49 protein-coding genes, 1 tRNA gene and 2 riboswitches (1 of these 52 running past the window's edge) are annotated in these 57518 nt (G+C 67.4%); of the genes, 18 read left to right on the forward strand and 32 right to left on the reverse strand.

What is annotated here, in order from left to right:
* Positions 1 to 99 precede the first annotated feature (99 nt).
* The 5 genes from B5X90_RS18135 to B5X90_RS18155 form a co-directional block, all read right to left on the reverse strand.
* A complete protein-coding gene (locus B5X90_RS18135; protein WP_079555332.1) occupies positions 100 to 1608 on the reverse strand; it encodes a CoA-acylating methylmalonate-semialdehyde dehydrogenase in 1509 nt (502 codons plus the stop codon).
* A gap of 47 nt (positions 1609 to 1655) precedes the next feature.
* On the reverse strand, positions 1656 to 3584 hold the full coding sequence (gene iolD, locus B5X90_RS18140) for a 3D-(3,5/4)-trihydroxycyclohexane-1,2-dione acylhydrolase (decyclizing) (protein ID WP_079555333.1): 1929 nt from the start codon (positions 3582 to 3584) through the stop codon (positions 1656 to 1658).
* A gap of 39 nt (positions 3585 to 3623) precedes the next feature.
* Complete coding sequence (locus B5X90_RS18145; RefSeq protein WP_079555334.1) at positions 3624 to 4574, reverse strand: Cgl0159 family (beta/alpha)8-fold protein; 951 nt, start codon at positions 4572 to 4574, stop codon at positions 3624 to 3626.
* Positions 4571 to 5572, reverse strand: coding sequence for a 5-dehydro-2-deoxygluconokinase (gene iolC / locus B5X90_RS18150; RefSeq protein WP_079555335.1), 1002 nt, complete (start codon positions 5570 to 5572; stop codon positions 4571 to 4573). The genes B5X90_RS18145 and iolC overlap by 4 nt, the downstream gene beginning before the upstream one ends.
* 243 nt (positions 5573 to 5815) lie before the next feature.
* Positions 5816 to 6220 (reverse strand): tautomerase family protein, encoded by a 405-nt coding sequence (locus tag B5X90_RS18155; protein WP_079555336.1) that lies wholly within the window; start codon positions 6218 to 6220, stop codon positions 5816 to 5818.
* Positions 6221 to 6457: 237 nt separating this feature from the next.
* Here B5X90_RS18155 and B5X90_RS18160 point away from each other — a divergent pair, with 237 nt between their 5' ends.
* Together B5X90_RS18160 and B5X90_RS18165 are read left to right on the forward strand one after the other, a co-directional pair.
* Positions 6458 to 6820: an ArsR/SmtB family transcription factor gene (locus B5X90_RS18160; RefSeq protein ID WP_079555376.1), complete on the forward strand. Its 363-nt coding sequence runs from the start codon at positions 6458 to 6460 to the stop codon at positions 6818 to 6820.
* On the forward strand, positions 6817 to 7299 hold the full coding sequence (locus B5X90_RS18165; RefSeq protein WP_079555337.1) for an SRPBCC family protein: 483 nt from the start codon (positions 6817 to 6819) through the stop codon (positions 7297 to 7299). The genes B5X90_RS18160 and B5X90_RS18165 overlap by 4 nt, the downstream gene beginning before the upstream one ends.
* A gap of 185 nt (positions 7300 to 7484) precedes the next feature.
* Here B5X90_RS18165 and sucD read toward each other — a convergent pair whose 3' ends face one another.
* From sucD to B5X90_RS18185, 4 genes are all read right to left on the reverse strand, one after another.
* Positions 7485 to 8387 (reverse strand): succinate--CoA ligase subunit alpha, encoded by a 903-nt coding sequence (gene sucD, locus B5X90_RS18170; RefSeq protein WP_028275595.1) that lies wholly within the window; start codon positions 8385 to 8387, stop codon positions 7485 to 7487.
* A gap of 12 nt (positions 8388 to 8399) precedes the next feature.
* Positions 8400 to 9569 carry an ADP-forming succinate--CoA ligase subunit beta gene (sucC, locus tag B5X90_RS18175; RefSeq protein WP_018776032.1) on the reverse strand — a complete coding sequence of 390 codons (1170 nt, stop codon included), beginning with the start codon at positions 9567 to 9569 and terminating at the stop codon, positions 8400 to 8402.
* Positions 9570 to 9963: 394 nt separating this feature from the next.
* Positions 9964 to 12501, reverse strand: a complete 2538-nt coding sequence (gene pcrA, locus B5X90_RS18180) for a DNA helicase PcrA (RefSeq protein WP_079555338.1) — start codon at positions 12499 to 12501, stop codon at positions 9964 to 9966.
* 347 nt (positions 12502 to 12848) lie between these two features.
* On the reverse strand, positions 12849 to 13706 hold the full coding sequence (locus B5X90_RS18185; RefSeq protein WP_079555339.1) for an inositol monophosphatase family protein: 858 nt from the start codon (positions 13704 to 13706) through the stop codon (positions 12849 to 12851).
* A 101-nt stretch (positions 13707 to 13807) separates the two neighbouring features.
* Here B5X90_RS18185 and B5X90_RS18190 point away from each other — a divergent pair, with 101 nt between their 5' ends.
* A complete protein-coding gene (locus B5X90_RS18190; protein ID WP_079555340.1) occupies positions 13808 to 14458 on the forward strand; it encodes a hypothetical protein in 651 nt (216 codons plus the stop codon).
* 258 nt (positions 14459 to 14716) lie between these two features.
* On the opposite strand, the gene B5X90_RS18195 is transcribed toward B5X90_RS18190, so the two are convergent.
* Complete coding sequence (locus B5X90_RS18195; RefSeq protein ID WP_079555341.1) at positions 14717 to 15739, reverse strand: hypothetical protein; 1023 nt, start codon at positions 15737 to 15739, stop codon at positions 14717 to 14719.
* A 217-nt stretch (positions 15740 to 15956) separates the two neighbouring features.
* Here B5X90_RS18195 and B5X90_RS21315 point away from each other — a divergent pair, with 217 nt between their 5' ends.
* Entirely contained in the window at positions 15957 to 16106 is a 150-nt protein-coding gene (locus tag B5X90_RS21315; RefSeq protein WP_179129200.1) for a hypothetical protein, read from the forward strand.
* A gap of 108 nt (positions 16107 to 16214) precedes the next feature.
* On the opposite strand, the gene B5X90_RS18200 is transcribed toward B5X90_RS21315, so the two are convergent.
* The 3 genes from B5X90_RS18200 to B5X90_RS18205 are packed head-to-tail and all read right to left on the reverse strand — an operon-like array spanning position 16215 to position 20276.
* Complete coding sequence (locus B5X90_RS18200; RefSeq protein WP_079555342.1) at positions 16215 to 17747, reverse strand: putative bifunctional diguanylate cyclase/phosphodiesterase; 1533 nt, start codon at positions 17745 to 17747, stop codon at positions 16215 to 16217.
* Positions 17737 to 18246, reverse strand: coding sequence for a DUF7793 family protein (locus B5X90_RS21060; RefSeq protein WP_143264808.1), 510 nt, complete (start codon positions 18244 to 18246; stop codon positions 17737 to 17739). The genes B5X90_RS18200 and B5X90_RS21060 overlap by 11 nt, the downstream gene beginning before the upstream one ends.
* The gene (locus tag B5X90_RS18205) at positions 18243 to 20276 is read right to left on the reverse strand and encodes a glycosyltransferase family 2 protein (protein WP_143264809.1); all 2034 of its coding nucleotides are present in this window, start codon (positions 20274 to 20276) and stop codon (positions 18243 to 18245) included. The genes B5X90_RS21060 and B5X90_RS18205 overlap by 4 nt, the downstream gene beginning before the upstream one ends.
* A gap of 519 nt (positions 20277 to 20795) precedes the next feature.
* Between B5X90_RS18205 and B5X90_RS18210 the strand changes: the two genes are divergently transcribed.
* Positions 20796 to 22397: a chitinase gene (locus B5X90_RS18210; RefSeq protein ID WP_256860319.1), complete on the forward strand. Its 1602-nt coding sequence runs from the start codon at positions 20796 to 20798 to the stop codon at positions 22395 to 22397.
* A gap of 110 nt (positions 22398 to 22507) precedes the next feature.
* Here B5X90_RS18210 and B5X90_RS18215 read toward each other — a convergent pair whose 3' ends face one another.
* On the reverse strand, positions 22508 to 23299 hold the full coding sequence (locus tag B5X90_RS18215) for a hypothetical protein (RefSeq protein ID WP_079555344.1): 792 nt from the start codon (positions 23297 to 23299) through the stop codon (positions 22508 to 22510).
* Between the two features lie 82 nt (positions 23300 to 23381).
* Here B5X90_RS18215 and B5X90_RS18220 point away from each other — a divergent pair.
* From B5X90_RS18220 to B5X90_RS18230, 3 genes are all read left to right on the forward strand, one after another.
* Positions 23382 to 23454 (forward strand) — tRNA-Arg (locus tag B5X90_RS18220).
* A 1-nt stretch (position 23455) separates the two neighbouring features.
* Entirely contained in the window at positions 23456 to 24025 is a 570-nt protein-coding gene (locus tag B5X90_RS18225; protein ID WP_079555345.1) for a DUF6314 family protein, read from the forward strand.
* Positions 24022 to 24429, forward strand: coding sequence for an NUDIX hydrolase (locus B5X90_RS18230; protein ID WP_028276934.1), 408 nt, complete (start codon positions 24022 to 24024; stop codon positions 24427 to 24429). The genes B5X90_RS18225 and B5X90_RS18230 overlap by 4 nt, the downstream gene beginning before the upstream one ends.
* Before the next feature lie 26 nt (positions 24430 to 24455).
* Here the strand turns inward: B5X90_RS18230 and B5X90_RS18235 are convergent, their stop codons facing one another.
* Entirely contained in the window at positions 24456 to 26369 is a 1914-nt protein-coding gene (locus B5X90_RS18235) for an ABC transporter ATP-binding protein (RefSeq protein WP_079555346.1), read from the reverse strand.
* Entirely contained in the window at positions 26366 to 28033 is a 1668-nt protein-coding gene (locus B5X90_RS18240) for an ABC-F family ATP-binding cassette domain-containing protein (protein ID WP_079555347.1), read from the reverse strand. Before B5X90_RS18240 ends, B5X90_RS18235 begins: the two co-directional genes overlap by 4 nt.
* 278 nt (positions 28034 to 28311) lie before the next feature.
* On the opposite strand from B5X90_RS18240, the gene B5X90_RS18245 reads away from it, so the two are divergent.
* The 3 genes from B5X90_RS18245 to B5X90_RS18255 are packed head-to-tail and all read left to right on the forward strand — an operon-like array spanning position 28312 to position 30573.
* Positions 28312 to 29058, forward strand: a complete 747-nt coding sequence (locus B5X90_RS18245; protein WP_079555348.1) for a hypothetical protein — start codon at positions 28312 to 28314, stop codon at positions 29056 to 29058.
* Positions 29055 to 29786, forward strand: coding sequence for a hypothetical protein (locus tag B5X90_RS18250; protein ID WP_079555349.1), 732 nt, complete (start codon positions 29055 to 29057; stop codon positions 29784 to 29786). The genes B5X90_RS18245 and B5X90_RS18250 overlap by 4 nt, the downstream gene beginning before the upstream one ends.
* Positions 29787 to 29829: 43 nt before the next feature.
* The gene (locus B5X90_RS18255) at positions 29830 to 30573 is read left to right on the forward strand and encodes a hypothetical protein (RefSeq protein WP_143264810.1); all 744 of its coding nucleotides are present in this window, start codon (positions 29830 to 29832) and stop codon (positions 30571 to 30573) included.
* Positions 30574 to 30849: 276 nt separating this feature from the next.
* Here the strand turns inward: B5X90_RS18255 and B5X90_RS18260 are convergent, their stop codons facing one another.
* From B5X90_RS18260 to B5X90_RS18300, 9 genes are all read right to left on the reverse strand, one after another.
* A complete protein-coding gene (locus tag B5X90_RS18260) occupies positions 30850 to 33885 on the reverse strand; it encodes an alpha-mannosidase (RefSeq protein ID WP_079555351.1) in 3036 nt (1011 codons plus the stop codon).
* Positions 33886 to 33939: 54 nt separating this feature from the next.
* Positions 33940 to 34848 carry a formate dehydrogenase accessory sulfurtransferase FdhD gene (gene fdhD, locus B5X90_RS18265; RefSeq protein WP_079555352.1) on the reverse strand — a complete coding sequence of 303 codons (909 nt, stop codon included), beginning with the start codon at positions 34846 to 34848 and terminating at the stop codon, positions 33940 to 33942.
* A 133-nt stretch (positions 34849 to 34981) separates the two neighbouring features.
* Positions 34982 to 36565, reverse strand: a complete 1584-nt coding sequence (locus tag B5X90_RS18270; RefSeq protein ID WP_079555353.1) for a molybdopterin molybdotransferase MoeA — start codon at positions 36563 to 36565, stop codon at positions 34982 to 34984.
* On the reverse strand, positions 36562 to 36849 hold the full coding sequence (locus tag B5X90_RS18275) for a DUF6457 domain-containing protein (protein WP_079555354.1): 288 nt from the start codon (positions 36847 to 36849) through the stop codon (positions 36562 to 36564). The genes B5X90_RS18270 and B5X90_RS18275 overlap by 4 nt, the downstream gene beginning before the upstream one ends.
* A 21-nt stretch (positions 36850 to 36870) precedes the next feature.
* Complete coding sequence (locus tag B5X90_RS18280; protein ID WP_079555355.1) at positions 36871 to 37542, reverse strand: molybdenum cofactor guanylyltransferase; 672 nt, start codon at positions 37540 to 37542, stop codon at positions 36871 to 36873.
* Between the two features lie 141 nt (positions 37543 to 37683).
* Entirely contained in the window at positions 37684 to 38184 is a 501-nt protein-coding gene (locus B5X90_RS18285; RefSeq protein WP_079555377.1) for an HNH endonuclease, read from the reverse strand.
* Between the two features lie 220 nt (positions 38185 to 38404).
* Complete coding sequence (locus tag B5X90_RS18290) at positions 38405 to 39169, reverse strand: NlpC/P60 family protein (RefSeq protein WP_079555356.1); 765 nt, start codon at positions 39167 to 39169, stop codon at positions 38405 to 38407.
* 295 nt (positions 39170 to 39464) lie between these two features.
* Positions 39465 to 39648: riboswitch (cyclic di-AMP (ydaO/yuaA leader) on the reverse strand.
* Between the two features lie 122 nt (positions 39649 to 39770).
* The gene (locus B5X90_RS18295) at positions 39771 to 40592 is read right to left on the reverse strand and encodes a M23 family metallopeptidase (RefSeq protein ID WP_079555357.1); all 822 of its coding nucleotides are present in this window, start codon (positions 40590 to 40592) and stop codon (positions 39771 to 39773) included.
* Between the two features lie 4 nt (positions 40593 to 40596).
* A riboswitch (cyclic di-AMP (ydaO/yuaA leader) is annotated at positions 40597 to 40812 on the reverse strand.
* 149 nt (positions 40813 to 40961) lie between these two features.
* A complete protein-coding gene (locus tag B5X90_RS18300; RefSeq protein WP_079555358.1) occupies positions 40962 to 41657 on the reverse strand; it encodes a metal-dependent transcriptional regulator in 696 nt (231 codons plus the stop codon).
* Between the two features lie 345 nt (positions 41658 to 42002).
* Between B5X90_RS18300 and serC the strand changes: the two genes are divergently transcribed.
* Positions 42003 to 43133, forward strand: a complete 1131-nt coding sequence (gene serC, locus B5X90_RS18305) for a phosphoserine transaminase (RefSeq protein WP_079555359.1) — start codon at positions 42003 to 42005, stop codon at positions 43131 to 43133.
* A gap of 61 nt (positions 43134 to 43194) precedes the next feature.
* Here serC and B5X90_RS18310 read toward each other — a convergent pair whose 3' ends face one another.
* From B5X90_RS18310 to B5X90_RS18320, 3 genes are read right to left on the reverse strand one after another with little or no spacing between them, the layout of a single operon-like run.
* On the reverse strand, positions 43195 to 44514 hold the full coding sequence (locus B5X90_RS18310) for an MFS transporter (protein WP_079555360.1): 1320 nt from the start codon (positions 44512 to 44514) through the stop codon (positions 43195 to 43197).
* Between the two features lie 44 nt (positions 44515 to 44558).
* Positions 44559 to 45143 (reverse strand): DUF3027 domain-containing protein, encoded by a 585-nt coding sequence (locus B5X90_RS18315; RefSeq protein ID WP_079555361.1) that lies wholly within the window; start codon positions 45141 to 45143, stop codon positions 44559 to 44561.
* Positions 45144 to 45151: 8 nt separating this feature from the next.
* Entirely contained in the window at positions 45152 to 45535 is a 384-nt protein-coding gene (locus B5X90_RS18320) for a cold-shock protein (RefSeq protein WP_018776003.1), read from the reverse strand.
* Between the two features lie 177 nt (positions 45536 to 45712).
* On the opposite strand from B5X90_RS18320, the gene B5X90_RS18325 reads away from it, so the two are divergent.
* The 6 genes from B5X90_RS18325 to B5X90_RS18350 all read left to right on the forward strand — a co-directional run bounded on the left by B5X90_RS18325 (position 45713) and on the right by B5X90_RS18350 (position 52842).
* On the forward strand, positions 45713 to 45946 hold the full coding sequence (locus tag B5X90_RS18325) for a hypothetical protein (RefSeq protein ID WP_079555362.1): 234 nt from the start codon (positions 45713 to 45715) through the stop codon (positions 45944 to 45946).
* 10 nt (positions 45947 to 45956) lie between these two features.
* On the forward strand, positions 45957 to 48449 hold the full coding sequence (locus B5X90_RS18330) for a helicase-associated domain-containing protein (protein ID WP_079555363.1): 2493 nt from the start codon (positions 45957 to 45959) through the stop codon (positions 48447 to 48449).
* Positions 48446 to 50092, forward strand: coding sequence for a DNA repair helicase XPB (locus B5X90_RS18335; RefSeq protein WP_079555364.1), 1647 nt, complete (start codon positions 48446 to 48448; stop codon positions 50090 to 50092). The genes B5X90_RS18330 and B5X90_RS18335 overlap by 4 nt, the downstream gene beginning before the upstream one ends.
* Positions 50093 to 50170: 78 nt before the next feature.
* The gene (locus B5X90_RS18340) at positions 50171 to 50881 is read left to right on the forward strand and encodes a response regulator transcription factor (protein ID WP_018775770.1); all 711 of its coding nucleotides are present in this window, start codon (positions 50171 to 50173) and stop codon (positions 50879 to 50881) included.
* Between the two features lie 2 nt (positions 50882 to 50883).
* Positions 50884 to 52350: a sensor histidine kinase gene (locus tag B5X90_RS18345; RefSeq protein WP_079555365.1), complete on the forward strand. Its 1467-nt coding sequence runs from the start codon at positions 50884 to 50886 to the stop codon at positions 52348 to 52350.
* A gap of 204 nt (positions 52351 to 52554) precedes the next feature.
* A complete protein-coding gene (locus B5X90_RS18350; protein WP_079555366.1) occupies positions 52555 to 52842 on the forward strand; it encodes a WXG100 family type VII secretion target in 288 nt (95 codons plus the stop codon).
* Positions 52843 to 52855: 13 nt separating this feature from the next.
* On the opposite strand, the gene B5X90_RS18355 is transcribed toward B5X90_RS18350, so the two are convergent.
* The 4 genes from B5X90_RS18355 to B5X90_RS18370 all read right to left on the reverse strand — a co-directional run.
* Positions 52856 to 53914 (reverse strand): ribonuclease HI family protein, encoded by a 1059-nt coding sequence (locus B5X90_RS18355; RefSeq protein WP_079555367.1) that lies wholly within the window; start codon positions 53912 to 53914, stop codon positions 52856 to 52858.
* A 144-nt stretch (positions 53915 to 54058) separates the two neighbouring features.
* Positions 54059 to 55696 carry a chaperonin GroEL gene (gene groL, locus B5X90_RS18360; RefSeq protein WP_079555368.1) on the reverse strand — a complete coding sequence of 546 codons (1638 nt, stop codon included), beginning with the start codon at positions 55694 to 55696 and terminating at the stop codon, positions 54059 to 54061.
* 295 nt (positions 55697 to 55991) lie between these two features.
* Positions 55992 to 57260, reverse strand: a complete 1269-nt coding sequence (locus B5X90_RS18365) for an ABC transporter substrate-binding protein (protein ID WP_079555378.1) — start codon at positions 57258 to 57260, stop codon at positions 55992 to 55994.
* A gap of 59 nt (positions 57261 to 57319) precedes the next feature.
* A protein-coding gene (locus B5X90_RS18370; protein ID WP_026266832.1) for a cold-shock protein crosses the window boundary here: on the reverse strand, positions 57320 to 57518 show its 3' portion. The gene runs 5 nt beyond the window's last position; the window shows 199 of its 204 coding nt (coding positions 6-204); the start codon falls outside the window, past its right edge; the stop codon is at positions 57320 to 57322.

A 57518-nucleotide genomic window follows, 5' to 3' on the forward strand; every position in this document is an offset into this window, starting at 1 on the left:
GGTTCCCTGGCCGAGCTTGCGAGGCGAGGGTGGCGGTGAGTGGGCCCACGCCGCCAGGGTTCCCTGGCCGAGCTTGCGAGGCGAGGGTGGCGGTGGGGACTAGTTGGACGGGAAGTTGTAGGAGGCTCCGGAGGCGTGCGTCGGTTCGGGCCAGCGGGAGGTGACCACCTTGCCGCGGGTGTAGAAGGAGACGCCTTCGGGGCCGTAGATGTGCTTGTCGCCGAACAGCGAGGCCTTCCAGCCGCCGAAGGAGTGGTACGCGACCGGGACGGGCAGGGGCACGTTGATGCCGATCATGCCCACCGTGACGCTGCGCTGGAACTTCCGGGCCGCGGCGCCGGAGGAGGTGAAGATGGCGGTGCCGTTGCCGTAGGGGTTGGAGTTGATCAGGGCGATGCCGGCGTCGAGGTCCTCGACCCGGACCACCACCAGCACGGGGCCGAAGATTTCCTCGGTGTAGGCGGTCATTTCGGTCTTGACGTGGTCCAGGACGGTGGGGCCGACCCAGAACCCGTCCTCGTGGCCGGGGACCACGAGGTCGCGGCCGTCCACCACCATCGCGGCGCCGGCGGTTTCGGCTTCGGTGACGATCTTCACGATGCGTTCCTTGGACGCCGGCGTGATGACCGGGCCCATTTCGGCGTCGGGCACGGTGCCGTTGTTGACCTTGACGGCCAGGGCGCGCTCCTCGACCTTCTTGACCAGCAGGTCGGCGGCGTCGCCGACGCCGACGGCGACGGAGATGGCCATGCAGCGTTCCCCGGCGGAGCCGAACGCGGCGGCAGCGAGGTGGTCGGCGGCGTTGTCGAGATCGGCGTCGGGCAGGATGATCGCGTGGTTCTTCGCCCCGCCCAGGGCCTGCACGCGCTTGCCGTGGGCTGTGGCGGTCTCGTGGACGTACCGGGCGATCGGGGTGGAACCGACGAAGGAGATGCCGTCCACGTCCGGGTGGGTCAGGAGGCCGTCGACCGTTTCCTTGTCGCCGTGCAGGACCTGGAAGACGCCGTCGGGCAGCCCGGCCTGCTTCCACAGCTTGGCGAGCAGCATCGAGGCGGAGGGGTCGCGCTCGGAGGGCTTGAGGATGAAGGCGTTGCCGGTAGCGATCGCCATCGGGGCCATCCACAGCGGGACCATGACGGGGAAGTTGAACGGGGTGATGCCGGCGACGACGCCGAGCGGTTCGCGGAAGGAGAAGACGTCGATGCCGGTGGAGACCTGGTCCGAGTAGTCGCCCTTGAGCAGCTGCGGGATGCCGCAGGCGAACTCGATGACCTCCAGGCCGCGGCCGATCTCGCCTTTCGCGTCGGAGAGGACCTTGCCGTGTTCGGCGGTGATCAGTTCGGCGAGCTCGTCCACGTGGGAGGCGACGAGTTCGCGGAACTTGAACAGCACGGCGGTGCGCTTGGCCAGGGAGATGTCGCCCCAGGAATCGGCGGCCGCGCGGGCGGCGGCGACGGTGGCGTCCAGGTCGGCCCGGTTGGCCAGCCGCAGCTCCGCGGAGACGGCGCCGGTGGCCGGGTTGTAGACGGGCTGGGTGCGGGTGCCCTCGCCGGCGGTTTCGGCGCCGTTGATGAAGTGGCTGATGGTGGTGACGGTCGTCGTTGACATAGTGCTGGACTTCCTTGGTCTGTGGCTGTTCGTGGTGATGAAGGGGGTCAGCCGAGCAGCTTGCGCTGGCGGGCCTTGTGGTCGGTGTAGGTCTGGAAGGCTTGTTTCGTGGAGTCGAGCCCGGAGACCTGGGAGACCGGAACGTCCCACCACGATTCGGAGCTGGGGGCATCCAGCAGCGGGTCGGATTCAACGTGGATGACGATCGGGCCGCCGCGTTCGGGGGCAGCCTTGGCGTCCCGGATGGCCTGCTCGAGCTCGGCGATGACCTTCTCCCCCGGTTCGATCCGTATGACCTTCACGCCGAGGCTTTCGGCGTTCAGGGCGAGGTCGACCGGGAGCCGGTCGCCGTCGTCGAAGCTGTGGTGTTCCTCATCCAGCGCCCGGTACTGGGTGCCGAAGCGCTGGGAGCCGAGGGACTCGGAAAGCGAACCGATCGAGGCGTAGCCGTGGTTCTGGATCAGGACCACGATCAGCTTGATCCGCTCGGCGACGGCGGTGACGAGTTCGGTGTGCATCATCAGGTAGGAGCCGTCCCCCACCATGACGACGACGTCGCGCTGCGTGCCGCCTTTGGCGGCTTCGGCGAGGGCGGCGCGCTTGACCCCGAGGCCGCCCGGGATCTCGTAGCCCATGCAGGAGTAGGCGTATTCGACGTGGTAGCCGAACGGGTCCCGGACGCGCCACATCTTGTGGAGGTCACCGGGGAGTGAGCCGGCGGCGCAGATGACGACGTCCTGGGCGTCCATGGCGCGGTTCGTGGCGCCGATGATCTCGTTCTGCGCCGGGAGCGGCGTGAACCGCGTGTCGAATGCCTCGTCCACGGTGGCGTCCCAGCGTTTCTTCTCGGCCGCGATCCGCTGCTCGAGGTCCGCGCCGGTGCGGTAGCCGCCGAGGGCCTGGTTCAGCTTGACCAGGGCCTTGCGGGCATCGGCCACGATCGGCAGTGAGGTGCCGTGCTTGTAGGCGTCGAGGGCGGCGACGTTGATGTTGATGAATTTCACGTCCGGGTTCTGGAACGCGGTCCGGGAGGCGGTGGTGAAGTCCTCGTAGCGGGTCCCGATCCCGATGATGAGGTCGGCCTCGGCGGCGATGGCGTTGGCCGCCGTCGTGCCGGTGGAACCGATGGCCCCGAGGGAGAACTTGTGGTCCCAGGGCAGGACGCCGACGCCGGCCTGGGTGTTGCCGACCGGGATGCCGGTCAGCTCGGCGAACTTCGCGAGTTCTTCGTTGGCGTAGGCGTAGAGCACGCCGCCGCCGGCGATGATCAGCGGGCGCTTGGCGGCGCGGATCGCCTCGGCGGCGCGGCGGATGTCCTCGTCGTCGGCGTCCGGGCGGCGGATCCGCCATTCGCGTTCGGCCAGGAATTCCTCGGGCACGTCGAAGGCCTCGGCCTGGACGTCCTGGGGCAGCGAGATGGTGACGGCGCCGGTCTCGGCCGGGTCGGTGAGGACCCGGAGTCCGTGGTGGAACGCGGAAAACAGCTGCTCGGGCCGGGAGACGCGGTCAAAGAACTTCGACAGCGGCCGGAACGCGTCATTGACGGTGATGTCGTAGGCGTAGGGCTGTTCGAGCTGCTGCAGCACGGGGTCGGCGGCGCGGGTCGCGAACGTGTCACTCGGAAGCAGCAGGACCGGCAGCCGGTTGGTGGTGGCCAGCGCCGCGCCGGTGAGCAGGTTCGAGGAGCCCGGCCCGATCGAGGTGCTGATCGCGAAGGTCTGGCGGCGGCGGGTGTGGCGGGCGAAGCCGACCGCCTGGTGGGACTGGGCCTGTTCGTTGCGGCCCTGGTAGTACGGCATGATCGTCGGATCGAGCTGCTGGTACTGCTTGAGGGCCTGGCCGACGCCGGCGACGTTGCCGTGGCCGAAGATGCCGAACGTGCCCGGAATCAGGCGTTCCCGGAAGTCCCGGCCGCCGACCGAATCGACGGTGTACTGCTTGGAGAGGTATTCAACGACGGCCTGGGCGACCGTCATTCTGCGTGTTCCTGATGCCGTGCTCATTCCCATGGGAAGCTACTCCGATACTTCTTTGGTGCGGGTGGATTCGGTGTGGTGCAGCAGCGAGGCCGCGGTTGCCACGGCGCCGGCGACGTCGCCGTCCTGCGGGTAGAGCAGGGTCCGGCCGACGGTGAGGCCCTGGACGCCGGGCAGGGCGAGGGCAGCCTGCCAGCTGGCGAACACCTCGTCCTGGCCGGCGTCCGGGTCTCCGCCGAGAAGCACGGTGGGCATCGTGGTGGACGCCATGACGCGTTCCATCTCCGCCACCACGGGGAGCTTCATCCAGGTGTAGGCGCTGCTCGCGCCGAGGCCTTCGGCGATGGCGACTGACTTGATGACGGCATTGGTGGAGAGGTCGTTGCGGACCTTCCCGTTTTCGCGGACGGAGATGAACGGTTCCACCATGGCGATCAGCCTGCGTTCGGCGAGGGAGTCGATGGCCCTCGCAGTCGCTTCGAGGGTGACGACGGTGTCCGGGTCACCGAGGCAGATGCGGGTCAGCATCTTGCCGCCGTCGGCGCCCAGGGCCTCGAGCGCGGCCGCGGTGTGGCCGGTAAAGCGGTCATCGAATTCGTTCACCAGACCGGAGAGTCCGCCACGGTTCATCGAGCCGAAAAGCAGCTTGCCCTCGAGGGCGCCGAGCAGGAGCAGGTCGTCCATGATGTCCGGCGAGGCGAGGACACCATCCACGTCCGGGTTGGCCAGGGCAATCTGCAGGCGGTCCAGGAGCTGGCGGCGGTCGGCCATGGCCACCGGATCATTCCCGACGGCGAGCGCGCCGCGGGCCGGGTGGTCGGCGGCGACAATGAAGTTCTGCCGGTGGGCCCTGACACCGGGGTGCCGGCGCCGTGCCTTGGCGGCGCGGGCAATCGCTTCCGGGTCTTCGAGCCGGACAATGCTCAGGTGCTCGTAGCGGCGGGGATCATCGTTCACCGCACGGGTGGCGACGGCTGGGTTTGCACTCACAGTGCTGCTCCTTCGGTGGCGTAGGTACCCGGCAGGAGGCGGCCGCGTTCGGCGAGCAGGCCGGTGACTTCGTCCGGCGTCGGCATCGCGTCGGCGCAGGACAGGCGGGACGCGACGAGGGCGCCGGCGGCGTTGGCGAAGTCGAGAACCTGGGCCAGGGGCCAGCCGGAGAGAAGTCCGTGGCAGAAGGCCCCGCCGAAGGAGTCGCCGGCGCCGAGGCCGTTGACGGTTTCCACGGGCACCGGGGCGGACACCACACGCTCGGTGCGGGTCTTGGCCATGACCCCTTCAGGGCCCAGCTTCACGACGGCGATTTCGACGCCGGCCGCGAGCAGCCGGTTTGCCTGTTCGTCCGGGGTGCCCTCTCCGACGGCGACGGCGCATTCCTTGTCGTTGCCGATCGCGACGGTGACGTGCGGCAGGATCCTGGCGACCTGTTCCCGGGCTTCCTGCTCGGAGGCCCAGAACATCGGCCGGTAGTCGAGGTCCAGGATGGTGAACTGGCCTTCCTTGAGCCCGGTGCGGGGCCGTGCCTCGTGGGCAGTGAGCTGGGCGGTGCGGCTGGGCTCCTGGCAGAGTCCGGTGACGGTGGACCAGAAGATCCCGGCGTCCCTGATGGCGTCCAGGTCCAGTTCCTCGGCCTTGATCTGCAGGTCCGGGGCCGTGGGGAAGCGTCCATAGAAGTAGAGGGGGAAGTCCTCCGGCGGCTTGATGGCGCAGAACGTGACCGCGGTGGGCCATTCCTTGACCGCCGTGACGAAGGAGTCGTCCACGTTGAATTTGCGCAGTTCGCGGTGCAGGTACTTGCCAAAGGCGTCGTCGCCGGTGCGGGTGATCACGGCGGCGCGGCGGCCGTGGCGGGCAGCGGCGACCGCTACGTTGGACGGGGATCCGCCAAGGTACTTTCCGAAGGACGTGACGTCCTCCAGATCCACCCCGATGTCGTTCGGGTAGATATCAACACTGATGCGCCCGATCGTGAGCAGTTCGTGGGTCACGGTGATCGTGGACCTTTCTGGTGTGGACTCGATACCTTTGCGCAGCCTGAGCTTCGGCGTTTCTGTGGTGCTTATTGGTGCTGTGGGGCCTGGCGTGAGCCGGGCCACAACCACTACTTTGCCTTAGAATCCATGTACTGTCAAAGGTTTGTACTGACATATTTACAAAATGACACGGGGGCTGGAAACTGACGCGCACTACGGCGCCGCGGCGGCGGAGCAGGCGCCGGAATTGCCCGGTGATTACCTGGCGGGAACGCCGAGTTCGCCGGTGACGTACTGGGCCCGCCCGAAACCGAACGACCAGTCCCCCGCAGTATTTTCGACATATCCGATGAAAACGTCCTCGCCGGCGACGCCCGCGGCGGCCAGCCTGTCCGCAATGGCGGCAAACAGGGACTGCTTGGCGGGCTGGCTGCGCCCGGCCTGGGTGAAGATCTGGATCATCACCACGTCCCGCGTCCGCTCGAAGCCGAGCCCGGCATCCTGGGCGACAATTTGCCCCTCGGGATGCTCGGTCAGCACGTGGAAGTAGTCCCGCTCCGGGATGCCAAATTCGGCCACGATCGCGTCGTGGATGCCCCGACTGAGTCCGTGGAGCTGCTCCGCGCTGCGGCCCTGGTTGACGTCAATTCGTACGAGAGGCACTCGCATCCCCTTCGGTAGTTTGTCCTAACATACTAACAAAGGTATTCGAGTCGAGGCAAGGAATTTCCGCTGTGGCCAACGTTGGGGTATTGCGCGGGACTGCGAGCCCGGCGTAGCGTTATCAATGTAGAGGTTGATCAATGAATTAGTTGATCACCATGCAGATTGGGTAGAGATCCTGAGGTCGCGGAGATTTTCGGGATGTGGGGATGTTGTCACGGGGAGGTGGGATACGGCATGGAAGCACGCGATGACAGCGAGCTCGACGCGGCCTTCCTGGCCCTCGCCGATCCGGTCCGCCGCCGCATCATTGCCCGGCTCAGCCGGGGCCCGGCCACCGTCAATGAACTGGCGGAGCCCTTCGCGATCACCAAGCAGGCGGTCTCGAAACACATCCAGGTCCTCGAGCAGGCGCAACTTGTCACGCGCACCCGTGACGCCCAGCGCCGGCCCGTGCACCTGAACCCTGCACGGCTGGAAGCGCTCACCGCCTGGATTGACCAGTACCGGCTGGCCCGCGAGGGGCAGTTCCGCAGTCTTGACGCCGTGCTTGAAATCCGCGCCGCCGAGGGCGGCACACAGGCAAAGGATGCATCATGAGCAACGCACTGAAATTGACCGTCCCCGAGGGTCTGCCGTTCATCGATTTCGAGCGTGAATTCGATTTTCCGGTGTCCGAGGTGTTCCGGGCGCACAAGGATCCCGAGCTCGTCGCCCAGTGGCTTGGCCCGCGGCGGCTGACTATGACTGTTGACCACTACGACTTCAGGACCGGCGGCAGCTACCGCTACACCCACACCGCACCGGACGGCAGCGCCTATGGTTTCACCGGAGTCTTCCACACCGTCCGCGAGAATGATTTCGCCATCCAGACCTTCGAATTCGACGGCTACCCTGACGTGGTGAGCATCGAGTTCCTGACCTTCGAGGACCTTGGCGGCGGCCGTTCGCGGCTCAGCGGCCACGCGGTCTACCCCAGCATGGAGGCCCGCGACGGCATGGCGCAGTCCGGAATGGAGGCCGGCATGACCGAAGCCTACGAACGGCTCGAGGAAGTCCTCAGCGGGGCCAAGGTCTAGGACCAGGGGTCTTAAAGAGTACGACGGCGGCAGGCCACCTCCCAAGGAAGGTGACCTGCCGCCGTCGTGCTTAAGAAACAACCTTAAAGAGACAACGCGGGGTCACTCCGCGCCCATCCCACCGAGTGGGATGGGCCGCAAGTGACCCCGCGTTGCCGTAGTGCTGGTGCTTCGGCGCTTCGGACCTAGAGGGTCGCGAAGACCTCGCGCAGGAGCTTGGCGGTCTCGGACGGCGTCTTGCCGACCTTGACGCCGGCAGCCTCGAGGGCTTCCTTCTTGGCCTGGGCTGTGCCCGCGGAACCCGAGACGATGGCGCCTGCGTGGCCCATGGTCTTGCCTTCCGGAGCGGTGAAGCCGGCCACGTAGCCAACAACCGGCTTCGTGACGTGGGCCTTGATGTAGTCGGCGGCACGCTCTTCGGCGTCGCCACCGATTTCGCCGATCATGACGATCGCCTTGGTCTCCGGGTCAGCCTCGAAGGCTTCGAGGGCATCGATGTGGGTGGTGCCGATGACCGGGTCGCCGCCGATGCCGATGGCGGTGGAGAAGCCGAGGTCGCGCAGTTCGTACATCATCTGGTAAGTCAGGGTGCCCGACTTGGAGACAAGGCCGATGGGGCCCTTGCCCGTGATGTTGGCCGGGGTGATGCCGACGAGGGCCTCACCCGGGGTGATGATGCCGGGGCAGTTCGGTCCGATGATGCGGGTGACCTGCTTGCCGTTGGCGTCGACCTTGGACTGGGCCAGTGCCCAGAACTCGGCGGAGTCCTGGACCGGCACGCCTTCGGTGATGACGACGACGAGGCCGATGCCGGCCTCGATGGCTTCAACGACGGCGTCCTTGGTGAATGCCGGCGGCACGAAGACGATGGAAACGTCAGCGCCGGTCTCGGCCATGGCTTCCTTGACGGTGCCGAAAACGGTGATCTCGGCGTCGCCGTGCAGGACCGTGGTGCCGGCCTTGCGGGCGTTGACGCCGCCCACAACGTTGGTGCCGGCCTTGAGCATCAGGGCGGTGTGCTTGGTGCCTTCGCCGCCGGTGATGCCCTGGACGATGACCTTGGAGTCCTTGTTCAGATAAATAGACATAGTCGAGTCCCTCTACTTCGCTGCGTTGGCGAGCTCGGCAGCCTTGTCGGCGCCCTCGTCCATGGTGGCGGCCAGGGTAACCAGCGGGTGGTTGGCCTCGGCCAGGATGCGGCGGCCTTCCTCAACGTTGTTGCCGTCGAGGCGGACTACCAGCGGCTTGTTCGCGGAGTGACCCAGCTCGGCCAGTGCACCGACGATGCCCTTGGCGACGGCGTCACAGGCGGTGATGCCGCCGAAGACGTTGACGAAGACGGACTTGACCTGCGGGTCGCCCAGGATGACGTCGAGGCCTGCAGCCATGACCTCGGCGGAAGCTCCACCGCCGATGTCCAGGAAGTTCGCGGGCTTGACGTTGCCGTGGTTCTCGCCGGCGTAGGCAACGACGTCGAGGGTGGACATGACCAGGCCGGCACCGTTACCGATGATGCCGACTTCGCCGTCCAGCTTGACGTAGTTGAGGTCCTGCGCCTTGGCCTTGGCCTCGAGCGGGTCAGCAGCGTCCTTGTCTTCAAGGTGAGCGTGCTTGGGGTGGCGGAAGTCGGCGTTCTCGTCGAGGGAGACCTTGCCGTCGAGGGCAACGATGTCGCCGGCGCCGGTCAGGACCAGCGGGTTGACCTCCACAAGAGTGGCGTCTTCCTTCTTGAAAACGTCCCAGAGCTTCAGGATTACGCTGGCGACCTTGCCACGCAGTTCCTCGGCGAAGCCTGCCGCGGCGACGATTTCGTCGGCCTTGGCCTGGTCGATGCCCACGGCCGGGTCGATCGAGATCTTGGCCAGGGCTTCGGGGCGCTCAACGGCGAGCTGCTCGATTTCCATGCCGCCTTCAACCGAGCACATGGCCAGGTAGTTGCGGTTGGCCCGGTCCAGAAGGACGGAGAAGTAGTATTCCTCGGCGATGTCTGCGCCCTGGGCGATCATCACCCGGTGCACGGTGTGGCCCTTGATGTCCATCCCGAGGATGTTGGTGGAGTGTTCAAACGCTTCGTCAGCGGTCTTCGCGACCTTGACGCCGCCGGCCTTGCCGCGGCCTCCGGCCTTGACCTGCGCCTTTACGACAGTTACGCCGCCGATTTTCTCGGCAGCTGCCTTTGCTTCTTCAGGGGTGTGCGCCACGATGCCAGCAAGCACGGGTACACCGTGCGCCTCGAACATATCGCGCGCCTGATATTCAAACAGGTCCACGGTTTAGTGTCCTTCTACGTCGAAGTAGTTTCTGTACAGCCGGACCCCACGTACTCGCGGTTACCGGGCTGCGGAATAAACGCACCCTGCGACAAGCTTGGAAACGAGCCACACGGCGCAATGCTCCTTTGGGAACTCTAGTCCTTCGATCGGACCAGCCCGTTCCAGAGTACCGGTTATGTGAGTAAGGACACTATTCTATGGAGCGTAGAAAAACCGCTAGATTACGGGGTTTTTGGGGCGTTCGACGGCGCTCCGAAGGCCGGCGCGGCCGTGCCAGACCGGCGTTCGTAACGTACGGCGAAAACCCGTTCATCCGGCAGCGTGGAGTGCCGGCGGACCGGTCTCCGGGCTCCCATCGGGTCTTCGGCCAAACGTCCAGCTGCGCAGTCAGCTAGGCATCCAGCTTGGTCAGCGGCGCGTAGCGCAGCAGCAGCCGCTTCTCGCCGACGTCGAACTTGACCTTGGCGACCGTCTTGTCCCCGGCGCCCTCCACCGCCAGGACGGTGCCGTTGCCGAAGCTGGTGTGGTTGACCTTGTCCCCCACGCTGACGGCGACGACTTCCTTCTGCGGCTGGACCCTGTTCTTGGCCACGGCGGCGGGAACATCGGCGTTGAAGCCGGCGGACGGGCTGGCAGCGGCGCCGCGGGCGGTCCCGGCGCCCCAGAACGATCCGCCGTAGCGGCTGGACCCGATCCCGGCACCGCTCCCCCAGCCTCCGCTCTGGCGGCTGGCGCCTTCGCGCTTCCACTCGACGAGCTCGGCCGGGATCTCCTCGATGAACTGGCTCGCGGGGTTGTACTGGCTCTGGCCCCACATGCTGCGGACCTCGGACCTGGTCAGGTAGAGACGCTTGCGGGCACGGGTCAGCCCCACGTAGGCCAGCCGGCGTTCCTCGGCCAGTTCCTTGGGATCGGTGGCGGAGCGCTGGTGCGGAAACAGCCCGTGCTCCATGCCGGTAAGGAACACCACCGGGAATTCCAGGCCCTTCGCGGTGTGCAACGTCATCAGCGTCACGACGCCGAGCCGCTTGGCTTCGGCGACGGCGGCGTCGATATCGGCGCCCGGGGCGTCCGGGATCTGGTCGGCGTCAGCCACGAGGGAGACCTGCTCCAGGAAGGCGCCGAGCGAGCCTTCGGGGTTGTCCCGTTCGTATTCCCGGACGACGGCGACCAGTTCGGCGAGGTTCTCCACCCTAGACTCGTCCTGCGGGTCGGTGCTGGAACGCAGCCCGGCAAGGTAGCCGGTTTGTTCGAGCACGGCTTCGAGGGCCGCGGCGGCGCCGGAGCCGGAAGCGACCTCGGCGAGGTCATCGAGGAGTTTCACGAAGCCCAGCACGGCGTTCACCGAACGCGTCGCCATGCCCGGGGCCTCGTCGGCGCGCCTCGCGGCGGTCATGAAGGAGGTGCGCTCACGCTCTGCCAGGGCGGCGACGGCCCCCTCGGCCCGGTCACCGATCCCGCGCTTGGGTTCGTTGAGGATGCGGCGGAGGTTGACGTCGTCGTCCGGGTTGACCAGGACGCGCAGGTAGGCGAGGGCGTCCTTGATCTCCTTGCGCTCGTAGAAGCGGGTGCCGCCGACCACCTTGTAGGGCAGTCCCACGCGGACCAGGACGTCCTCGATCGAGCGGGACTGGGCGTTGGTGCGGTAGAAAATGGCGACGTCGCCGGGGCGCAGGTTGCCCTCGTCCTGGAGCCGGTCGATTTCCTTGGCGATGAACTGGGCCTCGTCGTGTTCGTTCTCGCCGACGTAGCCGACGATCTTCTCGCCGTCGCCCTCGGCCGTCCAGAGCCGTTTCTCCGGCCGGTTCGGGTTGCGGGAAATCACCGAGTTGGCGGCGCTGAGGATGGTCTGGGTGGAACGGTAGTTCTGCTCGAGCTTGATGGTGCGGGCGTCCGGGTAGTCCTTCTCGAACTCCACGATGTTGCGGATGTCCGCGCCGCGGAAGGCGTAGATGGACTGGTCCGAATCGCCGACGACGGTGAGCTCGGCGGCGTCGGGACCCTCGCCGACGATCTCGCGCACCAGGGCGTACTGGGCGTGGTTGGTGTCCTGGTACTCATCCACGAGGACGTGCCGGAAGCGGCGCCGGTAGGAGTCGGCGAGCGCCGGGAACGCCCGGAACATGTAGACGGTCTCGGCGATCAGGTCATCGAAGTCCATGGCGTTGGCCTGGCGCAGGCGCTGGGTGTAGCCCTTGAAGACCTCGGCGACGGCCTGCTCGAAAGGATCGTTGTAATTGGCGCTCGAGGAATAGCTGTCCGCGTCGATCAACTCATTCTTGAGCGCGGAAATCTTATGCTGGATGGCCTTGGGCGCGAAGCGCTTGGGGTCAAGGTCCAGGTTCTTGGCGACCAGGGTGATCAGGCGCAGCGAGTCGGCGGAGTCGTAGATCGAGAAGTTGGAGTTGAGCCCGACGTTCTTGGCCTCGCGGCGCAGGATCCGGACGCAGGAGGAGTGGAAGGTGGAGATCCACATGGTCTTGGCCCGGCCGCCGACCAGCGCCTCGATCCGTTCCCGCATTTCGGCCGCGGCCTTGTTGGTGAAGGTGATGGCCAGGATCTCGCCGTGGTGCGCCCGCCTCGTGGCGATCAGATAGGCGATCCGGTTGCTGAGCACCCGGGTCTTGCCCGACCCGGCGCCGGCGACAATCAGCAGGGCGCTGCCGGCGTGCTTGACCGCTTCTTCCTGCTGGGGGTTCAGCCCCTCGAGGAGTTCGCCGGCGTTCGGAAGCTGCGGGCGGTCCCAGCCGCCGCTGTCAGGGCCGTCGCCGTGCGGAGCGCCGCCGTGCGGGCTGGTGCCGTGCGGGGCGGAATCCGGTCCGGAATCCAGGCCCGCCAGGCCGGACCCGGAGCGCGATTTAGTGCCTGCCGCCGCCTTGGAGGCAGCTTGGAAGGGTCCGTCGGCGTAAGGGTCAAACAACATATCCATGGTGTATCTAAGTCTAGGCGGTGGCGCTGACAGCCGTGTCCGCCCGTCGGGACATGCCCTCCCCTGCCCGCGCCCAGTGGACATAATCCCCTTCTGCCCAGCCCTGACCGCGAACAATGAGCATGTCCCGCGCAGGTTGTCCGGAAGAATGAGCATGTCCCACCGGGGTGTCTCGAAATGCCATGCCCCACGGACCCGGCACAGTGGAACGAGCATGTCCCCCGCCACGCGTGATCAATGGACACACTCCCCATGTGCCCACTCCTGACAGCGAAAAATGAGCATTTCCCAATGACCACGCCGCGAACAATGAGCATGTCCCGCGGGGAGGGGCGGCAGGCGGGAAGCTAGCCGACGCCCCCGGAGCTGAGGGCGGCGCGCAGCTGCTGCACCGCCGTCGTGCCTCCCGCGATGAACCAGTCGAGTCCGTTGACGCGCACGACGTCGGTCGCGCCGCCGGCCGCCTCCACGATCGCCTTGCCGGGCAGCCAGTCCCACTCGGGGCAGCTGTGCTGGAACCAGCAGCCGAGCTCACCGTCCGCCACCCGGCCGAGGTCGCAGGAGCCGGAGCCGAACATGCGAAGCGCGGCCGCCGACGTCGCTGCCGCGTGCCAGGGCATGGCACACATCGGATCGGCCAGCCACGTCGGGTGAATGTAGGTTGCCGCGCCGAGATCAGCCAGCGGCTTGTCGGAGCGTCCGGTGCCGCCGGACGCGGCGGGCAGGAAGGTCACCAGTTTTTCGCCGTTGAGCGTCGCCGCCCGGGACGTCCCGCCCAGCCAGAGTTTGTCCTCCTCCGGCTGGAAGATGGCGCCGAGCCCTGCACCGGAGGAATCCTTCAGGGCAATGGCCGAGCACCAGTAGGTGGATCCATGCAGGAAGTTGAAGGTCCCGTCGACGGGGTCAATGACCCAGGTCCGGCCGCTGCTGCCCGCCACGGAGGCGCCCTCCTCGCCCAGGACGGCGTCATCGGGCCGGCAGCGCCGAAGCTGTTCCAGGACGTAGGATTCGGCGGCGTGGTCGGCGGCCGTGACCACGTCCGAGACCGACGTCTTCTGCCTGCCTTCAAGGCCGGCCTGCCGCATCAACAGCGCCAGGGTGCCGGCCTCGCGGACCAGTGCCTCGGCCAGTTGGTAGTCATCCAGTGAGGGGTCGAGATCTGCGGTGCTGTGCCGGCCGAGCCGGTGTTTTCCTAGTTCGGTCACGCGTCCCAGACTATCGGGGCCCGTTGGCAGTGAACAGCCGGTGCGGACACCCGGTCAAACGGCGGCGCGGAGGCGTGTGCAGGACGGGCGATAATGGAGCCATGGCCAAGACACCCGCGCAGCGGATCAAAAAGCACGGCGCCAACGCGGCGGTCCCCCAGCACCAGCTCCCTCCGGTGATCAATCCGACCACCAGCCGGACACCGCAGAAGGCACAGAGCAACAGCAATCTGATTGTCATCGCCGGGGTCGTGGCCAGCCTGTTCCTGTTCTGGTACCTGCACCTGCTCACCCTCAACCAGCTCACCCAGTTGTCGGGAGGCCAGGCAATGCCCGACTCGTTGGTGGGCGGCTTTGACCTGGGGTTCGTGGAGCACTTGCGCACGGCCATGGACGCCGATGCCCGGGGCCAGCTGAACTATGTCCACAAGACGGCCGGGATGCTCTTCCCGCTGATCTTTGGCTTCACCTGGCTGCTGCTGATCGGAACCAAGGTGGCACGGAATTCCCTGCGCTGGGCGCTGTGGTCGCTGCCGCTGCTCTTCGCCGCGGTCCGGCTGTGGGGCAACACGGTGATCGATGAAATGATGTCCGCCGACACTCTCGACGGCGGACAGGTCGCCTTGGCCTCCGGGCTCACCGTGGCAGGCTGGGTCCTTCTGGCGCTGAGCGTCGTGGCTGGCGTCGCCGCCGTGTTGCTCGGACGCAAGGCTGCCGCGGCTTCGCCCACCCCGGGACATGTCCAGTCCTGATTCGCGCGGCAGGGCTGGTTCTCTATTCCCGGCTTAGGACACCGGACATGCCCATTCTTGGTCGCGGCGGCAGGGCTACTTCTCTATTTCCGGCTTAGGACACCGGACATGTCCATTCTTGGTCGCGGTGGCTGGAGTCGTCCCTCGCACCCGACCTCGATCACGGGACATGTCCAGCGTTCGGCCCGGCCGGGGAACATCTTGCCATTATGTCCATCCCTTAAGTCCAGCGGAGGGCAGGTCCATGCCAATGCGAAGTCAGGGCACTTCGGTCAGGAATTCAAGGGCCTGTTCCGCACGTTGGGAGGCTCCTGCTTTCTCAAAGCAGTCGGCGGCGTCCATCAGGTACTTCCGGGCTTCGGCCCCGTTTCCCAAAGCGGCGTGCGACCGGCCCAGAAGAAGAAACGCCTCGCCCAATATTTGCGGCGATGTCTTTTCGGGGACCGGGAAGATGTCATCGAGAGTATCGACCGCCGATTTCTGATCCCCCGCCAGGAAATTCCAGTGGCCGCGGTTCAGCTTGAGCAATATGTGATCTTCCTCGGTGCCGCCAATGACATCTGTGGCTAATTCTGCGCGTTCAATGCAACGCAGGGTGTCCGCGTCCGCAACATCGGCGGCGAGCCTCATGGCAGCCGAAGCCTTATTGAACTTTGCCCAGACAGTGAGGTTCCGGGCGGGTGAAAAGGTGCCAGCGGCGAGTTCGTGATAATGCAGCCCCTCGGCGACCTTGCTGCAAAGAAACGCGACGTTCCCAATGACCCAGTACGCCTTGCCCACCAACTGGTCATCGACTTCGCCGGAAATGATGTCGGCCATTATGAGGCATTCCGCCCACGCTTCGTCAAGCCTTCCACTATCGGCGAGCGCCGCAATGAGGGCCTGCCTGGCCTTGACGGCAATTTCGACGTCGTCCTCGTCAACCATGAGGTCCGCTGCGATTCTGGCCTCGTCGACGGCCTCTTCGAGTAGCCCCATGCCCCGGCGAGTCAGGGCCAGGAGGATGTGTACCTGCGCCTGAAGCTGCCGGTTCCCATCTAGGGGTTCAGCAATCAGTGTGGCGGCAAGTTCCGCGCAAGCTTCAATTTCTCCGGCGGCAATGAGGCTCTCGGCCCGGAACAGCGTCATGTGCCACCATGACGACGAATCACCTTCAGCATTGGCAATATCCGCGGCCATCTGCGCGGCGTTCGCAGCCTCGCGGAAGTCGTGGCTGGACCGGAACTCGCGCGCCTGCAGCTCTGCAGCGGCGTACGAGGGTGAAACGGAACTTTGTTGCATGTCTCAATTATCCGTTGCCGCGGGAGCGGAAACGAACAAACCGCGCAAGCAAGACCTGCGCAATATTCACTCAGGTCTTCCGAAGCTTCGCGCGAATATCACGACTTCGCACATCGCGGAGCGAATCGTTATACAGCGGCGTGTCGTTTGCCCCTATACTAAATCTGCACCACAAGTCACATGAGTCACATCAGCCTCTTACGTATCAGGAGTCCTAATGAAGAAGACCCTTGCAACACTCCTCGTCGCCGGTGCGCTGGCAACCGCAGGCATGTCCGCCTCCGCAGCGATTTCTGCTGCAGCAGACACCTCCGGACACAGCTCAGTGGCCGCTATTGGTTGGTGGCCGGACTCCACAAAGAAGTAACGGAGACTGCATTGACGGGCGGCGGGTGTCGGAAGCGATTCCGGGACCCGCCGTCGCTGTTTAACGCATCCTTTAACCCGCCCCGCCCAACATCCACCGGGCCCGGAGCTACAAGAGCTTTCCACCCCCCGCAAACAACGCCACAATCTCGCCCGCCGGCGCAGGCCGGCCAAAGTAGTAGCCCTGCCCGCTGCCGCAGCCCATCTCGCGCAGGACTTCCGCCTGTTCGGCCGTCTCGATCCCCTCGGCCAGCGCCTTCAGGCCGCAGGCGTGGATGAGGTGCAGCACCGCGGCTACGAAGTCCCGCTGTTGCTCGTCGTCGCCGAGGCCGCTGATCAGGCTCCGGTCGATCTTGACCACGTTCACCGGCAGCTTGCGCAGGTAGCTGATGGAGGAATAGCCGGTCCCGAAGTCATCGATCTCGAGCTGCACGCCGAGCCGGCGAAGGCCGTTGAGCGAATACTGGTCGACGTCGCCGCCGTTGACCGCCATGGACTCCGTCAGCTCCACGATCAGGTTTGATGCATCCACGCCGGTCTCCCTGAGGATGTCCCGCACGTGTTCGATCAGCTCGAGGTTTTGCAGTTCGGTGGTGGAAATGTTGACCCGGACGTTAAAGGTGCTGTCCACCTGCAGGTCCTGCTGCCATTTCCGCAATTGGCGCACGGCATTGCGCAGCACCCAGTGGCCCAGGTCCACGATCATGCCGGTTTCCTCGGCCAGGGGAATGAACTGGTCCGGCATGAGCAGACCGCGCTCCGGGTGGTTCCACCGGACCAGCGCCTCCACGCCCTCGATCCTGCCGGTCGCGAGGTCCACCACCGGCTGGTAGTGCAGGGTCAGCTGGTCCTGCCGGATGGCTTCGCGCATTTCCGTAATCATGACGCTCTGCAGTCGGCGTGCGTACAGCAGGGCAGGCTCGAAGACTTTGATGCTGCTGTGCTGCTGCGCCTTGGCCGCGTACATGGCCGTGTCGGCCTCCATGACCAGGTCATCGACGGACTGGCCGGGTTCCGCGATCCGCAGGCCGATGCTCGTTCCGCAGGTGACTTTCAGGTCCCCGACGTCGAGGCTCTCACTGAGTGCCTTGAGGATCCTGTTCGCCACCCTGCGTGCCCGGACCAGATTGGACTTCGGCAGCATGACGGCGAATTCGTCGCCGCCAAGGCGCGCCACGGTATCCGTCTCGCGGACGGCGTCCTGGAGCCGGCGTGCGATGGCCCGCAGGACGTCGTCGCCCGCGCTGTGCCCCAGGGTGTCGTTAATGCCCTTGAAGGAATCGAGGTCCAGAATCAGGAGGGCCGGCGGCATTTCGCCGCGCGAGGACTCCGCCAGTGCGTGGCTCAGGACCGAGTTCAGTGCCGTCCGGTTGGCGAGTTGGGTCAGGGGGTCGGTCAGCGCCATGCGTTCGAGTTCCACCTGCGCCTCGCGCAGCATGGCCGTGCGGCTTTCGACCCGCTCTTCCAGCTCCTGGTAGATGGTCTGCAGGTCATCGGCCATCAGGTTGATGCCGGCGATGACGGCGGCGACGTCGTCGCGGGCTCCCGAATGCGGGATCCGGGTGCTCAGATCGCCTCCGGCGATCCGCACGATGCCCTCCACGAGGGCGTGCAGCCTGGGGTCCGGTGCTTCATTCTTCACGGGTGTACTGCCTTAGCCACTCAACGGCCGCGGATTCGGAGGTGAAGAACTGGGCCGGGATCGTCTCGCTTCGGGACCGCAGGAGGTAGTGGGCAATGACCCGGTCAACCGGGCTCTCACCCACCAGGGCGAACGCTGTCGCCGCGATGGAACCGCTGTAGACCTGGCGGGCTTCCATGCTGACGCCGACGACGCCGGTGATCACCAGGAGCACCGGCATCCGTCGTCCCGCGGCGAGCGTGCGGACGATGTCGCCGGCGATGCGCGCCTCCGGACCCTCGATCTCCTGGTTGGCGGGCAGCAGGACCTCGATGATTCCGCCGTCGATCATCCGCACCCCGATGCTACCGGCGGCACCGCCGTCGGCGGGCGCACCGTCGGTCGGCCGGGCCGCGGCCACCGCCGCCGCCCCCAGAACGACGCCGGCCGCGGCCGCTGCCGTGTCCGGCAGCCCCTCCGGCAGCCGCCCCTCGGGCCCGGCCAGGGCCTCGAGCGTCATCGGACCGCAATTCGACGGCGGCGGTCCGCGGAGCCCCGGAGGTCACGGTTCAGCCGTCGGTCGCCGTGATAGAGAATCGTTTCCCAGTCGACTTCCTCGGCTGTCTTGGCAATCACGGGACTCTCCTTCTCTTTCTTGGGCCGGGGACTGACATACAGCCAGTTAACCACCCCGAGGAAGACATCCACCGCGGAGTTGAAGACTCCGATGTAGGCGCGGATCGCGCCCGCTGCGAGGATGGCGTTGACGGAGGCGAAGGCCACGTTCCCCCAGTTGCCCACTTGTGCGTCCCGCCATACGGTCAGCAGCGAGAAGGCGACGATCGCGTACGGGGTCAGGACGTAGATGGCCGGGGCTGCGGTGCGGTCCTTGACCTTGGGCGTGCGGGCGAACGGAATCTTGTCGCCCGTGACGGCCTGCTGCAGCGATTTCAGCACGCCCGCCAGGTTGACCGGCAGCAGCACGAGGTTGAAGCCGTAGATCCGGAGGATGTCACTGAAGCGGTGGCCGCAGTCGCGCAGGTCGCTGCCCATGGCCAGGAAGTATGGCAGGGCGGCGATGAAAACGATCGGGCTCAGCAGCCGGCTGTCATAGGGGTACGCCAGGAGGAAGACGAGGCCAAAGCTGGCCCACGCGATGGACGCCATGTAGTTCACCCGCAGCAGCACTTCCCGGAACAGGATCGCGCGGCGCTCGGACCGGTGTTGGCGGAGCTGGACCCACAGCTTGGGCAGGATCAGCAGGCCGCCGTTCGCCCAGCGCCGGCGCTGGACCACGAGGGAGCCGAAGTCCGGGGGTGTGGCGCTGTAGCTGAGCCGTTCCGGATAGTTCACCAGGGTCCAGCCGTGCTGGCCGAGATCGATGCTGGATTCGGTGTCTTCGATGACGGTTCGGTCCTGGATGTAGGTCCGGACCTCGAAGCCGCCCGTGGTCTCCACCTCGACGATGTCCTCCAGGGCGCGTTTGCGGATGACGGCGTTGGCGCCCACCCAGAACGTCGCACCGTAGTAGGTCATGCCCTGGTGGAGGATGTGCTGGAGGTCGGTGGTGGCTCCGGCGACCCGCTCGATGCGCGTGGGGGCACCTCGGAAGGAGGAATACGGCGTCTGGGTGACCGCGACGCGCTCGTTGCCGGCCGACTCCAGGAAGTAAACCAGCCGGAGGCAGTAGTCGCGCAGAAGCAGCGAGTCGGCGTCGAGTGTCAACAGATAGGTCGTGTCCCGGACGTCCATGACCTCGCCGCCAGGCTCGGGGGCGACGCCGGCGCCCACCTTGCGCAGGACCACGCCGTCTGCGGTGGTTTCCTTCTGCCAGGTGTGGCCCATCAGCGAAATGTAGGCGTTGAGGTTCATGGCCTTATTTGCCTCGTGGGAAAGGCTCGCGTACTTCTTGCGTTCGAACGTTTCGGTGGAGACGTTGAAGATCCAGGTCAGCCGGAGGTACAGCTCCTCGATCCGCGTGCGCGGCGGCGAGGTCTGCTGGGCCAGAGCAGCGTTCAGTCCCAGGAGCACGAGCCTCAGCTCGCGGGCCAGGCCCATCAGGACGAGGTCGACGAAGAACTCGTCGACGTGGTCCTCCACCGTTTCGGCAGCAGCCATGGATTCCAGCCATTCGGCGGCTGCCTCATATTCGGCGATCAGCAGGGCCACCTCGGCGGCGGTGCCGCGCCCGTGCGCCTTTTCCCGGCTGCGGAATTCGGCCAGGGCAGCGTTGAAGCGCGACGCCGGCACGCTGAGCTCCGCGGCGATCTCCGCGGTCAGGGCGCGGGTCTTGTCCAGCCGGACCCGGTCACCCAGATCCGAGGGATGCGGCGGGTCATCGAGCAGCAGCACCACTTTGAGGTCCGGGAACTCCTGCAGGGCCGCGGACCACAGCGTGGCCCGCACCACCTGGGGTTCTTCGGCGTAGGAGGGCACCAGCACGGTGATGCCCTCGGCGTACTCGGCGAAGTGCCGGTCCAGCTCGCCGCGCGGCACCCTGGCATGGTCGCGGAACCGGTACAGGGCACCCTGCCGGGCCATCAGGTACATGAGCGCGGAAAACGTCAGGAATGTTACGACGATAAGGTAGGAAACCGTCTCAAACTGAAACCTAAAACCCGCATTGGGGTTGTCGGCGAGCTCTTTCAGAATGGTGGAGATGACGTATGTTACCCAGGCCGCCAGCGTCGTGAGAATTCCCAGGCGGCCAAGGATTATTTTGCGCCGGGACGGTCTCGGATGAACAATTGACAGCGGCTCGGAACGCCGCTCTGCCCCCCATTGACGGCGCCGGACCGCACCTTTTTGTTCGGTGGTCGCGCTTTCCGAATCCAAGCGCGGCAAGACAAGCTGATCTGGCATTAGTCCCCATAAGACTGCAAAGTCGGCATATTGGCGCGCGCCTACGGCAAAACCCGCACGCCGCACCGGAATGTTCCGGTGAGTGCCCTTATGATAATGCAAGGTCAGAGGCTTGCCGGACATCAGACACCCCGGAAATTTCACGAGCTGATGCCGGCTGCCGGCGCGTGCCCGGCTGCCCAACGAAAGACGCACAAGGGGGACCCCGTGTCCGAACGATTCCCAGGCCGCAAACTATCTGTGGTCCGGCTGGGTGTACTCATCGGTGCCGTGGTGGCAGCCGCCGCCGGCGGCGTTGTCGCATGGGGCAACTTCCAGGACGTCAGGGCGGCCGAGGCCATCCCGTCCGTTTTCTCGGGATATGTCGATGTCACCGCGACGCCCCGGTACGCATTCGAGGATCCGGCGTCCAAGGAAGCCGAAAAGGTCGTGCTGTCCTTCGTGGTGGCTGATCCCAAGGAGCCGTGCTCGCCTTCCTGGGGCGCCGCCTACTCCCTCTCCGACGCCGCGGCCTCGCTGGACCTGGACCGGCGGGTGGCCCGGCTTCAGCAGCTCGGCGGCACCGTGGCGGTGTCCTTCGGCGGGCTGGCCAACCAGGAGCTGGCCGTCACGTGCACCGATCCTGCCCAGCTCAAGTCGGCCTACCGGGCCGTCGTCGACCGCTACCAGGTCAGCAGCATCGATCTGGACGTGGAAGGCGAGGCCCTTTCCGACCCCGCGGCCCTTCAGCGGCGTTCAGTGGCCATCGCCGCGCTCCAGCAGGAGCGCCAGCGCGAGGGCAAGTCCCTGAGCGTCTGGCTGACGCTGCCGGCGGATCCCAACGGCCTCACGGCGACGGGCAGCGACGCCGTCCAGAAGATGATCGCTGCGGGGGTCGACCTCACCGGCGTGAACGCCATGACCATGGACTACGGCGGGAGCATGCTGCCGGGCCGGTCGATGTACGAGAACGCGGTCTCCGCCGCGGAAGCCACCCATCAGCAACTGACCGGCCTGTACCGGGCCGCCGGCACCGAACTCGGCAGCGGCACCGTGTGGCGCAAAGTCGGGTTGACGCCGATGATCGGCCAGAACGACGTCGCCGGCGAAATTTTCACCCTCAAGGACGCGCAGGAACTCAGCGCCTACGCCAGTGCCCGCGGCATCGGCCGGCTTTCCATGTGGTCCCTGAACCGTGACCGCACCTGCAGCCAGAATTTCCCGGACGTCACGAAGGTTTCCGATGGCTGCAGCGGCGTGGACCAGGGAAGCTCGTCCTTCGCCACGATCCTCGGCGCCGGTGTCATGGCCAGCCCGTCCTCTGCGCCGGCCGCCGCGGCTGCGCAGACGCCGGTCCCGGCCGTCAGCGACAATCCCTCCACCAGCCCATACCCGGTGTGGTCCGAGAACACCGCCTACACCGCCGGGGAGCGGATCGTGTGGCATTCGAACGTCTACGAGGCCAAATGGTGGACCCGCGCCGACACCCCGGATGATCCCGTCCTCCAGGGCACCGCGACCCCGTGGCGCATTATCGGTCCGGTCCTGGCTGCTGACCGGCCTACCCCGCAGCTGACGGCACCGGCCGGGACCGCCCCGGCGTGGCAGCCCGCCATGGTCTACCGCAAGGGCGCACGGGTGCTCTTCGAAGGCCGGGTCTTCGAAGCAAAATGGTGGACCCAGACCGACAGCCCCGAAGCCGCGCTGCAGGGATCGCCGGAATCGCCGTGGTCAAAGCTGCGGGACGAGGAACTGATGAAGATCATGACCCAGGCGACGGCGACTGCCGCACCGCTTCCCAGCGCGACGGCGTCCGCGCCGGCGCCCTAAGGGCCCACTTCACTAGGCCCGGGCCCTCTGGCCGGGCCTAGTGGCCTGCACCGGTGGGCCCTGCCTCAGCCGGCCTGCCTCACCGGCGGCGTTGTCTCAGCGGCCTTGCCTCAGCGGGCCCGGGCGCGCTTGCGCGCCGTGCGTTCGTGCTGGACCCGCTGGGCGATGATAAGGCCGGCCGCGGCGACGCCGACGGTGATGGGATAACCCATGAGCCGCTCCAGGGCACCGGGTTCCGGCACGTGCATGCCCGTCAGCCCGCCCGCCATGAGCGCTGCCAGAGACACGGCCCCGCAGCCCAAAATGAACCAGCCGAGCGGCGTCTGCCGGAGCCAAAGCCAACCGAGGATCAGGAGCGCCAGGGCCCCGGCGGCGAAGTACATCAGGGCGCCGGCCACGTGCCAGGCCGATCCCGTGTCCTCGGGCACCAGCCCCACAATGACCGTTCCTGCCCCGGCGGCGCCGGTCAGCAGGCGGGCGGCGGCCGCTGCCACCACCGCCGCGCCCCAGCGCGCGCGGCCGTGCGCCCGCCCCGGTACCCGGCCGCGCCGGACCGGCACTGCGGTCCGCGCGGCGCAGCACAGGAGCGCCGAGCCGAGCAGCAGCGCGCCGACCACCATGCCAAGGCCTTGGACCACAAATGACGCATTCATCAGCAGGTGCGCCGGCGAGCAGACGTCCCGGCCGGAGAACTCTCCGCACGCCACGGCGCCGAGGTCGCTGATGTAGCCCGTGCGGCGGCTGTATGGCTCCGCTCCCGCCCAGGCGCCGATCACAGCCGACTCGGCCACGAAATACTGCAGCACGCTCAGCTTCGCCAGCGCCCCGACGTAAAACCTGGTCGCGGCCACATCGGGGTAGTAGAGGGCTCCGGCTGAAAGCTCGGTGGTTCCTGCAGTCATGCCAAGAGCGTAGTACGCGCGCTCACCTTGTATGCTTATATCCGTGTCCGACCGGACCGGCCCCGGCCGCCCGCGGATACCCGCCCTCGTAGCTCAGTGGATAGAGCACGGCTCTCCTAAAGCCGGTGTCGTTGGTTCGATTCCAATCGAGGGCACTTGAACATTCCTGCCCCGGACGCAACCCCGGACACGGGTCCGGACTTTGACCTCCGCGCCTACCTGCGCGGCTCCTGGTCCGTCGACCGCACCCTGCTGGACCGCAGCACCGGGATCAGCGGAACCTTCACCGGCGTCGTACGCTTCATTGGCCACGACGACGGCGGCCTGTGGTGGCGTGAAGAAGGCACCGTGCGCTGGGCGCCCCTGGGCGGCGTCCCGTTCACCGGCCCGGCGAGCCGGGAATATCTGCTGCGGCCGGCGGGCACGCCCGATGTCCTGGACGTGTATTTCCCGGACGGCCGTCCCTTCCACCGCATGGGCTTTGCCGGGCAAACCAATCAGGACGAGCACTGGTGTGACCCGGACACCTACCGCGTGACGTACACCTTCCGGGGTCCGGACCAGTGCGGCTACCGCTGGGACGTCACCGGGCCCGCCAAGGACCAGCTGCTGGAGTCCGTCCTGCACCGGCTGGAAGCAACACCAGGAGCAGGAGCAGGCCCGGATCCGGAGACAAGGCCACGTGTGACGCCGGATGCTGCGCCGGATTCAGGGCGCGCCGGGTGAACCCGCGCATCGTCGTCTCCGCCGTCTGCGTTTTTGATCGCTCCGGGCGCCTCCTGACCGTCCGTAAACGCGGCACGGACAAGTTCATGCACCCCGGCGGCAAACCCGAGGCCGGCGAAACGGCGGCCCAGGCAGCGGCGCGCGAGCTCCAGGAGGAAGTGGGGATCGTGCTGGCCCCGGACCGCCTGGACCTGCTGGGTTGCTGGCTGGCGGACGCCGCCAACGAGGCGGCCACCCAGATCGAGGCCACGGTCTTCACGGCGCCCGGGGTGTGGAGCGCCCGGCCGTCCGCGGAAATCGCCGAGATCCGCTGGCTGGACCTGTCCGCCGAGCTGCCCGGCGACCTCGCCCCGCTGCTGACGGACCATGTGCTGCCGGCCCTGTCCGCCAAGCCGTCCGGCTAGGACCCCCACCGGCTTCCAGCACCGGCTCAGTAGCCGGGCACGGATTCCTGGGCCACCGCGCTGGCCTCGGAGAACTGCGTCCGGTACAGCTCCGCATAGCGGCCCTCGGCGGCGAGAAGCTCCCGGTGGGTACCGCGCTCCACGATCGAGCCGTCCTCCACCACCAGGATCGCGTCCGCCGCACGGATCGTCGAGAGACGGTGGGCGATCACGACGGCGGTACGGCCTTCCAGCGCGGCGCCCAGCGCCTCCTGGACGGCGGCCTCGTTGGTCGAATCCAGCGCGGCGGTGGCTTCGTCGAGGATGACCACCCGCGGCTGGGCGATCAGCAGGCGGGCAATCGTCAGGCGTTGCCGCTCGCCGCCGGAGAGCCGGTAGCCGCGCTCCCCCACCACGGTGTCCAGCCCGTCGGGGAGGGACCGGATCATGTCTTCGAGCCGGGCACGGCGCAGCGCATCCCACATCTGCTCTTCGGTGGCCTCCGGGCGGGCCAGGCGAAGGTTGGAGGCGATGCTCTCGTGGAACAGATGACCGTCCTGCGTCACCATGCCGAGGGTCGCGCGCATCGAGTCGAACGTGAGGTCACGGACGTCCACGCCCGCGCCGGGCGTCGTGCCGCCGAAGCGGATGGCGCCGGAGTCGACGTCGTACAGGCGCGACAGGAGCTGCGCAATGGTGGACTTGCCCGCCCCGGAGGAGCCGACGAGGGCCACCGTCTGGCCCGGCTCCACCCGGAAGCTGATGCCGTGCAGCACTTCCTCGCCGCCGCGGGTGTCCAGGGTCAGCACGTCCTCCAGGGAGGCCAGCGAGACCTTCTCCGCCGAGGGGTAGGCGAAGCGGACGTTGTCGAACTCCACCGAGAGCGGGCCTGGCGGGGAGGCCACCGCATCCGGCTTCTGCTGGATCAGCGGCTTGAGGTCCAGGATCTCAAAGACACGCTCGAAGCTGACCAGAGCGCTCATGACTTCCACCCGTGCGCTCGAAAGCGCCGTGAGCGGCGCGTACAGGCGGGTGAGCAGCAGTGCGAGCACCACGACGTCGCCCGCGGCCAGCTGCCCCTCGAGCGCGAGCCAGCCGCCCAGGCCGTAGACCAGTGCCAGGGCCAAGGCCGAGACCAGTGTCAGCGCCGTGACGAAGGTGAATTGCAGCATGGCGGTGCGGACGCCGATGTCCCGGACGCGGCCGGCCCGGAGGGCGAACTCGCGGGATTCCTCGTCCGGGCGGCCGAAGAGCTTGACCAGCGTGGCGCCCGGCGCGGAGAAACGCTCGGTCATCTGGGTGCCCATGGTGGCATTGTGTTCGGCGGCTTCGCGCCGCAGATCGGCCAGCTTGGAGCCCATCCGGCGGGCGGGGATCAGGAAGATCGGCAGCAGGATCATGGCGAGCACCGTCACGAGCCACGATTTGTTCAGCATCACCGCGAGGGTCAGCGCCAAGGCCACGACATTGCTGACCACGCCGGAGAGCGTGCCGGCGAAGGCCGACTGTGCGCCAATGACGTCGTTGTTCAGCCGGCTGACCAGGGCGCCGGTGCGGGTCCTGGTGAAGAACGCGATCGGCATCTTTTGGACGTGGTCGAAGACCTTGGTGCGCAGGTCCACGATCACGCCTTCGCCGATCGTGGAGGACATCCAGCGCGTGACGAGGCCGATTCCGGCCTCGGCCACCGCGACGATGGCGATCAGGACGGCCAGCCAGATCACCGTTGAGGCCTCCGCGTGGGCGATGATCTCGTCAACCACCTGCCCGGCGAGGACCGGGGTGGCGACGGCCAGGAAGGCCATCACGATGGACAGCAGCACGAAGGCGATCAGTTTGCCGCGGTGGGGGCGGGCAAAACTGAAGACGCGCTTCAGGGTCTCCTTCGAGAACGGCTTGGACCCGCTGGAGGCGCGGGTGATGTTGTAGAGGGAGCTCCAGGCGACCCGGTCCATGCTCATTTGGTGTTGCCTTTCGGGGCATCGGCGTGCAGTTCGGTGACGACGCCGTTCTCGACGTTCCAGCGCACGTCCAGGCGGACGTTTTCCAGCAGCCGGCGGTCGTGGGTGACCAGCAGCAGCGCGCCGTCATAGCTGTCGAGGGCTTCCTCGAGCTGTTCGATGGCGGGCAGGTCAAGGTGGTTGGTGGGTTCGTCCAGCACCAGCAGGTTCACGCCGCGGGCCTGCAGCAGCGCCAGGGCCGCCCGGGTCCGTTCCCCCGGGGAGAGGGAGTCCACGGCCCGGTTGGTGTGATCGGCTTTGAGGCCGAATTTGGCCAGCAGGGTGCGCACCTCGGCCGGGGTCTGGTCCGTCAGGACGGCTTCGACGGCGTCTGCGAGCAACAGGTCGCCGGCCAAGAGGCCGCGTGCCTGGTCGATCTCGCCGACGGCCACGGACGCGCCCATGGACGCGTCACCGGAGTCGGGCTGCTGGACGCCGAGCAGGAGCCGGAGCAGGGTGGATTTGCCGGCGCCGTTGGGCCCCGTGATCCCGATCCGCTCCCCCGCATTCAGCTGCAGGTTCACCGGGCCGAGGGTGAAGTCGCCCTGCACCGCGACGGCGTCGCGCAGGGTGGCCACGACGGCGCTGGAGCGGGGTGCCGCCCCGATGCTGAACTGCAGCTGCCATTCCTTGCGCGGCTCTTCCACTTCTTCGAGCCGGGCGATGCGGGACTCCATCTGCCGGACCTTCTGGCCCTGCTTCTCGGAGGACTCGGTGCTGGCCGCCCGGCGGATCTTGTCGTTGTCCGGGTTCTTCTTCATGGCGTTGCGGACGCCCTGGGAGCTCCATTCGCGCTGGGTGCGGGCGCGGGAGACGAGGTCCGCCTTGGTGTTTGCGTACTCCTCGAACCGTTCCCGGGCGTGCCGGCGGGCAACTGCGCGTTCCTCCAGGTAGGCCTCGTAGCCGCCGTCGTACACCGCCACCGAGTTCTGGGCCAGATCCAGTTCCACGATCGTGGTCACGCAGCGCGCCAGGAACTCGCGGTCGTGCGAGACCAGGACGGCGCCGCCGCGCAGGCCCTGCACGAAAGCCTCGAGCTTGGCCAGGCCGTTAAGGTCCAGGTCGTTGGTGGGTTCGTCCAGGAGCACGATGTCGAACCGGCTCAGCAGCAGGGCGGCGAGCGCCACGCGGGCCGCCTGGCCACCGGAGAGGCCGGTCATTCCGGCGTCCAGGCCCACATCGAGGCCAAGGTCCGCCAGGACGGACGGGATGCGGTCCTCCAGGTCGGCGGCGCCGGAGGCCATCCAGCGATCGAATGCCAGGGAATAGGCATCGTCGGAGCCCGGAGCGCCGGAGCCCAGCGCTTCCGCGGTGGATTCCATCTCCAGGGTCGCCTGGGCGCAGCCGGTGCGCCGGGCGATGTAGCCCGCGACCGTCTCGCCGGCGATCCGTTCGTGTTCCTGCGGCAGCCAGCCGACAAAGGCGTCGGCGGGGGCCAGGCTCACGGTGCCCTCCTGCGGACCGTCGACGCCGGCCAGCAGCCGCAGCAGGGTTGATTTGCCGGCACCATTGGCGCCGACGACGCCGACGACGTCGCCGGGGGCTACGGTCAGGGACAGCTTCGAGAAGAGTGTGCGGTGATCGTGTCCACCGGAAAGTTCCTTGGCAACAAGGGTTGCAGTCATTACTTCATCCTCTCACTGCGGCCCAAAACGGGCCGTCCCGACCGGGAGAAACTGCGCGTCCGGACGGGACCGAAACCGGCCGGGCATAGAAGAACCCGCCGGTCCGGACTTGGGGGGTGTACGGACCAGCGGGTTCGACCATTTAGCATAGTTGAATTAGCACCTCACGTAAAATCCCAGCCCACTCCGTGACGCCCCCGTCACCGCCCGCCCCAATCGCCGCTGCCCCACCGCATGCCAGTAGCCATACTGCCCGCCGACTCCGCAGGAAGCCCTAGATGCCACTACCCGCAAAGGCGTTCCAACTCTGGCTTCACCGCGTTGCCCCGTCCGCGAGCACGGCCGATTTGTGCAGGATCTCGGGGATCAAGCGCACCACCTTCGCGCAGCAGCTGGTGCGCGGAAAGGTAGCCGAAACCACTCTGGTCAGCATCAGCCGGGCGCTGGGCTTGAGCCCGCTGGCGGAGCTCGCGTCCTTCGATCAATACGCGGAACTGGCCGCCCCGCCGCAGCCGCCCACGCCGGCCGAACTCGTCAGCCAGGTTGCCACCATGGACCTGTTGCGCGCAGTCATTTCCCGGTCCTCCCCTGCCTACGGCGGCTATGGCGACCAGGGCAGCTCAATGACTCCGGCGCTGGGGGCCGCCCCGCACGCCACCTCGGTCCGGAACTGGGTGGACGCGGTTGACGACGGTGAGTTGCGTCACCGGGTGTCGGCGGCCACCGGCGTGGCCCCGCAAAACTATTCGGCCCAGCTCACGGCCAACCGGCTCTCCCCCGAGCTGGCGGTCGCGACCGCCCGCGCGGCGGGCGTAGGCTTCACGGGCGGGCTCGTCGCCACGGGCCTGATCACCGAAGCCGAGGCCGGCTGGACGCCAGGGGCGAAACAGGCAGCGTTGGATGCCCTTTCCGACGGTGAACTTAGTTCCCTGGCCGGGGACCGGTTGCAGGCGCTCGGGAAATCGCTGCGGCGCCATGAGCAGGAGCAGGCACAAACAGAAAAGATTTGGGAGAACCTCGGATGATCGCGATCCTGCAGTGGACCACGCTGGCGGTGTGCTGCGTTGTCACGCTTATCCGCGTGCCCAGCGTTCTCCGCGGTGAAAACCGGTCCCTGTTCTGGATTTTTGCGCTGATGACCCTGGCGATCCTGCTCAGCATTGATGCCCCGTATCTGGCCGTGGACCAGGTCCTGGGCGGCATGAACTTCGCCAACCTGGTGCTCCGTTTCGTCATTTTCGGCGGCATCTTCTTCCTTGGAATCCGGTTGGCCCGGGGCTTCAGCGCGTGCGACGCCCTGCAGCTCATCACCGGACCCGTAGGAATTACAGTCGCCGCAGCCGCCTCCATTGCGGTGGTGGCGGTCTTCCTCATGATGGACACGGCCGGTTCCTCGGCGGGGCTGGTCGCCGTGTTCGCCAAGGACGGCCGCAATGCCGCCCTGGTGGAGTATTACGGGGCCGCCGGCCGCCTGTACCCGGCGTTCATCACAGCGGCCCTGTTTCCCGCCATGGTGCGGACGCTGCGCAGCGGCCTCCCGGCCCTTGTGCGCTCCAGCGCGGCGTTGCTGGCCCTGGGCACCGTGGCTATCTGCCTCAGCGTGCTCTCCCCGGTCATTCCGTCGTCCCTCAGTTTCATGAAGTTCGTCTTCAACTACTCGGCGGTCCTCTGCCTGGTCCTGGGGCTGTCCCTGATCTGGGTGGGCAAGGCACTTGCGAAGCGGGCGCCGAAGAAGCAAGCTGGCATGACCTGAGCGTGATGGGGCTGAGCAGGAAGGCGACGTGGGGGAACCCGGAATGATTGCAACCCTCCAGTGGGGCACGCTGATCACCTGTACCGTGGTGCTCCTGCTCCGCGTTCCGGATGCAATCCAGGGCCGGAACAGGGCCGTTTTCTGGATCCTGGTGCTCGCAACCCTGTGCAGCCTGCTCTCGGTGACCGGCCCCTACGACGTGATCGACGGGGCACTAGGTGGATGGAACCTCACCCATCTCCTCCTGCGGTTCCTCGTGTTCGCGGCCGTCCTGCTGGTGGGTCTGCGCGTGGCGACGGGGCTGCAGGACGAGCGCGGCTACCGCTATATTGCGGGACCGGCCGGCCGCTGGGCCCTGGCTCTCAGCGCCGCCGTCATGGTGGTCACCTTCTTCCTCATGGACACCCGCGGGTCCTCGTCGGGCCTGCTGGGCATCGAGGACAAGGGCGGCCCGAATGCAGTCCTGGCGCCGTTCTACGCCGCGGCCGGCCGCACCTATCCTGCCTTTGTCTCCCTCGCCCTCCTGCCGGCGTTGCTTGCCATCGCCAAGAGCCAACTGCCGCGGCTGGTGCGCGCGGCTGCCCTCCTGACGTGCCTCGGCGCCCTCGCCACCGCGTTCACCGTCCCCGCCTCCTTCGCCCCGGAAGACTGGTTCCTCGCGCAGCAGACGGTCAACTATCTGGCCGTTGTGGGCTACGTCCTGGGCCTGGGACTGTTCTGGGCGTCCGGGCTCGCTGCGAAGAAATCTGGTAACACTAGCGCAACATTCCGCAAGAACGAGACATAGGGCATTCACAAAATCATTAGATCGTGAAAGAATCATGAATGTGTGAAAGCGGCAACCGCTTCGTGTACGGAAGTCAGCCGTGCGAAGCAGAGGCAGTCGTCCAAGCGCCATTGGGGGGATGAGTGGTAGCGGTCCGGGAGGACCGCTCCCACTCAGCCTGTTTAAGGGCATATCCGTCGTGCCGGACGGTGTTCGGATTCGCCGACGCGGCCGGCTGTTTCCCCCGCAGAAGCCGGGTTCCCCTGCAGGAAGGGCGGCGGCAGGCGGCCCTGCCTGTCAGCGCACAAACCTCAGCGTGACCAGCTGGAAGGGCCGCAACGTCAGCTCGGCGGAATTGCCGCCTGCCGTCACTCCCGGGGCATCGACGGGCCGTTCCAGCAGGTCCACGGCGTGCAGCCCGCGGACCGCGAAATTGGCCGTCACCACGCCGGTGGATCGCTCCCCGAGGGCTTCGTAGAGCCGGACAATCACGTCCCCGGAGCCGTCTTCAGCGAGTTTGACGGCCTCAATGACAAGGGCCTGGTTGGAGACGCTGACCAGGGGCTCCGCGCCGTGCGCCCCGTGCACCACCCGCGGCGCCAGGTTGGTGCGGTAGCCCTCTTCGACGGCGTCCGCGATCGTGGCGCCCGGACGGACAGTGACGTGCAGCTCGTGCCTGCCCTGGTCCGCGCCGGGATCCGGAAACTTCGGTGCCCGCAGGAGCGAGAGCCGCACTGTGGTGGTGGTGCCGCCGTCGTCCTCCCTGACATTGCGGGTGACGTCGTGGCCGTAGCTGGAAGCGTTGGAGATCGCCACCCCATAGCCCGGCTCGGCGACATGGATCCAGCGGTGCGCGCAGATTTCGAATTTCGCGGCCTCCCAGGACGTGTTGACATGGGTGGGGCGGAACACGTGCCCGAACTGCGTCTCCGCCGCCGACCGGTCCGCCCTGACATCCAAGGCAAAGCCCAGCTTGAGCAGCTTTTCGCTCTCCTGCCAGTCCACGGCCGTGGTGATCGCGAGCGAGTCTGCACCCGGCGCGAGCGTAATCCGTTGGGTCACCGCGGAGGACCCGGCCATCCGCTCCACCACCACGACGGCGTCCGGGCTTTCCGCTCCGGGGTCGCGCTCCAGTGTCACCGAAAGCGCCTGTTCCAGACGGACGACGTTCCTGCGGTAGAAGGCGTCGATGTCCCACGCGTCCCATTCATTCGGCGTGTCCCGGTGCAGCTCCAGGAGGTTTCCTACCTCGCCGGGGGCAATTGCCTCGCGTCCGGTGGCCCGGTCCGTGAGGGAGACCAGCAGTCCGCGGGCATCCACCACGGCACGGATGATGCCATTGTCCAGAATGTAGCCGCCGCCGTCCTCAGCGACCTCTACCGGCTGCCCGGGCCGGACCGGTTCGGCAGCGGCCAGGGCAGGCACGCCCAGGCGCTCGTGCGGGGCGGCGTTGAGCAGGAATTCCCGGCTGCCGGTGCCGAGGGCCGCCGCCGCGGCATTCGTGATGATCGCTTCCAGTCCCCGTTCGACGGCGGCGTAGTTCCGTTCGGCGTCCTGGTGGACCCACGCGATGGAACTTCCCGGCAGGATGTCGTGAAACTGCTGCAGCAGGACCAGCCGCCAGAGGCGCTTGAGCTCCGCAGCCGGGTAGCGGTGCCCGGTCCGCACCGCAGCGGTGGCACTCCAGAGTTCTGCTTCCCGGAGGAGGTGCTCGCTGCGCCTGTTCCCCAGCTTGGTCCTGGCCTGGCTGGTGTAGGTGCCGCGGTGCAGTTCCAGGTACATCTCCCCCACCCAGACCGGCAGGGGCTCGTACTCGGCCTGGGCCTGGCTGAAGAAGCTGGCCGCCGACCCGATCCGCACCTTCGGGGATCCTTCCAGATCCGCCGTCCGCTGCGCTGCGGCCAGCATCTCGCGGGTTGGGCCCCCGCCGCCGTCGCCGTACCCGAACGGAACCAGCGATGTGCCTCCGCGTCCGTGGTCCCGGTAGTTCCGTTCTGCGTGCGCCAGGTCCCGGGCACTGAGGTCGGAGTTGTAGCTGTCCACAGGCGGGAAATGGGTGAATACCCGGGTGCCGTCGATTCCCTCCCAGTTGAAGGTGTGGTGGGGCATCCTGTTGACCTGGTTCCAGGAGATCTTCTGGGTCAGGAACCAGCGGCTGCCGGCGGCCTTGATGATCTGCGGCAGAGCCGCGGAATACCCGAACGTGTCCGGCAGCCACGCTTCCTGGCAATCGACCCCGAATTCGGCCAGGAAGAAGCTTTTACCCTCGAGGAACTGCCGTGCCATAGCCTCGCCGCCGGGCATGTTGGAGTCGGATTCGACCCACATCCCGCCGACGGGAACGAACCTGCCGGCGAGGACCTTGTCCCGGATGCGCCCGAAGAGCTCCGGATAGTACTCCTTCATCCACGCGAGCTGCTGGGCGGAGGAGCACGAAAAGATGAAATCGGGATTCTCGTCCATCAGCGCGACGACGTTGGAGAACGTCCGGGCGCACTTGCGGATGGTCTCCCTGACCGGCCACAACCAGGCCGAATCGATGTGGGCGTGGCCCGTGGCGACGAGCTGGTGCGCCGAGGCATAGGCCGGCCGGGACAGGACCTCGGCCAAGGCGGCCCTCCCGTCCTCCGCGGTCCCGGCAACGTCGTCTGGGTCCATGATGTCCAGCATGCGTTCGAGCGCCCGCAGGATTTCGTGGCGGCGGGGCAGGTCCATGGGCAGCTCGTGCATGAGCCCGCTGAGCGTGAGGATGTCCTGCTGCAGTTCCCAGACGGTCTGGTTGCGTTCGGCGATGGCGATCCTGCCGAGGCGGTACTTCGGCTCGCTGCCCGACGTCGCCTTGTCGCCGTAGGGGGTGGCGGCGAAAGTCCAGTTCTGGGACAAGTCGGGGTTGGCCGCGGCTTCGACGTAGAAGTCAACGGCCATGCCACTGCCCAGGAGTTTGAGCGGGATGTACTGGTTCCGTGGCGAGATCGCCTTGATGATGGTCCCGTCGGACCGCCAGGCAATGCCTTCGCATTGGAAACCCGGGAGGTCGCCGCTGAAGCCGAGGTCCACGAGGATTTCCACGGAGGTTCCGGCTGCGGTTCCCCAGGCGTCCGGCACCTCACCCCGGAGCCGGAGCCACTTGGTGCTCCAGGGCCGGCCCCACGCCGCGCCGTGTTCCTGGGGCGTGAACTCCTGCCGCAGGGCCTCGAGCACCGGCACGGGTTCGTCCGGCGCGTCCCAGCTGCTCAGGGTCAGCGGCACGCTGCGCGGGTAGACGGCCGGGCCGATCCGGTCGCGCAGAAAGCGGTCCAGCCGGACTTCCGTAAGACGGCGGTCGTCGTGCAATGTGATCCTCTTCAGCGCTGGGGGGTCCGTTCGACTCCAATCGATGGATAAAACTTACGCCGGGGAGAACCTCTTGGCCAACTGTTGCCCCTGGCCGGCCGCGGGCGCCGGAACCGCGACGCGCTGCTGGCCCGCGTACACGTTCAGGCTGGTCCGGCGGCTGAACCCGGCCAGTGTCATCCCGCTGGCCTCGGCGAGTTCGACGGCCAGGCTGGAGGGGGCACTGACAGCGGCGAGGACCGGGATCCCGGCGAGGGCCGCCTTCTGGACGAGCTCGAACGATGCCCGGCCGGACACCTGTAACACGGTGCCCCGGAGCGGGAGCAGGCCCTCGCGGAGCGCCCAGCCCACCACCTTGTCCACCGCGTTGTGCCGGCCCACGTCTTCGCGCAGGCACAGCAACTCGGCCGAGCCGTCGTCGGAGATCCGGAAGAGCCCGGCGGCGTGCACGCCGCCGGTGACCTCGAAGACCTCCTGGGCGGACCGGAGGGCGTCCGGGAGGGCCGCCAGTGTTTCGACGGGGACGGTCAGCGGATCCTGTGCCGGGCTGTAGTGCGAGGACTTCCGGACGGCATCGATCGAGTCAGTGCCGCAGATGCCGCAGGAACTGGAGGTGAAGACGTTGCGTCCGGTCTCGGGGCGTACGACGTCGGGCCTGAGCTGCGCCTCCACCACGTTGAACGTCTGCATGCCATCGGCGTCTTCGCCGGCGCAGAACCTGAGCGAGACCAGCTGTTCGGGAGCCCAGATGATCCCCTCCGAGACGAGGAAGCCTGCGACGAGGTCGAAGTCATTGCCCGGTGTTCGCATGGTGACGGAGAAAGACATGTTGCCGAGCCGGATTTCCAGCGGTTCCTCGACGGCAAGGACGTCCTCCCGGTGCCGGACCGGGAATTCGAGGGCCTGCGGGGACCCGTCCAGGACGATCTTGTGCACCTTGCGGCGCTGTGTCACACGGCCCATCCGGTGCTCCTAAGCAACATAGTGTGCCGCAGTTTGAAGCTCGCGGCGGTTTGAATCTTTGGCTGGTTCCTTCATTGTAAGTGCCTGATTCTGACGGCGTGCCTGGTCTCTGCGCCGTCGGAGCAGGTCAGGCTCAGCCCAATAGGGCACTCCAGTCCACCGGCCCGTCGCTGGCCGCGGTTTTCCTGGCGGGCCGCTTCGCCGCCGGCTTCTGCTCGGCGGCCGCCGCCGAAGCGTCAGGCAACGGCGCACCCCACGGCAGGGCGAAGCCGGGGACCAGTTCCCCCAGCTGCACGCCATGGGGCGGGACCACCAGCACACCGTCGGCGGCGGCCAGACCCCGCATCATTCCCGGACCGGTGTGCTGCGCCGGCGATGCCATGCCATAGAGCAGCCGGAAGGGCATGAGCCGGGTCCGGCCCGGGTCGGCGTCAATCGTCGAGCCGCAGGGCACCTCGCTGAGCGGGGGGATCGCGCCGTGCCCCAGCGCCGCCAGGAGTGGGGCGCCGATCGTGGACAGCGCCATCATGGCCGCGAGCGGGTTTCCTGGCAGGCCGAGGATGTAGCGGCCGTCCGGCAGCTCGGCCAGCACGGCGGGGTGGCCCGGGCGCATGGCGATTCCGTCGATCAGCAGGCGGCCGCCGAGCTCGGCGACCGAGCGCCTGAGGTGGTCTGTTCCGGAGCGCCCCGTGCCGCCGGTAGTGATCACGACGTCGGCGGGCAGGTTTTCACCGGCAGGATCGGTGTCCTCGAGGGCGGCGAGCCACTCGGCGTAGGTGTCGCCGACTTTCACTTCTTCGGTACAGATCCCGCCGAGCATTCCCACCACGGCGGCCAGTTGGGGTCCGAAGGTGTCGCGGACCTGCCCGGGTGCCGGCATCCCGCTCGTCACGACCTCGGAGCCAGTGAAAACGAGGCGGACCACGGCCTTGCCGAGTACGGGAAGGGTGTCACTTCCGGCGAGCGCGGCGAGGGCCAGATGGGCGGGGTTCAGGACCGTGCCGCGCTTGATCAGGACGTCCCCGGCGGCGGCTTCCTCCCCGGCCTTCCTGATGTGGTCGCCGTTGCGCGGGTCTCCCGGTTTCGCGGTGCCGCCCAGCTTTAGGACGGGCAGGCCGTCCTCGTCGACGTCGATGATGCCGCTTTCGCTGCGCAACACTGCCTTGGCCCCGGGCGGGATGAGGCCGCCGGTGGCAATCGGGCTGGCCTGATGTGCTGCCAGACGCTGGCCCGGTTCGGCCAGGATCCAGGGGCCGCTGCCGTTGACGGCCCAGCCGTCCATGGCAGAGGAAGCGTAATGGGGCATGTCCTGCCGGGCAACGACGTCCGCCGCGAGCGTCCGGCCGAGCGCCTGCCGCAGCGGAACAGGGGCGGCCGGGATGGGAACGGCGCACTCGAATGCGAGTTGCCGGGCCTCCTGCCACGTCTGGGCCAGGTGCCTGTGCGGCTCCGCGGCAGTGTCCTCGTCCGCTACTACATCCTGCGTCGCGGTGTCCTGGTCCCCTGCCTCCTCGTCCGCTGCATCCTGGTCCGCGGAGTCCTGGTCCGCGGTGTCTGCGCCCGCTGAGTTCTGGTGCGCCGCGACGTGAGGGCCTCCAGGTGCGTTTATGAGAGCTTCTCCACCGCTATCGCTGACGCCATCTCCACCGCCGTCTCCGACTCCGTCTCCACCTGCGGCGGCAGCGGGTCCGCTGCCATCCGGGGCCGCAGCCGTCATGCCCCGGAAGTTTCGGCGGCTGCGTAGTCCTTGGCGAGCCGGCGGGCCACGGCCATCGCGGACTCCATCGACACGGAGTCCGTGGCCTGCCCGGAGCCTGAGGCCAGGCCGGCCGCAAAGCCGGCAATGAACGTGGTCAGCGGTGCCGCCGGGCGCACCACGGAATGGGCGGCCACGCCGGCGAGGGCGAGGACCTCATTCACGTCAATCTCAACGTCGTCCAGCTCCAGGGCCTGGAGCAGGGCACGGCACCAGTCTTCCAGTGTTTCGTCCTGGCTTTTCACCGTTTGCCTCCATGGTCGAGTTCAGCTGCGCAGAGCCGGGCCGGAGCCCGGACCGCCGTCGGGAATCCTGCCGGATACCCCCAGTGCGGACGCGTCATCCCAGGTGTCGACGTCATCCGTGGAGCCCGGGGGAACGCGAACTTCCCGCACGTCCAGCCTAGCAAGAAGGGCGAACACCGACGCGTTTTCCAGCCGGTCCCGGGACGCGGCGTCCGCCACAGAACGTTGTAGCACGGCCGTGCCATAAAAACCTGCGAGCGGCTGCTTCCGGCCGTCGGCCGAGACGGCCATGACGCCGTCGGGCCCGTCCCCTTGCGGCGTGCCTGCAGCGGACGCGTCCAGCGCCTGCGCCAGGGCACGGACCGCATCGGCCGACCGGGGCATGTCACACGCCAGGACGAGGGTATAGGGCGCGGCTGGTGCATGCCGGCTCGCGTGATCGGCGGCCAGGGCGGCCAGTCCCGCCGCGATGGCTGCGGCCGGACCCGCGAAGGGCGGCTCTTCGCGGCAGGTCAGGATGCCGCCGGGCAGGCCCCCGGGGTCGGGGCCGACGACGACGGCGCGCCCCGCCGCGCCGGCGGCCAGGAGCGACCGCTCCAGGAGGGTGGCGCCGTCGTAGATCAGCCCGGATTTGGGCACGCCGCCGAGGCGTGAGGACCGCCCACCGGCGAGAATGATGGCATCGAACTCCATTGGTTCAGCCTAGCGCGGCGCCAAGAGCCAAGGGCCAACAGCCAACGGCCAACGAACAAGGCGCAATGTGCGCCAGCAGCCACGCCACCGGCTGATCAGGCAGCAGATCAGGCCCTGGCAGGAGTCAGAGCACGAGGCAGATCAGGCAGCCGATTCAGGCAGCAGGAACGGATCCCAGGCCGGCGTCGGCTTTTCGAGTTCCTTGATCTGCCAGATGGCACCTTTTGGCGGACCCGGTACAAAACCGATCTTCCAGCCCATCTCCGCCGGCGTGTGGTCGCTCTTGGCGTTGTTGCACCGCAGGCACGCCGCCACCAGGTTCTCCCAGGAGTCGGCTCCGCCCCGCGACTTGGGCTGGATGTGGTCGATGGTGTGGGCAGCCTTGCCACAGTACGCGCAGCGGTGGCCATCCCGGCGCAGCACTCCGCGGCGGCTCACCGCAGTCATCGTGTTGTACCTGGGCCGGATGTAGCGGTTCAGCAGGATCACGGACGGGCGGCCCAAAATATCCTGGGGGCCGACCACGGGGTCGTCCCCTTCGGCCACCACGCTGGCCTTTCCGGTCAGGACAAGGACGAGCGCCCGGCGGAAGGTGATGACCGCCAGCGGTTCATATCCAGCATTCAGAACGAGAGTGCGCATCCGCATACCTCTTCACGGCCGCACCCGCCAGCGGCACGAGGGCCGGCTGCCCTCTGCATGGTCGGGCTATGGATCGACAACACAAGAGTAAACACTCAAGTGCCGGATCACCGAATATTTTTTCACCGGCGCAGTCCCCGGCACGGAAAGTTCACTGCGCGGCAACGCGAAAGACCCCCGCCTGGAGGCGGGGGTCTTTCGGAAATGCTGGGGTTCGTGCTTAGGCGCCGACGCGGATGAAGACCGGGCCAGAGCCGACGTTGACGCTGTACAGTGCGGTGGTGCCGCCGTTCCAGCCGCCGTGCACTGCCATGCCGTTGCCGACGTAGACCGCGATGTGAGCCATGCCCACGCCACCGTTCTGGTAGTAGGCGAGGTCGCCCGGGCGTGCCTCGGCGGCGCTCACGGTGCGGCCCAGGGACAGGTAACCTGCCGGCCAGCCGTGGTAGTGGATGCCGGCCGCGGCCAGGGCGTTGGTGGCGAGTGCGGTGCAGTCCTGCGCCACACCGATCTGTGCGTAGGCAGCGGCGGCGATGGTCGCACCGGCGCCGCTTCCGATGCCGGCGGGGGCCTGGGCAGCGACGCCGCCGCTGACGCCCAGCTCGGTGCCGCCGGCGCGGGTGGCCGTGGCCGTGGCGTCCTGGACCTTCACGACGGGCTTGGGAGCCTCGACGACGGGAGCCGGCGTGGTGGTCACGGCGGGCTTCTCGTAGGAGATCGCGATGGTGGAAGCGGCCGAGATGGTGGCCGGAGCTGCGGACTGGACTTCCAGGGCCGAAGCGGAGGTGGATTCGCGCTGAACATTGGTTTCAGCAGCGTTGGCTGCGATTCCGCTGGTCAGGACCAGACCGGAAGCTGCGGCGATGACCGCGGCCTGACGGCCCACGCCGCCGGCGTTGTCGCCGACAGCCTTAGCAATTACAGCCAGCGAGTTGGTCTTGGTGACCTCGGCGCGGTGCCGTGCAACGTTTGCACGAGTAGTCATTAAGTTCTCTCTTTCGTGATCCTTGGACCGCGCGCTTTCGGGCACGGACTGAGGACGCTCCGGCATCTTGGGGGTACGCCGGATCGCCCCGAAATGGGTTACTTAGCGAAGGGTGTACTGCGAAGACGCGCCAAAAGCGGAAACTGCATGCTGTCCGGGCTCGGTAGAGATTGAGCCTGCGGAACGTGATCCAATCCGGGCGCCGGCAAGGGCGGCACGTGATGTGGATTCCAGCGGGCTCGACAGAGCCTCGCCGGTGCGCATGCGCGCAGAATTGTGGCGTGAAGACACGAAAGTAGCCTCTCCCAATGCCTACGAGGTGAGCTGTCGGATTCGGATGGGAGTCACCCGGCCGCGCTGCTTCCTGGGAAGCTTTGCGACTTAACCCCAAGGCCTTCTTTCGAAGGCCAAAATTGGTTCCCCCGCCCCTGCCAGACGATGTAATGCGAACGGACCTTGAGCGGTGGCAGAGCTAGGCAATCCACTCAAGAGCGCCAACTTCGGAAAAGTTGGCGTGCTTCAAACCCTACAGCAGTCTCGATCCAATGTCACATTCAGATCACGGCGTGTCATACGGAGTTGAGAGCAGCCCATCGTCTTTTTAGAGCCAGCCGAGCGGGTCAACGACGTCGCCGTTGACCATCACTTCAAAGTGGAGGTGGCAGCCCGTGGAGGCGCCGGTGGTCCCGCTCATGGCGATGACGTCACCGCGGGAAACCTTCTGACCGACCTTGACCGAGGCCGAGGACAGGTGGTTGTACGTGGTCTCCAGGCCGTTGCCGTGATCGATGACCACGCGGTTTCCCCCGCCGAAGGGATGCCAGCCGTTGAAGGTCACGGTGCCGCTGGCGGCCGCGTGGACCGCCGTGCCGCACTGGGCGGCGAAATCCTGGCCGCGGTGGAACTCCCCCGCGCCCCCGGTAATGGGGCTGACACGGTAGCCGAAGGGCGAGGCCGTGACCAGCTGGTCGAGCGGCGCACCCAGGGTGCCGGCCGATGCCGCGCGGGTGATGGTGCCCACAGACTGGGCGCTCAGCAGTTGCTTGAGTTTCCCGTCCGGATCACCCTTCGTGGTGACGGCGGTGCGGTTGAAGTCGACCTTGGCGGCGGCCGCAGCGGTGACATCCGGCTGCACGGCAGCGGGGAGCGCGCCGGAGCCGCCCGGATTCGAAGCCATCACAGGGCTCGTGACGGGGACCGTCACGGTAAGAACCAGACCAGTGGCGGCCAGCGCGATCCCGGCCTTCTGCCCGACTCCGCTGGCCGCGGCAAAGTCCGTGACCTGGCGGAACGGACTGCGACGGCGACGCCGTTCATCGCGGTGCACGTCCCGCGGGCGTTCGGCCGTGTGTGCGACGACGGGACGCGGCTCCGGAGCGGGACCGGTCGCGCGGCGACGGCCCCTGGCGGTCTGGGTGGTCAAGAACGGTTCCTCTCTGGATGGCCTGCGAAGTTAGCTGTCGGATTCGGGTCAGAGAGATCAAAGACCCGGCCCGCCGTTGCAAGCAGCCACGCACAGAGGCATCCCCAGGGGATCCTTCGGTGGAAGCTGCTTGCCGCTGACGGACTTCACCCCAAGGCTGCCGAAGTAGCAGCCGAAAGTGGTTCCCCCGCCCCTGCCAGGAGGTAGTTCTGCGACTGATCCGCTGGCAGGGCTCGGCTTCGGATCAGGTAACGCTTTGGTATCGGTACTGGGCACTAACTATAGGGGATTAAGCCGCCCGGTAATAAATCCGTAACCGCAAATGTGTACAACTCATGGGTCGTCCCATGACCGGCGCATAGTGGCTGGTCAGGCGACTGTTACAAACACGTGCGCGGCAACCTCGGGCGGCAGTTCCAGGGCACCTTCGATATCGGGGACGCGGACCGAGATGTACTCCCCCACCCGCTCCAGCGAGACCAGCGCGCCAGGCCTGATTCCGCCCTCGTCGAGCTGGGCCAGAAGCTCCGGCTCCACCTGGATCGGCTCCGCGAGACGGTTGACCGTAACCCGTGAGGTTACCCCGTAGCCGGCCATGGCCTCCAGAAGGTTCACGGGCCTGTCCACGGGGGCACCGTTGGGCACGCCGCCAAGATCCGCAAGCCCTGGAATAGGGTTCCCATAGGGCGAGACGGTCGGGTGGTTGAGCATCTCGAAGATTCGGCGCTCAACGCGTTCGCTCATGACATGTTCCCAGCGGCACGCTTCCTCATGAACGTAGGCCCAGTCGAGCCCGATCACGTCCGCCAGGAGGCGTTCGGCCAGACGGTGCTTGCGCATGACGCCGATCGCGCGTTTCCGTCCCGTTTCCGTCAGCTCAAGGTGCCGGTCGCCGGAAACAACCACCAGCCCGTCGCGCTCCATCCGGCCGATGGTCTGGGACACAGTGGGGCCGGAGTGGCGGAGCCTTTCGGCGATGCGGGCGCGGAGGGCAACGATGTTTTCTTCTTCAAGTTCCAGAATGGTCCGAAGATACATCTCCGTGGTATCGATCAGATCCGTCATTCAGCTCAGCTCCTCGAGCGCAGTCCTAGCGTCATTCCCACCGTACCGCGTGCGGGCTGCGTGCAGGATGCGCCCAGGCGGGAACCGCCGTACGTTCGCATGCCAGCCTAGCCTATTTTGAATTACTCCGGATAATCTTTCGATCGACCTGGAGCTATTGTCCCAGCCCCAGCCGGCCGGCCGTCCCCAGCGTCTCAATGACCGGACTATGACAGGCCTTTTTCCGTATCGCCGGGAGCTGTCAGGCAAAATGAAACAGGCAGAATGAAAAGGGGTGTCCGTGGCAGCCATCCCTGCCCGCCACCTCCCAGCCACGCTACGAACCAGCCGAAAATTGGAGCCACTGTGAGCGACACCAGCATCACGATCCCCGCCAACCTCCTGCCCAAGGACGGACGGTTCGGCGCCGGCCCGTCCAAAGTCCGGCCGGAACAGATGGACGCCCTGGCCGCGGCATCGTCGAAGCTGCTGGGGACCTCGCACCGTCAGGCACCCGTGAAGAACCTGGTCGGCTCGGTGCGCAGCGGCCTCAGCGAATTCTTCCGGGCACCGGAAGGCTATGAAGTGGTGCTGGGCGTCGGCGGATCCACCGCGTTCTGGGACGTTGCCAGCTTCGGGCTCGTGGAGAACAAGGCGCAGCACCTGTCCTTCGGCGAGTTCGGCTCGAAGTTCGCTTCCGCCACCAACAAGGCGCCGTTCCTTGCCGAGTCCTCCATCATCAAGGCTGAACCCGGCACCCGCCCCACCGCCCGGGCGGAGTCCGGCGTCGACGTCTATGCGTGGCCGCAGAACGAGACCTCCACCGGCGTTGCCGCCCCTGTCCAGCGGGTGGCCGGCGTCGACGAGGGGTCGCTGGTGCTCGTGGACGCGACCTCGGCCGCGGGCGGGCTGGACGTGGACGTGGCGGAGTCGGACGTGTACTACTTCGCGCCGCAGAAGAACTTCGCGTCCGACGGCGGCCTGTGGCTGGGCCTGTTCTCCCCGGCGGCGCTGGAACGGGCGGCACGGATCAAGGCCGGCAACCGCTGGATTCCCGACTTCCTTGACCTCCAGACGGCGATCGACAATTCCCGGCTGAACCAGACCTATAACACCCCCGCGCTGGCCACCCTGGTGACCCTGGACGCCCAGGTGCAGTGGCTCAACGCCAACGGCGGCCTGGACTTCGCCGCCGGCCGGACCGCCGATTCTGCCGGCCGCATCTACCGCTGGGCCGAAGCGTCCGAATACGCCACGCCGTTCGTGGCCAAGGCCGAGGACCGCTCGAACGTGATCGCCACGATCGACTTTGACGAATCGATCGACGCCGCGGCCATCGCCAAGGTGCTCCGCGCCAACGGCGTCGTCGACACCGAGCCGTACCGCAAGCTGGGCCGCAACCAGCTGCGCATCGCCACCTTCGTGGCGATCGAGCCCGACGATGTCTCGGCACTGCTCGAGTGCATCGATTTCGTCGTGGCGGAACTGAAGAAGTAGCCCCGCGTCCGGCGTCGTCACGGCCCTTAGGAACCTAGGCCGTGACGACGCCGTCGTCGTTTCAGGTCCGGCCGCCCTGCTGTGCCTCCGGCCGCGCGTCCCGGCCGGGACCGGCCGCGCCGGTCCGGCTTTCGACGCGGAAGTACCGCAGCCCGTGGGCGCGGCGGTTGAAGAGGAGCCGCAGGTGCTTCGCGCGGATGATCCACACCAGCCCGATCAGGGCTGCCAGCAGGCCGGCGCCTGCCGCGACCGCCATGGACCAGCGGGGGCCGGCGGTGTTTGCCACCCAGCCGACGAGCGGCGCACCAAGGGGAGTTCCGCCCATGAAGATCGCCATGTAGAGGACCATCACCCGGCCCCGCATCACGGGCTCAGTCGTGGTCTGGACGTACCCGTTGGCGCTCGTCATCATGGTGATCGCGAACAGCCCCACGGGCACGAGTGCGACGCCGTACCAGAAGTAGTTCGGGGCCATCGCTGCGATGCCCGAGGTCACGCCGAAGGCGGCGGCCGCCCCGAAGATGACCCGCAGCCGTGGCTTGCCGCGGCCGGCGGACAGCAGGGCCCCGGCGACGGATCCGATGGCCATGATCGAATTCATCAGGCCGAAGGCCCCCGCGTCCAGGCCGAATTCCGTCCCCACCATGGCCGCGATGAACAGGGCGAAATTCAGCCCCAGGGTTCCCACGATGAAGATCGCCACCAGCACCACGACCAAATCCGGACGGTACCTCACGTAGCGCAGCCCCTCCCGGATCCTGCCCTTGCCCGCCGGTGCCCGCGGCAGCCGGCGCAGCGACGACGACGGGATTTTCGCCAGGCTGAGCAACAGGGGCACAAAGGTGAGCGTATTAATGAGGAAGACCCAGCCGGGCCCGACGACGGCCGTGAGCACGCCGGCGACGGCCGGACCGATCATCCGGGCAACATTGAAGGACGCGCTGTTCAGGGCCACGGCGTTGGGGAGGTAGTCGTCCTGGACCAGTTCCGAGACGAAGGTCTGCCGGACGGGGGCGTCCAGGGCCGAGACCACCCCGAGCATCAGGGCGAAGGCGTAGACGTGCCAGAGCTGCGCCGCGCCCGTGACCACCAGGATGCCCAGCCCCGCGCTCAGCAGAGCCATGGCTGACTGGGTGAGCACCAGGAGGCGCTTGCGGTTGAACCGGTCGGCGATCAATCCGGCCACGGGTGCCAGGAAGAGTTGCGGGCCCAGCTGCAGGGCCATCGTGATTCCCACCGCCCCGGCATCGTGCGCCGTCAGGTGGGCGAACACCAGCCAGTCCTGGGCGGTGCGCTGCATCCAGGTGCCAACGTTGGAAATGAGGGCGCCGACGAACCAGATCCGGTAGTTCAGGATGTGCAGGGATTTGAACGTGGACATCAGCCCCAGCCCTCCCTAGACACGCTCCCGGACGCTTCCAACCGCTAGTCGGCCTCGCCCGCGGAGCGTTCCCGCTCGTCGTCCGTCTCGTCGTCGTCCGTCTCAGCGACGTCGGCGTCGTCGGCAGCGTCGTCGGTGTCGGCGTCGGACGCCTGCGACGGCGCTTCGGAACCGGACGGCGCCTCGGCAGCCTCGTCAGCCTGCGCGTCTTCCGGGCGGACCCGTTCGGCCCATGGAACCCAGGCCGGTGCCAGGATGGAGTCCTCGGAGGGCAGGAGGCCAAGTTCGTCCACCGTGACCACCTTGGAGCGCGAGTTGCGCGTCAGCACGGCGTACCACTGCCAGCCCAGGTATCCGGGGAGCCTGGATTCGAACAGGTGGGTCACCAGGCGGTCGCCTTCGCTGCGGGCGCCGATGTGCTCGCCGATCTGCTCGGCGGGGGCAATGCCCTCCACCGCGGTGCGGGCGACGTCGACGGCGGCGGCCAGGAAGGCGTCAGGCTTGCCGGTGCGCCAGACGGGCACGCCGGCGCGCGGGCGGATTCCCTGCTTGGAGCCGGCTGCCTTGGTCCCGGCGGGCGCTGCGGATCCGGCATCCGGCGCCGGCAACTGATCAGGTTCCTGAGTCATCAAAAGCCTTATACGTCCAGCTCGTCGGCAACCTTACGGAGGGCCGCTGCGATCGCCTTGCCCTTGTTGCCTTCCGGGTACTTGCCCGCGGACAGGGTCCCGGACAGGTTATCCAGCACGCTGACGAGGTCCTGGACCAGCGGGGCAAGGTCCCTGGCGCTGGGCCGCTTTGCCTTGGCGATGGACGGCGTCTTGTCCAGCACGCGCAGGCCCAGGGCCTGGGCGCCCTTGCGCCCGTCCGCTACACCAAATTCAACACGCGTGCCGGCCTTGAGCTCCGTGATGCCTTCGGGCAGCGCGGACTTGGGCAGGAAGACTTCCTGGCCGTCCTCGCCCGCGAGGAATCCGAAGCCTTTTTCCTTGTCATACCACTTGACCTTGCCGGTAGGCACGTAATCAACCTTCTTCGTTCTGCGGGGACACGGCCGGCGGTCACCGCATCCGCATGGATACGCGGGTTCAGGGTATGACTGCCCGGACCGTGTTGGTCTGTAACTCCAAGGTTATCCTGCCTGGTTCACTTTAGCGGCTTGAGGCGCGGGCGATGCCGGACTGTTAGCGTTGCCCCCATGACACTGACGCGTTACCGGCGGCCTTTGATGATCGTAGCGGCCACCCTTGCTGTGCTGTCCCTCGTTGCCGTCGGCGCTGTCATGGCCATGGCCTTCAACAATGCCGTAGCGCCCGCCTGGATTACCTCGACGGCCCTCTACGGCCTCCCGGTGGCATTCCTGCTGATGCTGGCCCTCGTTGTCGACGCGGTGGCAGCCCGGCGCCGCCCGCGCGGGCCCGGCGAAAGGTAACGTTGGAGCGATGTCCCTCATCCGCGCGCTCAGCAAGGAACTTCAGGCACGAAGCGACGAATCGTTGCGGGCCTTGTTCTCCGCGCGGCCGGACCTGATTTCTCCCGGTGTCCCGGACTTCGCCGCCCTCGCCGCCCGTGCCAGCGGACGCGTCAGTGTGCAGCGGGCACTCGAACGGCTCAACCGCCCGCAGATGCAGGTCCTGGAAACCCTGCACCTGTGCACCAACGCCGATACCGGGCACAGCGCGTCGGCGGCGATGCTGAAGAAACTGATCAACGGCTCCTCGGTTGCCGCCGTCGACCGGCTCCTCCATTCCCTGCAGGAACTGGCCCTCGTCCACCGCGCCGATCCGCCGCACGGCGCGACCCCCGCCGCCGCCAAACAGCGCCACTACCTTCCGGTCGGCAGCCTTAAGGACGTAATTGGCATCTACCCAGCGGGGCTGGGGCGCAGCTACACCGAACTTGTGCGGCTCCAGCCTGCTTTTGCGCAGCGCGTGGTGCAGCTGGTGGGGGAACTTCACCGCGCCGGGGCGTCCATCTCCCCCGCGACGACGCCGATGGAAGCCGCCCTGTCCCTGCAGCACTGGACGGCAACACCGGAAGCGCTCCAGCACATCCTGGCCTCCGCACCGGACCGGACCGCCGCCCTTCTGGCCCGGTTCGGGAACTGGGCCATGGGCGCCGTCCCGCAGGCGCAGCGCCGGGCGTCCGTGCTCCACGAAGCCGCCGACGTCGGCCCCGTGGACTGGCTGCTGGCGCGCGGGCTGCTGGTACCGCTGGACGCCGCGCACGTCGAACTGCCGCACAGCGTCGGAGTGTCGCTGCGCGGCGGGTTTGTCATCGAGAACTTTTCGCTCACGCCGCCCGTCCCCCGGCTGGGCAACACGAGCGCGGGGCTGCGCCGAAACGCCGCGTTGGGCGCCATCGCCGAGACGCTGCGGCTCGTGGGCGAGGTGCTCTACACCGTGCGCGAACAGCCGCTGGCGACGCTGCGCAGCGGGGGCGTAGGGGTCCGGGAGATGAAGCGGCTGGCGGATTCCCTGCGGATGGACGTGCACGAGGCCGGCGTCCTCGCGGAGCTCTGCGGAATGGCCGGTCTGCTGCGGCTGGACGTCGACAGTTCCGCGTGGGTGCAGCCGCCGCAGCTGGAGTGGCTGTCGCTGCCGCGGCAGGAGCAGTGGCTGTGGCTGGTCAACGCCTGGCTGGCCAGCGAGCGCGCACCGTCCCTCGTGGGCCAGCCGGTGAATGCTGCCGCCCCGGGCCCGGCAGGGCACCGGGGCCCGGCCGGGACAACCATCAATGCGCTATCCGCCGAGGCGCAGCGGCCGGACGCCCCGGTGATCCGCAAAAGGGTCCTGGAAATCCTGCACGAACTCACCCTTGAGGCCGTGGCGCCCGACGGGCAGGCCCCCGTCCTCGATGCCGCCGCCGTGCTGGAGCGTGCCGAGTGGACGCAGCCCCGGATGGCCAGGCGCTTCAGCTCGCTGATCCGCGGCATCCTCGCGGAGGCCGAGATGCTCGGCCTGATCGGCTCCGGGGCGCTGAGCCAGCTGGGCGCCGCGATCGCCGCCGAGCAGCCGGACGACGCCCTGGGGATCCTGGGCGAACACCTGCCCGCGGCCCTGCAGCATGTGTTGCTGCAGGCGGACCTGACGGCGGTGGCGCCGGGCTACCTCGACCCCGAACTGAGCGAACGGCTCCTGACCATGGCCACGGCCGAAGGGCAGGGACCGGCCACCATCTACCGGTTCTCCGTCACCTCCGTGCGCCGGGCCCTCGACGCCGGCCAGGACGCCGCGGCGATGCTGGACTTCCTGCGCCAGCATTCGGCCACCGCAATCCCGCAGCCCCTCCAGTACCTCATCGAAGACACCGCAGCGCGGCATTCCCGGTTGCGGGTGGGGGCCGCGGCCAGCTTTATCCAAAGCGAGGACGAGGCTGCCCTGCTGGAGCTGCTCAACGCCCCGGCCGCGGCCGGCCTCGGGCTGGTGCGCATCGCGCCCACCGTGGTCGTCTCCCACGCCGCGCCCCGGGAAACCGCCCAGGTCCTGCGGGGTCTGGGGCTCGCCCCCGTCCTGGAGGAAGCTGCCTCCGCCGTCGTCCGGCTGCGCCGCAGCACCCCCGCGCCCGGCAGCGGCCGGCCGGTCTACACGGCCCCGCGGACCGCTCCGCCGGAGGCCGACATCGAGGCCCAACTGGCCGTGCTGCGCGCCAACGGGTCCCGGGCGCCAGGCTCCGGCACCCACCCGCCGGCGGCCCCCGGCAGCGAGGAAGCGACCCAGCTGGGCCTCGAGACCCTGCTGAAGGCGATCCGCCTCAGGCAGCGGGTCATCATGAACGTCGTGGACAGCATGGGGAATGCCACCCGCGAGACGGTTGTTCCGGTAGCAGTAAATGGCGGGCGGGTGCGGGTGTTCGATCCGGACAAGGAGATCGAGCGGGTCCTGTCCATCCACCGCATTATCGACGTAGAAGCTACAGAGGAATTGTTCCAGTGAATGACGGGCCCCTGATCGTCCAGAGTGACAAAACCATCCTGCTGGAGGTCGACCACGAACTCGCAATGGAGGCCCGGCACGCCATCGCGGCGTTCGCCGAGCTGGAACGGGCCCCGGAGCATGTGCACAGCTACCGGCTGACGCCGCTGGGGCTCTGGAACGCCCGGGCGGCCGGGCTGGACGCCGAAAAAGTGCTGGACACCCTGCTCAGGTACTCCCGTTTCCCCGTGCCCCACTCCCTGCTGATCGACGTCGAAGAGACCATGTCCCGGTACGGCCGGCTGCGGCTGGAGAAGGACCCGCAGCACGGCCTGGTCATGCGCACCTCCGACTACCCGGTGCTCGAAGAAGTCAGCCGCGCCAAGAAGATCGCCCCGCTGCTCGGGCCACGGATCGACGGCGAGACGGTGGTGGTGCATTCCTCCCAGCGCGGCCAGCTCAAGCAGCTGCTGCTCAAGCTTGGCTGGCCGGCCGAGGACCTGGCCGGCTACGTGGACGGCACCCCCCACCCCATCATGCTCAACGAGTCGGGCTGGAAGCTGCGGCCGTACCAGCAACTGGCCGCAGAGAACTTCTGGGCCGGCGGCAGCGGCGTCGTCGTCCTTCCCTGCGGCGCCGGCAAGACGCTGGTCGGGGCTGCCGCCATGGCCACGAGCTCCACCACCACGCTGATCCTGGTGACCAACACCGTCGCCGCGCGGCAGTGGAAGGACGAGCTCCTCAAACGCACGTCGCTGACCCAGGAGGAGATCGGCGAGTACTCCGGCTCCGTCAAGGAAGTCCGGCCGGTCACGATCGCCACCTACCAGGTCCTGACCACGAAGCGCGGCGGGCTGTACCCGCACCTCGAGCTCGTGGACGGCAACGACTGGGGCCTGATCATCTACGACGAGGTCCACCTGCTGCCCGCGCCGATCTTCCGGATGACGGCGGACCTGCAGGCCCGCCGCCGGCTCGGGCTGACCGCCACATTGGTGCGGGAGGACGGCCGGGAGGGCGAGGTCTTCAGCCTGATCGGTCCGAAACGCTACGACGCGCCGTGGAAGGACATCGAGGCCCAGGGCTACATCGCCCCGGCCGATTGCGTGGAAGTCCGGGTGGACCTGCCCCGCGACGAACGGGTGGCCTATGCCATGGCCGAGGACGCCGACAAATACCGCCTGTGTGCCACCTCCGAGACGAAGACCCGGGTGGTCGAAGAACTCGTCGCCGAACACGCCGGGGAACAGCTCCTGGTGATCGGGCAGTACATCGACCAGCTCGACGAGATCGGCGAGCGCCTGGGCGCGCCGGTGATCAAGGGCGACACGTCGGTGAAGGAACGCCAGCGGCTCTTCGACGCGTTCCGCACCGGCGAGGTGCAGACCCTGGTGGTGTCCAAAGTCGCCAATTTCTCCATCGACCTGCCCGAGGCGTCGGTCGCGATCCAGGTCTCCGGGTCATTCGGGTCCCGCCAGGAGGAGGCCCAGCGCCTGGGCCGGCTGCTGCGCCCGAAGAAGGACGGCCGCTCCGCCCGGTTCTATTCGCTCGTGGCAAGGGACACCCTGGACCAGGATTTCGCCGCGAAGCGGCAGCGGTTCCTCGCCGAGCAGGGCTACGCCTACCGGATCATGGACGCCAAGGACGTCGGCACCGCGGGCTAGCCGGGTGCCGGGGATGCGGCCATGCAACACACAACCTCCATTCAGAAAACTCCCAGAGTCTGGGAGCATCATGGGAACATGAAGAAGAACGGTCCCGAAGCCAAGCTGCTCGTCGTCGATGACGAACCGAACATCCGCGAGCTGCTCTCCACCTCCCTGCGCTTCGCTGGTTTCGAAGTCGTCTCGGCCGGCAGCGGACGCGAGGCACTGGCCGCTGCCGAACTGCACTCCCCCGATCTGGCGGTGCTGGACGTCATGCTGCCGGACATGGACGGCTTCACCGTTACCCGCCGCCTGCGCGCCGCCGGCAAGCACTTCCCCGTCCTGTTCCTCACGGCCAAGGATGACACCGAGGACAAAGTCACCGGCTTGACCGTGGGCGGGGACGATTACGTCACCAAACCGTTCAGCCTCGACGAGGTGGTGGCCCGCATCCGCGCCGTACTCCGGCGCACGCAGCCCCAGGTCGACGACGACGCCGTGATCCGGGTCGATGACCTCCAACTCGACGACGACGCCCACGAGGTCCGCCGCGGCGGGACCGTGATCGAGCTCTCGCCCACGGAATTCAAGCTCCTGCGCTACCTCATGCTCAATCCGAACCGGGTCCTGTCCAAGGCCCAGATCCTCGACCACGTGTGGGAATACGATTTCAACGGCGACGCCTCGATCGTGGAGTCCTACATCTCCTACCTGCGCCGCAAAGTGGACATCGATCCCGATGCCCCGGCACTGATCCAGACCAAGCGCGGCGTCGGCTACGTTCTGCGGACTGCCGAGAAGCGCTGACTTTGCTGTACCGCTGGAAATCGGCGTCGCTGCGCTCGCAGCTCGTGGCGATCATGATGGCGCTCATGCTGGTGGCCCTCACGGCTACCGGGGCGGGCACGCTGACGCTGCTGCACAGCTTTCTGCAGGGCCAGGTGGATGACAAGCTCCGGGCCGCCGTCGAATCCGCGCGCCAGCAGCAGTCCTTCAGCCAGCTGCAGGAGACCAACTCCACCGTTCCCACCGATTACTCGCTGATGCTCTTCAGCCCCGGTCTGCCGCCCTACACATTCGGCGGCGACAAGGAATCCCACCCCGCCATCAGCACCTTTTCCTCGGTCGAGGCCCGGGAACGCCAGCAGATGCCGTTCCAGGTCCGCGGATCCGAGGGCGGCAACTGGCGGGTCGTGGCCGTCAGCGTGGTGGACAACAACAACCGCGGCGCCGTCGTCGTGATCGGACTGCCGCTGGACCCCGTGGATTCGGTGATGGAACACGCTGCCCTGGTGGTGGTGGGCGTGGGCCTGCTGACGCTCGTGCTGGCGTTCTTCATCGCCACGTGGACCGTTTCGCGGTCCTTCCGGCCGCTCGCCCGGGTGGAAAAAACTGCTGCCGCGATCGCCGCGGGAGACTTGTCCCAGCGTGTGGAAGTGGAGAACCCGGGCACGGAGGTGGGCCGGCTTGGGAGCTCGCTCAATGCCATGCTCGCGCACATTGAGACGGCCTTCGCCGCCAGGATGGCGTCCGAGGCGCGGATGCGGCGCTTCGCCGCCGACGCCTCGCACGAACTGCGCACCCCGCTGGTGACCATCCGCGGGTTCTCCGAGCTGTACCGGCACGGGGCGTTGTCCACTCCGGAAGACGTGGCCACGGCGATGGGGCGGATCGAAAGCGAAGCCAAACGCATGGGAGCCATGGTGGAAGACCTGCTGCTGCTGGCAAGGATTGACGAACAGCGCCCGTTGCAACAGAAACCCGCAGACCTGCTGCTGCTGGCCAACGACGCCGTGGTGGACACCCAGGCGAGCGACCGCAGCCGCACCATCACCCTCACCGGGCTTGACGGCGCGGCCCCGGCCGCCGCCCCGGTGCTGGGCGACGAAGCCAAACTGCGCCAAGTGGTCAGCAACCTGGTCGGCAATGCCCTGCGTTACACGCCGGAGGGCACCCCTGTCGAAATTGGCGTCGGGGTCCGGACCGCGCCGGACGGAACACGGCAGTCCGTGATCGAGGTCCGGGACCACGGACCGGGCGTCCCCGATGACGAGGCGGCCCGGATTTTCGAGCGCTTCTACCGCGCCGACACCTCCCGGACCAGGGAGACCGGCGGCAGCGGGCTTGGCCTGGCGATCGTGGCCGCCATCGTCGGGTCGCATTCCGGGTCCGTGCGGGTCGGGAAGACCGACGGCGGCGGTGCCACGCTGGTGGTCAGCATCCCGTTCCTGGACGAAGAGGCCACGGAACGGTCCACAGCGGACTTATCCACATAGGAGCCGACGGCGGTGTCCGGCCGGCGCACCGCCCGCCTACGCTCGAGGTGTCCGGAAGATCCGGATGAGGCAGCCGCTCCCCCGCCAGCTCTCACCGAAAATGTCACCGAAAATTGTGACCGCAATACCTCACCGCAGACCCGCTGACGTTCACCGTGCTCCGCCGGGCCGCGGCCGCCTCCCGAGCATTCGAGAGGCAATTCCATGAGCATCATCTCCGTCGATACGGAACTCCTCCAGCTGAAGTCCGCCAACGTGCAGGCCACAGTGGAGAGGATCAGCGCGGACGTCCACGCCATGAAACGGGGGCTGGACGAGCTCCAGGGCAGCTGGCGGGGCTCCGCGGCGACTAATTTCCAGGCCCTCATGGCCGAGTGGACGCTGACCCAGGGCAGGGTCGAGGCGTCTCTGGCGTCCATCAACCTCGCGCTGAACTCCGCTGCCGCCACCTATGCGCAGGCGGAACTGGGCAATGCGCAGCGCTTCACGTGAGCCGCACGCGCCCTCAGGCCTCGGGTGTGCCCTGGTGGAAGCGCAGGCGCCATTGCGCGCCTTCAAGGACCCACAGGGAGCTGCGCAGGGCTGATCCCTCTCGGGTGTGGCTGCGGTAGGTCAGGAGGATGGTCTTCTCACCCAGCCGGTCCGCGCCCAAGAGCTCCAGCTCCACGGCTCCGCCGGGGTTGTCCTCGAGTGACATCATCATGGCGTCGCGGGTCCAGATCCGGCCGGAGCTGCCGATCTCGGTGAAATCCGGGTGGAGCAGCACGCCCGTGCGGCCCAGGTCCGCCCGGGTTTCGGGGCGGAGCAGTTCGCGTTCGAGGGACTCGACGACTGCTTCGGCGCTGGCCTCCGCCAGGTCTACGGCAGGTTCCTCTTCGAGTTCGCTGAAGAGGTCCGGTTCGTCGTAGGTCCCCGGCGCGCCAAAGAGTTCCTGCTGGCCGGATGGCGCCGGGGCTGCCTGCGGCCGGGTCGCGGCTGCAGGGGCGGCCGCGGGCGGGGCGGCGGGCTGTGTCTCGCCCTGCTGTGGCTTGCCCTGCTGTGTCTCGTCCTGCTGTGTCTTGCCCTGCTGTGTTTTGCCCGCTGGCGGTTCGCCCTCCGGGGTGCCGAACCCGGGACCCTGCCGGACGGCCACGCCCTGCTGGTACGCCGTGGCCGCTGCCCGGGCGCGGACGTCCGCCGCCTCGTTGAGCTCGTGCCCCGCGTGGCCCCGCACCCACTCGAAGGTGTACTTGCGGCCCAGAAGCGCCTGGTCGATGTCCTTGAGGAGATCCACGTTCAGCACCGGCTTGCCGTCGGCTTTGCGCCAGCCCTTGCGTTTCCAGCCGGGCATCCACTTGGTCACGGCGTTGATGACGTACTGGCTGTCGCAGAGGATCAGCAGGTCTTCCCCGGGCATGTGCGCCGTTGCCCGGAACAGGTCCAGCACCGCCATCAGTTCGCCCTGGTTGTTCGTGCCGTGGGGCCATCCGCCGGCCCGCCAGCAGTCGTCATTCACGTACCAGGCCCAGCCGGCCGGGCCAGGATTTCCTAAGGCCGAACCGTCGGCCGCTGCTGTAATCGTCACTGACCTATCCTGCCAGAACCCGCCGACGCCCACAGACGCCCAGCGCCGCCCCTTGGATCGGGAGTGCGCTTAAACGGCAACGGCGGCCCCACCCGAAGGTGGGACCGCCGTCGTCGAACAGCCGGTGATGGCTGGCGCGGGTGGTTAGAAACCGCCCATGCCGCCCATGCCGCCCATGTCGTCGCCGCCGCCCATCGGGGCGCCGCCCTTTTCGGGCTTGTCGGCTACAACGGCCTCGGTGGTGAGGAACAGGCCGGCGATGGAAGCCGCGTTCTGCAGGGCAGAGCGGGTTACCTTGACCGGGTCGTTGATGCCGGCGGCCAGCAGGTCGACGTACTCGCCGGTGGCGGCGTTGAGGCCGTGGCCTGCGGGCAGGCCGCGGACCTTGTCCACGACGACGCCGGGCTCGAGGCCGGCGTTGAAGGCGATCTGCTTCAGCGGGGCGTCGATGGCGACGCGGACGATGTTCGCGCCCGTTGCTTCGTCACCGGAGAGCTGCAGGTTCGCGAATGCCTTGGCACCGGCCTGGATCAGGGCAACGCCACCGCCGGCGACGATGCCTTCTTCGACAGCAGCCTTGGCGTTGCGGACAGCGTCCTCAATGCGGTGCTTGCGTTCCTTGAGCTCGACCTCGGTTGCGGCACCGGCCTTGATGACTGCAACGCCGCCGGCCAGCTTGGCCAGGCGCTCCTGCAGCTTCTCGCGGTCGTAGTCGGAATCGGAGTTCTCGATCTCGGCGCGGATCTGGGACACACGGCCGGCGATCTGGTCGGCGTCGCCTGCACCTTCGACGATGGTGGTCTCGTCCTTGGTGACAACAACCTTGCGGGCCTTGCCAAGGAGTTCGAGTCCGGCGGTCTCAAGCTTGAGGCCGACTTCCTCGGAGATGACCTGGCCACCGGTGAGGATGGCGATGTCGGCCAGCTGCGCCTTGCGGCGGTCGCCGAAGCCCGGAGCCTTGACGGCGACGGACTTGAAGGTGCCGCGGATCTTGTTGACGATCAGGGTGGCCAGGGCCTCGCCCTCGATGTCTTCGGCAATGATCAGCAGCGGCTTGTTGGACTGCATGACCTTTTCCAGGACAGCAACCAGTTCCTTGACGTTGGAAATCTTGGAGTTGACGATCAGGATGTACGGATCCTCAAGGACCGTTTCCTGGCGCTCGGCGTCGGTGACGAAGTAGGCGGAGATGTAGCCCTTGTCGAAGCGCATGCCTTCGGTCAGCTCCAACTCGAGGCCGAACGTGTTCGACTCCTCGACGGTGATGACGCCTTCCTTGCCGACCTTGTCGAGGGCTTCGGCGATCAGGGCGCCGATCTCGTTGTCGCCGGCGGAGATCGACGCGGTGGCGGCGATCTCTTCCTTGGTCTCGATTTCCTTGGCGGAGGCCAGGAGCTCGACGGTGACAGCGTCAACAGCCTTCTCGATGCCGCGCTTGAGGGACAGCGGGTCAGCGCCGGCCGCGACGTTGCGCAGGCCTTCCTTGACCAGCGCCTGTGCCAGCACGGTTGCCGTGGTGGTGCCGTCGCCTGCGACGTCATCCGTCTTCTTGGCAACTTCCTTGACCAGCTCGGCGCCGATCTTCTCGTAGGGATCGTCCAGCTCGATCTCCTTGGCGATGGAAACACCATCGTTGGTGATCGTGGGGGCGCCCCACTTCTTTTCGAGGACGACGTTGCGTCCACGCGGGCCGAGGGTGACCTTGACGGCGTCGGCGAGGATGTTCAGGCCCCGCTCAAGACCGCGGCGTGCCTCTTCATCAAATGCAATGATCTTGGCCATAACGGCAGTAGTCCTTTCGGGACAGTCGTTAAGAATGAACCTTCGCTGTGGTGCCCGCGACGGACGATCCCTACCCCGCGGCCTCTGTATGCCGCCGGGTCCGGGATCTCACCCCAGCAAGGTGTTTCTTTAGCTCCTGGACCGGCTGCCCCACTTCGCGGCCGGGCGGACCGGGCGTCGTGTTAGCAGTCAGTACGCTGGAGTGCTAAATCAATAATTAGCACTCCCCCGGGGAGAGTGCAAGCAGTGCCCGGCCGGAACCGGCCGCCACGCGGGCACAATACGCTACGAGCGATCAGCCGCCGCTGCTGCTCGCCGCTTCCGTTCCGTCCACCGTGGGCAGGTTGTCCTCGCCGTAGGTCGAAACCATGTAGTTCGCTTCGGTGATGTCGCCGTGGGAATCGAAGTTGATCCGTCCGGACTGGCCGTCGTAGTCCGGCCGGTGGCCTGCCCGGAGGACGCCGACGCAGTCCTTGTAGCTCGTGCATGACTCGCTGGGCGGCTGGTTTCCGCCGGCCCCGGTTCCGCCTGCTGCCGGGGTTCCGCCGGAGACCGCGACGAGGGACGCCGCGATGGAGGTCCCGGCGTCGTCCTCTGCCGCGGCGGCGGCGACGGCGGCCAGGACGACGGCGTCGTACGTCTCGGCGGCAAACACCATGTCCTTCAGCCCGGGATCAACGGCCACGAGGTCCGCCTGGAAGGCGGCGGAGGGAAACACGCCGGGCAGGATCCCGCGTGCCCCCTCCAGCGCCCGGGCGCCCAGGCCAGGGCCGTACTTGCTGACTGCGCCGTCGGCGAGGACCAGCTTCTTGCCGGCGAGGCCGGCGTTGTTCAACTCGGCGATGGCGCCCTGAGCGCCGTCGCGCGAGACCAGGATGACGGCGTCGGGGTTGACGGCCTTGGCGGCGGCGACGGCCTGCTGCGCCTGGCCGGGGGTGAACTCCGCGTCCGCCACGACTTCCAGTCCGGACTGCTTCGCCGCACTGCCGACGGCGGCGGCGACGTCTTTGCCGTAGTCGCCTTCCTCATGCAGCACCGCCAGGGTCCTGGCGCCGCCGTCTTTGACCAGTTTGGCGAGAACGGATGCCTGGGCGATGTCGGCGGCCGAGGTGCGGAAATAGTAGCCGCCGCTCTTGTAGTTGCTGAGCGCGGCGGCGGTGTTGGCCGGAGAGATGACGGCTACCTTGGCGTTGGCCAGCACGTCGATGGCCGCCGGGGCACGGCTGGAATCGGTCGGGCCGATCACGACGTCGGCTTTGGCAGCAACCAGCGCTTTCGCCTGGGCTGCGGTGTCCGTGCTGATGGTTTCCGGCAGCAGCTCCACCGGTTTGCCTTTGTGCCCGCCGGCAGCGTTGATCTCCTTGACGGCAAGTTTGGCCGCCGCGAGCTCGGAGGAGTTGAGGAAGTTCTGCTTGCCCGTGCTGTCCAGGATCAGGCCGATGCGCAGGGTGCCGTCACCGCTTGCGTCGGCGCTGGCCACGCGGGCACTGCCCGCGGGGCCCAGGCAGCCCGTCAGGGCCAGGGCCGCTACTGTGCCCGCCGCCAGGGCGCGGCCCAGCGGCAGACGTCCTCCGCGGCGCCCGGCAGCGTTCCGCGGGGCATTCGTGACGGCAGCCAGTACCACTAGGCGGGCCGGACGCTTTCGGCCTGCGGGCCCTTTTCGCCCTCGCCGACTTCCAGTTCCACCCGCTGGCCCTCGTCCAGGGCGCGGTAGCCTTCCCCGACGATCGCGGACCAGTGCACGAAGACGTCGTTCTCGGAACCGTCCACGGTGATGAAGCCGTAGCCCTTTTCGGCGTTGAACCATTTGACGGTTCCCAGT

The organism is Arthrobacter sp. 49Tsu3.1M3, from assembly GCF_900168135.1.
In the GTDB taxonomy this organism is placed as follows: Bacteria; Actinomycetota; Actinomycetes; order Actinomycetales; family Micrococcaceae; genus Arthrobacter.

What these genes read in the sequence shown, in the direction of transcription:
- B5X90_RS18135 (WP_079555332.1), bottom strand. Translation starts at nt 1,608, where the DNA reads ATGTCAACGACGACCGTCACCACCATCAGCCACTTCATCAACGGCGCC.
- iolD (WP_079555333.1), bottom strand. Translation starts at nt 3,584, where the DNA reads ATGACGGTCGCCCAGGCCGTCGTTGAATACCTCTCCAAGCAGTACACC.
- B5X90_RS18160 (WP_079555376.1), top strand. Translation starts at nt 6,458, where the DNA reads ATGGAAGCACGCGATGACAGCGAGCTCGACGCGGCCTTCCTGGCCCTC.
- B5X90_RS18165 (WP_079555337.1), top strand. Translation starts at nt 6,817, where the DNA reads ATGAGCAACGCACTGAAATTGACCGTCCCCGAGGGTCTGCCGTTCATC.
- sucD (WP_028275595.1), bottom strand. Translation starts at nt 8,387, where the DNA reads ATGTCTATTTATCTGAACAAGGACTCCAAGGTCATCGTCCAGGGCATC.
- pcrA (WP_079555338.1), bottom strand. Translation starts at nt 12,501, where the DNA reads ATGGATATGTTGTTTGACCCTTACGCCGACGGACCCTTCCAAGCTGCC.
- B5X90_RS18190 (WP_079555340.1), top strand. Translation starts at nt 13,808, where the DNA reads ATGGCCAAGACACCCGCGCAGCGGATCAAAAAGCACGGCGCCAACGCG.
- B5X90_RS18195 (WP_079555341.1), bottom strand. Translation starts at nt 15,739, where the DNA reads ATGCAACAAAGTTCCGTTTCACCCTCGTACGCCGCTGCAGAGCTGCAG.
- B5X90_RS21315 (WP_179129200.1), top strand. Translation starts at nt 15,957, where the DNA reads ATGAAGAAGACCCTTGCAACACTCCTCGTCGCCGGTGCGCTGGCAACC.
- B5X90_RS21060 (WP_143264808.1), bottom strand. Translation starts at nt 18,246, where the DNA reads ATGACGCTCGAGGCCCTGGCCGGGCCCGAGGGGCGGCTGCCGGAGGGG.
- B5X90_RS18205 (WP_143264809.1), bottom strand. Translation starts at nt 20,276, where the DNA reads ATGTACCTGATGGCCCGGCAGGGTGCCCTGTACCGGTTCCGCGACCAT.
- B5X90_RS18215 (WP_079555344.1), bottom strand. Translation starts at nt 23,299, where the DNA reads ATGACTGCAGGAACCACCGAGCTTTCAGCCGGAGCCCTCTACTACCCC.
- B5X90_RS18235 (WP_079555346.1), bottom strand. Translation starts at nt 26,369, where the DNA reads ATGAGCATGGACCGGGTCGCCTGGAGCTCCCTCTACAACATCACCCGC.
- B5X90_RS18240 (WP_079555347.1), bottom strand. Translation starts at nt 28,033, where the DNA reads ATGACTGCAACCCTTGTTGCCAAGGAACTTTCCGGTGGACACGATCAC.
- B5X90_RS18245 (WP_079555348.1), top strand. Translation starts at nt 28,312, where the DNA reads ATGCCACTACCCGCAAAGGCGTTCCAACTCTGGCTTCACCGCGTTGCC.
- B5X90_RS18250 (WP_079555349.1), top strand. Translation starts at nt 29,055, where the DNA reads ATGATCGCGATCCTGCAGTGGACCACGCTGGCGGTGTGCTGCGTTGTC.
- B5X90_RS18255 (WP_143264810.1), top strand. Translation starts at nt 29,830, where the DNA reads ATGATTGCAACCCTCCAGTGGGGCACGCTGATCACCTGTACCGTGGTG.
- fdhD (WP_079555352.1), bottom strand. Translation starts at nt 34,848, where the DNA reads ATGGGCCGTGTGACACAGCGCCGCAAGGTGCACAAGATCGTCCTGGAC.
- B5X90_RS18270 (WP_079555353.1), bottom strand. Translation starts at nt 36,565, where the DNA reads ATGACGGCTGCGGCCCCGGATGGCAGCGGACCCGCTGCCGCCGCAGGT.
- B5X90_RS18280 (WP_079555355.1), bottom strand. Translation starts at nt 37,542, where the DNA reads ATGGAGTTCGATGCCATCATTCTCGCCGGTGGGCGGTCCTCACGCCTC.
- B5X90_RS18285 (WP_079555377.1), bottom strand. Translation starts at nt 38,184, where the DNA reads ATGCGCACTCTCGTTCTGAATGCTGGATATGAACCGCTGGCGGTCATC.
- B5X90_RS18290 (WP_079555356.1), bottom strand. Translation starts at nt 39,169, where the DNA reads ATGACTACTCGTGCAAACGTTGCACGGCACCGCGCCGAGGTCACCAAG.
- B5X90_RS18300 (WP_079555358.1), bottom strand. Translation starts at nt 41,657, where the DNA reads ATGACGGATCTGATCGATACCACGGAGATGTATCTTCGGACCATTCTG.
- B5X90_RS18310 (WP_079555360.1), bottom strand. Translation starts at nt 44,514, where the DNA reads ATGTCCACGTTCAAATCCCTGCACATCCTGAACTACCGGATCTGGTTC.
- B5X90_RS18315 (WP_079555361.1), bottom strand. Translation starts at nt 45,143, where the DNA reads ATGACTCAGGAACCTGATCAGTTGCCGGCGCCGGATGCCGGATCCGCA.
- B5X90_RS18325 (WP_079555362.1), top strand. Translation starts at nt 45,713, where the DNA reads ATGACACTGACGCGTTACCGGCGGCCTTTGATGATCGTAGCGGCCACC.
- B5X90_RS18330 (WP_079555363.1), top strand. Translation starts at nt 45,957, where the DNA reads ATGTCCCTCATCCGCGCGCTCAGCAAGGAACTTCAGGCACGAAGCGAC.
- B5X90_RS18340 (WP_018775770.1), top strand. Translation starts at nt 50,171, where the DNA reads ATGAAGAAGAACGGTCCCGAAGCCAAGCTGCTCGTCGTCGATGACGAA.
- B5X90_RS18350 (WP_079555366.1), top strand. Translation starts at nt 52,555, where the DNA reads ATGAGCATCATCTCCGTCGATACGGAACTCCTCCAGCTGAAGTCCGCC.
- groL (WP_079555368.1), bottom strand. Translation starts at nt 55,696, where the DNA reads ATGGCCAAGATCATTGCATTTGATGAAGAGGCACGCCGCGGTCTTGAG.